This is a genomic window from Marinomonas polaris DSM 16579, from assembly GCF_900129155.1.
GTDB classification, from domain to species: Bacteria; Pseudomonadota; Gammaproteobacteria; order Pseudomonadales; family Marinomonadaceae; genus Marinomonas; species Marinomonas polaris.
Genome location: NZ_FQVF01000016.1, coordinates 1 through 57,122, shown reverse-complemented (window position 1 = coordinate 57,122; position 57,122 = coordinate 1). Strand labels below are relative to the sequence as shown.

General features: G+C 43.8%; 58 protein-coding genes (1 of these 58 running past the window's edge). 37 read left to right on the top strand and 21 right to left on the bottom strand.

The window, feature by feature from the left end; genetic code table 11:
- A protein-coding gene (mltA, locus tag BUA59_RS16520) for a murein transglycosylase A (protein WP_072840785.1) crosses the window boundary here: on the bottom strand, positions 1-583 show its start. 605 nt of this gene lie to the left of the window's left edge; only the first 583 of its 1,188 coding nucleotides appear in the window; the start codon lies at positions 581-583; the stop codon falls past the left edge of the window.
- A 146-nt stretch (positions 584-729) separates the two neighbouring features.
- On the bottom strand, positions 730-1,308 hold the full coding sequence (locus tag BUA59_RS16515) for a DNA-J related domain-containing protein (RefSeq protein ID WP_072840784.1): 579 nt from the start codon (positions 1,306-1,308) through the stop codon (positions 730-732).
- Between the two features lie 110 nt (positions 1,309-1,418).
- On the opposite strand from BUA59_RS16515, the gene BUA59_RS16510 reads away from it, so the two are divergent.
- On the top strand, positions 1,419-2,096 hold the full coding sequence (locus tag BUA59_RS16510) for a zinc metallopeptidase (RefSeq protein WP_072840783.1): 678 nt from the start codon (positions 1,419-1,421) through the stop codon (positions 2,094-2,096).
- A gap of 52 nt (positions 2,097-2,148) precedes the next feature.
- Here the strand turns inward: BUA59_RS16510 and BUA59_RS16505 are convergent, their stop codons facing one another.
- Positions 2,149-3,000, bottom strand: a complete 852-nt coding sequence (locus BUA59_RS16505; RefSeq protein ID WP_072840782.1) for an EamA family transporter — start codon at positions 2,998-3,000, stop codon at positions 2,149-2,151.
- A 138-nt stretch (positions 3,001-3,138) separates the two neighbouring features.
- Between BUA59_RS16505 and BUA59_RS16500 the strand changes: the two genes are divergently transcribed.
- Positions 3,139-3,606, top strand: a complete 468-nt coding sequence (locus BUA59_RS16500) for an Lrp/AsnC family transcriptional regulator (protein ID WP_072840781.1) — start codon at positions 3,139-3,141, stop codon at positions 3,604-3,606.
- Between the two features lie 222 nt (positions 3,607-3,828).
- On the opposite strand, the gene BUA59_RS24175 is transcribed toward BUA59_RS16500, so the two are convergent.
- Positions 3,829-3,960: a type II toxin-antitoxin system Phd/YefM family antitoxin gene (locus tag BUA59_RS24175; protein ID WP_175550791.1), complete on the bottom strand. Its 132-nt coding sequence runs from the start codon at positions 3,958-3,960 to the stop codon at positions 3,829-3,831.
- A gap of 192 nt (positions 3,961-4,152) precedes the next feature.
- On the opposite strand from BUA59_RS24175, the gene BUA59_RS16490 reads away from it, so the two are divergent.
- On the top strand, positions 4,153-6,087 hold the full coding sequence (locus tag BUA59_RS16490) for a bifunctional 2',3'-cyclic-nucleotide 2'-phosphodiesterase/3'-nucleotidase (RefSeq protein ID WP_072840780.1): 1,935 nt from the start codon (positions 4,153-4,155) through the stop codon (positions 6,085-6,087).
- A gap of 104 nt (positions 6,088-6,191) precedes the next feature.
- Here the strand turns inward: BUA59_RS16490 and betA are convergent, their stop codons facing one another.
- The 3 genes from betA to BUA59_RS16475 form a co-directional block, all read right to left on the bottom strand.
- On the bottom strand, positions 6,192-7,874 hold the full coding sequence (gene betA / locus BUA59_RS16485) for a choline dehydrogenase (protein ID WP_072840779.1): 1,683 nt from the start codon (positions 7,872-7,874) through the stop codon (positions 6,192-6,194).
- Between the two features lie 35 nt (positions 7,875-7,909).
- Positions 7,910-9,367, bottom strand: a complete 1,458-nt coding sequence (betB, locus tag BUA59_RS16480) for a betaine-aldehyde dehydrogenase (RefSeq protein ID WP_072840778.1) — start codon at positions 9,365-9,367, stop codon at positions 7,910-7,912.
- Between the two features lie 306 nt (positions 9,368-9,673).
- Positions 9,674-9,979, bottom strand: coding sequence for an isoamylase early set domain-containing protein (locus BUA59_RS16475; protein ID WP_072840777.1), 306 nt, complete (start codon positions 9,977-9,979; stop codon positions 9,674-9,676).
- 353 nt (positions 9,980-10,332) lie between these two features.
- On the opposite strand from BUA59_RS16475, the gene BUA59_RS23885 reads away from it, so the two are divergent.
- A complete protein-coding gene (locus tag BUA59_RS23885; RefSeq protein ID WP_175550790.1) occupies positions 10,333-10,509 on the top strand; it encodes a hypothetical protein in 177 nt (58 codons plus the stop codon).
- A gap of 7 nt (positions 10,510-10,516) precedes the next feature.
- Here the strand turns inward: BUA59_RS23885 and olsF are convergent, their stop codons facing one another.
- The 5 genes from olsF to BUA59_RS16450 all read right to left on the bottom strand — a co-directional run bounded on the left by olsF (position 10,517) and on the right by BUA59_RS16450 (position 14,422).
- Positions 10,517-12,247 carry a bifunctional ornithine lipid synthase OlsF gene (gene olsF, locus BUA59_RS16470; RefSeq protein WP_072840776.1) on the bottom strand — a complete coding sequence of 577 codons (1,731 nt, stop codon included), beginning with the start codon at positions 12,245-12,247 and terminating at the stop codon, positions 10,517-10,519.
- 193 nt (positions 12,248-12,440) lie between these two features.
- On the bottom strand, positions 12,441-12,650 hold the full coding sequence (locus tag BUA59_RS16465; protein WP_072840775.1) for a hypothetical protein: 210 nt from the start codon (positions 12,648-12,650) through the stop codon (positions 12,441-12,443).
- 187 nt (positions 12,651-12,837) lie between these two features.
- Positions 12,838-13,020, bottom strand: a complete 183-nt coding sequence (locus tag BUA59_RS16460) for a hypothetical protein (RefSeq protein WP_072840774.1) — start codon at positions 13,018-13,020, stop codon at positions 12,838-12,840.
- A 125-nt stretch (positions 13,021-13,145) separates the two neighbouring features.
- Positions 13,146-13,841, bottom strand: coding sequence for a ChrR family anti-sigma-E factor (locus BUA59_RS16455; protein WP_072840773.1), 696 nt, complete (start codon positions 13,839-13,841; stop codon positions 13,146-13,148).
- Between the two features lie 5 nt (positions 13,842-13,846).
- On the bottom strand, positions 13,847-14,422 hold the full coding sequence (locus tag BUA59_RS16450) for an RNA polymerase sigma factor (protein ID WP_072840772.1): 576 nt from the start codon (positions 14,420-14,422) through the stop codon (positions 13,847-13,849).
- A 268-nt stretch (positions 14,423-14,690) separates the two neighbouring features.
- Here BUA59_RS16450 and BUA59_RS16445 point away from each other — a divergent pair, with 268 nt between their 5' ends.
- From BUA59_RS16445 to BUA59_RS16400, 10 genes are all read left to right on the top strand, one after another.
- Positions 14,691-15,134 (top strand): nuclear transport factor 2 family protein, encoded by a 444-nt coding sequence (locus tag BUA59_RS16445; RefSeq protein WP_245813170.1) that lies wholly within the window; start codon positions 14,691-14,693, stop codon positions 15,132-15,134.
- 10 nt (positions 15,135-15,144) lie between these two features.
- A complete protein-coding gene (locus tag BUA59_RS16440; protein ID WP_072840771.1) occupies positions 15,145-15,903 on the top strand; it encodes an SDR family NAD(P)-dependent oxidoreductase in 759 nt (252 codons plus the stop codon).
- Between the two features lie 65 nt (positions 15,904-15,968).
- Positions 15,969-17,219 (top strand): NAD(P)/FAD-dependent oxidoreductase, encoded by a 1,251-nt coding sequence (locus tag BUA59_RS16435; RefSeq protein WP_072840770.1) that lies wholly within the window; start codon positions 15,969-15,971, stop codon positions 17,217-17,219.
- Positions 17,213-18,004, top strand: coding sequence for a DUF1365 domain-containing protein (locus BUA59_RS16430; protein WP_072840769.1), 792 nt, complete (start codon positions 17,213-17,215; stop codon positions 18,002-18,004). Before BUA59_RS16435 ends, BUA59_RS16430 begins: the two co-directional genes overlap by 7 nt.
- A 45-nt stretch (positions 18,005-18,049) precedes the next feature.
- Positions 18,050-19,318 carry an SAM-dependent methyltransferase gene (locus BUA59_RS16425; protein WP_072840768.1) on the top strand — a complete coding sequence of 423 codons (1,269 nt, stop codon included), beginning with the start codon at positions 18,050-18,052 and terminating at the stop codon, positions 19,316-19,318.
- 14 nt (positions 19,319-19,332) lie between these two features.
- Positions 19,333-19,842 (top strand): DUF2878 domain-containing protein, encoded by a 510-nt coding sequence (locus BUA59_RS16420; RefSeq protein ID WP_072840767.1) that lies wholly within the window; start codon positions 19,333-19,335, stop codon positions 19,840-19,842.
- A gap of 32 nt (positions 19,843-19,874) precedes the next feature.
- Positions 19,875-20,603 carry a hypothetical protein gene (locus tag BUA59_RS16415; protein WP_072840766.1) on the top strand — a complete coding sequence of 243 codons (729 nt, stop codon included), beginning with the start codon at positions 19,875-19,877 and terminating at the stop codon, positions 20,601-20,603.
- A gap of 32 nt (positions 20,604-20,635) precedes the next feature.
- The gene (locus BUA59_RS16410) at positions 20,636-21,187 is read left to right on the top strand and encodes a DUF3833 domain-containing protein (RefSeq protein ID WP_084122490.1); all 552 of its coding nucleotides are present in this window, start codon (positions 20,636-20,638) and stop codon (positions 21,185-21,187) included.
- A gap of 247 nt (positions 21,188-21,434) precedes the next feature.
- The gene (locus BUA59_RS16405) at positions 21,435-22,988 is read left to right on the top strand and encodes an EAL domain-containing protein (protein ID WP_072840765.1); all 1,554 of its coding nucleotides are present in this window, start codon (positions 21,435-21,437) and stop codon (positions 22,986-22,988) included.
- Positions 22,989-23,074: 86 nt separating this feature from the next.
- Complete coding sequence (locus BUA59_RS16400) at positions 23,075-23,425, top strand: DUF6164 family protein (protein ID WP_072840764.1); 351 nt, start codon at positions 23,075-23,077, stop codon at positions 23,423-23,425.
- Positions 23,426-23,449: 24 nt separating this feature from the next.
- Here BUA59_RS16400 and BUA59_RS16395 read toward each other — a convergent pair whose 3' ends face one another.
- Positions 23,450-24,415, bottom strand: coding sequence for a DMT family transporter (locus BUA59_RS16395; protein WP_072840763.1), 966 nt, complete (start codon positions 24,413-24,415; stop codon positions 23,450-23,452).
- Positions 24,416-24,527: 112 nt separating this feature from the next.
- Between BUA59_RS16395 and BUA59_RS16390 the strand changes: the two genes are divergently transcribed.
- From BUA59_RS16390 to BUA59_RS16375, 4 genes are all read left to right on the top strand, one after another.
- A complete protein-coding gene (locus BUA59_RS16390) occupies positions 24,528-25,460 on the top strand; it encodes a LysR family transcriptional regulator (RefSeq protein WP_072840762.1) in 933 nt (310 codons plus the stop codon).
- A gap of 110 nt (positions 25,461-25,570) precedes the next feature.
- Positions 25,571-26,554, top strand: coding sequence for a 23S rRNA (adenine(1618)-N(6))-methyltransferase RlmF (gene rlmF / locus BUA59_RS16385; RefSeq protein WP_072840761.1), 984 nt, complete (start codon positions 25,571-25,573; stop codon positions 26,552-26,554).
- Between the two features lie 115 nt (positions 26,555-26,669).
- Entirely contained in the window at positions 26,670-28,976 is a 2,307-nt protein-coding gene (locus tag BUA59_RS16380; protein ID WP_072840760.1) for a GGDEF domain-containing phosphodiesterase, read from the top strand.
- Positions 28,977-29,039: 63 nt separating this feature from the next.
- Positions 29,040-29,768, top strand: a complete 729-nt coding sequence (locus BUA59_RS16375) for a 1-acylglycerol-3-phosphate O-acyltransferase (RefSeq protein ID WP_072840759.1) — start codon at positions 29,040-29,042, stop codon at positions 29,766-29,768.
- On the opposite strand, the gene BUA59_RS16370 is transcribed toward BUA59_RS16375, so the two are convergent.
- Both BUA59_RS16370 and BUA59_RS16365 read right to left on the bottom strand, forming a co-directional pair.
- A complete protein-coding gene (locus tag BUA59_RS16370; RefSeq protein WP_072840758.1) occupies positions 29,765-31,129 on the bottom strand; it encodes a DUF3482 domain-containing protein in 1,365 nt (454 codons plus the stop codon). The genes BUA59_RS16375 and BUA59_RS16370 overlap by 4 nt on opposite strands.
- Positions 31,130-31,132: 3 nt before the next feature.
- The gene (locus tag BUA59_RS16365; protein WP_072840757.1) at positions 31,133-32,458 is read right to left on the bottom strand and encodes a DUF2868 domain-containing protein; all 1,326 of its coding nucleotides are present in this window, start codon (positions 32,456-32,458) and stop codon (positions 31,133-31,135) included.
- A gap of 354 nt (positions 32,459-32,812) precedes the next feature.
- Between BUA59_RS16365 and BUA59_RS16360 the strand changes: the two genes are divergently transcribed.
- The gene (locus BUA59_RS16360; RefSeq protein ID WP_072840756.1) at positions 32,813-34,426 is read left to right on the top strand and encodes a methyl-accepting chemotaxis protein; all 1,614 of its coding nucleotides are present in this window, start codon (positions 32,813-32,815) and stop codon (positions 34,424-34,426) included.
- A gap of 77 nt (positions 34,427-34,503) precedes the next feature.
- Here BUA59_RS16360 and BUA59_RS16355 read toward each other — a convergent pair whose 3' ends face one another.
- Positions 34,504-34,965 (bottom strand): Lrp/AsnC family transcriptional regulator, encoded by a 462-nt coding sequence (locus tag BUA59_RS16355; RefSeq protein ID WP_072840755.1) that lies wholly within the window; start codon positions 34,963-34,965, stop codon positions 34,504-34,506.
- Between the two features lie 136 nt (positions 34,966-35,101).
- Here BUA59_RS16355 and BUA59_RS16350 point away from each other — a divergent pair, with 136 nt between their 5' ends.
- From BUA59_RS16350 to BUA59_RS16330, 5 genes are all read left to right on the top strand, one after another.
- Positions 35,102-36,058 (top strand): DMT family transporter, encoded by a 957-nt coding sequence (locus tag BUA59_RS16350; RefSeq protein ID WP_084122488.1) that lies wholly within the window; start codon positions 35,102-35,104, stop codon positions 36,056-36,058.
- Between the two features lie 205 nt (positions 36,059-36,263).
- Positions 36,264-36,446: a type II toxin-antitoxin system HicA family toxin gene (locus BUA59_RS16345; protein ID WP_072840754.1), complete on the top strand. Its 183-nt coding sequence runs from the start codon at positions 36,264-36,266 to the stop codon at positions 36,444-36,446.
- A 31-nt stretch (positions 36,447-36,477) separates the two neighbouring features.
- Entirely contained in the window at positions 36,478-36,882 is a 405-nt protein-coding gene (locus BUA59_RS16340; protein ID WP_072840753.1) for a type II toxin-antitoxin system HicB family antitoxin, read from the top strand.
- A gap of 32 nt (positions 36,883-36,914) precedes the next feature.
- A complete protein-coding gene (locus tag BUA59_RS16335; RefSeq protein ID WP_024025639.1) occupies positions 36,915-37,217 on the top strand; it encodes a helix-turn-helix domain-containing protein in 303 nt (100 codons plus the stop codon).
- A 101-nt stretch (positions 37,218-37,318) separates the two neighbouring features.
- A complete protein-coding gene (locus BUA59_RS16330) occupies positions 37,319-38,074 on the top strand; it encodes a hypothetical protein (RefSeq protein WP_072840752.1) in 756 nt (251 codons plus the stop codon).
- Positions 38,075-38,160: 86 nt separating this feature from the next.
- On the opposite strand, the gene ettA is transcribed toward BUA59_RS16330, so the two are convergent.
- The gene (gene ettA / locus BUA59_RS16325) at positions 38,161-39,822 is read right to left on the bottom strand and encodes an energy-dependent translational throttle protein EttA (protein WP_072840751.1); all 1,662 of its coding nucleotides are present in this window, start codon (positions 39,820-39,822) and stop codon (positions 38,161-38,163) included.
- A gap of 155 nt (positions 39,823-39,977) precedes the next feature.
- Positions 39,978-40,883 (bottom strand): DMT family transporter, encoded by a 906-nt coding sequence (locus BUA59_RS16320; protein ID WP_072840750.1) that lies wholly within the window; start codon positions 40,881-40,883, stop codon positions 39,978-39,980.
- 162 nt (positions 40,884-41,045) lie between these two features.
- Between BUA59_RS16320 and nrdR the strand changes: the two genes are divergently transcribed.
- The 6 genes from nrdR (at position 41,046) to BUA59_RS16290 (ending at position 45,730) form a co-directional block, all read left to right on the top strand.
- The gene (nrdR, locus tag BUA59_RS16315; protein ID WP_072840749.1) at positions 41,046-41,558 is read left to right on the top strand and encodes a transcriptional regulator NrdR; all 513 of its coding nucleotides are present in this window, start codon (positions 41,046-41,048) and stop codon (positions 41,556-41,558) included.
- A complete protein-coding gene (ribD, locus tag BUA59_RS16310; RefSeq protein ID WP_072840748.1) occupies positions 41,555-42,709 on the top strand; it encodes a bifunctional diaminohydroxyphosphoribosylaminopyrimidine deaminase/5-amino-6-(5-phosphoribosylamino)uracil reductase RibD in 1,155 nt (384 codons plus the stop codon). The genes nrdR and ribD overlap by 4 nt, the downstream gene beginning before the upstream one ends.
- A 277-nt stretch (positions 42,710-42,986) precedes the next feature.
- Positions 42,987-43,511, top strand: a complete 525-nt coding sequence (nusB, locus tag BUA59_RS16305) for a transcription antitermination factor NusB (protein ID WP_072840747.1) — start codon at positions 42,987-42,989, stop codon at positions 43,509-43,511.
- A gap of 216 nt (positions 43,512-43,727) precedes the next feature.
- Positions 43,728-44,024: a DUF6172 family protein gene (locus BUA59_RS16300; protein WP_072840746.1), complete on the top strand. Its 297-nt coding sequence runs from the start codon at positions 43,728-43,730 to the stop codon at positions 44,022-44,024.
- Between the two features lie 216 nt (positions 44,025-44,240).
- Positions 44,241-45,191 carry a thiamine-phosphate kinase gene (gene thiL / locus BUA59_RS16295; protein ID WP_072840745.1) on the top strand — a complete coding sequence of 317 codons (951 nt, stop codon included), beginning with the start codon at positions 44,241-44,243 and terminating at the stop codon, positions 45,189-45,191.
- A 56-nt stretch (positions 45,192-45,247) separates the two neighbouring features.
- Positions 45,248-45,730, top strand: a complete 483-nt coding sequence (locus BUA59_RS16290; RefSeq protein ID WP_072840744.1) for a phosphatidylglycerophosphatase A family protein — start codon at positions 45,248-45,250, stop codon at positions 45,728-45,730.
- 115 nt (positions 45,731-45,845) lie between these two features.
- Here BUA59_RS16290 and hydA read toward each other — a convergent pair whose 3' ends face one another.
- From hydA to BUA59_RS16275, 3 genes are all read right to left on the bottom strand, one after another.
- A complete protein-coding gene (hydA, locus tag BUA59_RS16285) occupies positions 45,846-47,285 on the bottom strand; it encodes a dihydropyrimidinase (RefSeq protein WP_072840743.1) in 1,440 nt (479 codons plus the stop codon).
- A gap of 119 nt (positions 47,286-47,404) precedes the next feature.
- Entirely contained in the window at positions 47,405-48,889 is a 1,485-nt protein-coding gene (locus tag BUA59_RS16280; protein ID WP_175550789.1) for an NCS1 family nucleobase:cation symporter-1, read from the bottom strand.
- A 114-nt stretch (positions 48,890-49,003) separates the two neighbouring features.
- Positions 49,004-50,245, bottom strand: coding sequence for a Zn-dependent hydrolase (locus BUA59_RS16275; protein ID WP_072840741.1), 1,242 nt, complete (start codon positions 50,243-50,245; stop codon positions 49,004-49,006).
- 247 nt (positions 50,246-50,492) lie between these two features.
- Here BUA59_RS16275 and BUA59_RS16270 point away from each other — a divergent pair, with 247 nt between their 5' ends.
- The 7 genes from BUA59_RS16270 to npdG all read left to right on the top strand — a co-directional run bounded on the left by BUA59_RS16270 (position 50,493) and on the right by npdG (position 56,922).
- Entirely contained in the window at positions 50,493-51,140 is a 648-nt protein-coding gene (locus tag BUA59_RS16270) for a TetR/AcrR family transcriptional regulator (RefSeq protein WP_072840740.1), read from the top strand.
- A gap of 272 nt (positions 51,141-51,412) precedes the next feature.
- Positions 51,413-52,543, top strand: a complete 1,131-nt coding sequence (gene cofG, locus BUA59_RS16265; protein ID WP_072840739.1) for a 7,8-didemethyl-8-hydroxy-5-deazariboflavin synthase CofG — start codon at positions 51,413-51,415, stop codon at positions 52,541-52,543.
- A complete protein-coding gene (gene cofH / locus BUA59_RS16260; RefSeq protein ID WP_072840738.1) occupies positions 52,540-53,745 on the top strand; it encodes a 5-amino-6-(D-ribitylamino)uracil--L-tyrosine 4-hydroxyphenyl transferase CofH in 1,206 nt (401 codons plus the stop codon). Before cofG ends, cofH begins: the two co-directional genes overlap by 4 nt.
- A complete protein-coding gene (gene cofD / locus BUA59_RS16255; protein ID WP_072840737.1) occupies positions 53,745-54,704 on the top strand; it encodes a 2-phospho-L-lactate transferase in 960 nt (319 codons plus the stop codon). Before cofH ends, cofD begins: the two co-directional genes overlap by 1 nt.
- Positions 54,704-55,420, top strand: coding sequence for a 2-phospho-L-lactate guanylyltransferase (cofC, locus tag BUA59_RS16250; RefSeq protein WP_072840736.1), 717 nt, complete (start codon positions 54,704-54,706; stop codon positions 55,418-55,420). The genes cofD and cofC overlap by 1 nt, the downstream gene beginning before the upstream one ends.
- The gene (gene cofE / locus BUA59_RS16245) at positions 55,413-56,186 is read left to right on the top strand and encodes a coenzyme F420-0:L-glutamate ligase (protein ID WP_072840735.1); all 774 of its coding nucleotides are present in this window, start codon (positions 55,413-55,415) and stop codon (positions 56,184-56,186) included. Before cofC ends, cofE begins: the two co-directional genes overlap by 8 nt.
- Positions 56,187-56,229: 43 nt before the next feature.
- Positions 56,230-56,922, top strand: a complete 693-nt coding sequence (gene npdG / locus BUA59_RS16240) for an NADPH-dependent F420 reductase (protein ID WP_072840734.1) — start codon at positions 56,230-56,232, stop codon at positions 56,920-56,922.
- Positions 56,923-57,122 lie beyond the last annotated feature (200 nt).

Genomic DNA, 57,122 nt, shown 5'->3' with positions numbered 1-57,122 from the left:
GCCCTGCGAGAGCATTTTCAAAATCTATTTCTTCGCGAGAAGGGTATTTTCCTTCGGCATTTCTTTGTACCGGTTTGCGGTAAAGCGGATAGCGATACACTTCATCTGGTAAGTGTCGAACTGGTAAAACAGGCACATAATATCCCGTGATTTGCACGTTGCCTCTTTGGTCTTGTCCCGCCAATTGATGGGCTATTAGCTGCGGCTGTTGTGCTGGATTTTGCAGCCAGTTGTTGATTTCTTCCGCGACGATTTTCAAATCGGCAACGCTGGTTTGCGTATTTTCAAGGACGAAATCTTTATCGCCAATGCGGTTCAAGTACTTTAGTTGTTGCTGTAAACCACTTTCGAAACTCGCGTCAGGCATTGGTAAGCCCGGTGGCAGGCTTTCTTTTAAATATAGCGTCTCACGTTTCAGTGCTGTTATGTCTCGGCCATTGTTTTCGAAGTCATTGGAACTATCGATCTCGTTAACACTGCAGCTGCTAAGCAGGGTAAAAGAAATGAGGCAAAGTGGACGAATTAGGAAACGGTGATGTGTTTTAGGCGGTAAAAGGTGTCGTAAAAAAGAAGAAAAAATCATAAGCCCTGTTTCTATAAAAATGAATCGGTAAAATAATAAAAGGTCGAGTTTTGACCACAAATAAAGAGCGAGGTTCATCTTGAGTTTTTATAGAATCGAAAGCAACGATAGAAGAAGAGTTTTACACTTTGCCAACGCCTTAGAGATCAGAACATTAGGTATTCATAGGCTTGCCTGAGTCCAATGAACGCATCTTGATCGCCGCCTCTGTCTGGATGATGTTTTTGGGCCAGCTTGCGGTACTGTTGTTTTATCGTTGCTTTGGTTGGGTTGCTACTGTCGATTTGTAGGGTTTTAAGTGCAGAGTCTCGGTTACCAGGTAAACTAATGCCTTTGTAGAAGCTATTGAGAAGGCGAGAGACTTCATCCTCATCGGTTTTTTCGTATTCTTCCCAGTCTAGGTAGTAAGCGGCTAACTTTGCGCCTACGCTGTCGTTTAAACTGGTACTAGCAGACAATTGGATCTCTGATGCGCTAAGTAGATGGATTCGAAGTGCACTGATGTTTAACATCAGGTTTTCTTCTTGCCAAAGGCTACTTTGTAATTGATACAAAGCATTCATAATAAGAAAATGCTGGCGAAATAGCTGCAAGTTGGCATCGTCGGCAAGCTTGCTAAATTCTGGTAGCTGATCTTTTAACGCTTTTAGTATGTCAAACTCACTCATACCATTTGGGTGGTTTTTGAGGATCGCGAGAATCGGACCAACTAAAGGATTTTTCATATCTAGCTCGTATACTTTAGGTATTTATTACAGTGTATGTGATGAACCTAAAAACGGTCAAAGTTGAGCCGGATATTTTTTGTTAACTTGGATAGTAGAAAGACAACGTTATGTTATGGATTGTTGGTATTGTCATCGCTCTTTTATTATTTGTTGGACCAAGCGCGTGGGTAAAATTTACCTTAAAACGCTACGCCACGGATCGTGACGATTTAGCGGGAACGGGCGGCGAGCTAGCGACGCACTTGGTGAAACGATTTGAGCTGAATGACGTAAAAGTAGAAGCGGCACAAGAAGGCCAAGACCATTTCGATTTTGGGCAACATGCGGTTCGTCTGAGCCCAAGTGTTCTTAATGGCCGATCCTTAACCGCCGTCGCTGTTGCTGCTCACGAAGTAGGGCACGCCATCGCCCATGAGAAAAAACAAAAGATCTCCCATCTTAGCACGCGTTATTTGCCTTTAGCGCACATGGCGCGACGCATCACTGCAGGCTTATTGTTAGGCTGGCCAGCTATCACGCTGTTGCTGCACTTGCCTTACGCCGTGCCGCTTCACGCGCTGGTGGTTGGGTTATCTGGCCTGTTGGCCGTATTAGTGCAAGTCGCCATTCTGCCGGAGGAATGGGACGCCAGCTTTAACAAGGCACTACCCATATTGAGAGAAGGTAACTACATTCCACAGGAAGACCTACCCAAAGTGAAGAAAATCCTCACCGCCTGCGCCATGACCTACGTCGCTGCTGCGCTCATCAAAGTCCTCTTCGTTTGGCGCTGGTTTAAACGCTAACTCCTTGCTGTCCTCCGTCTCGTAGGTTTGATGAGGGAGGATTACCCTTCCATTAAGCTGTTTTATCGGATACATACGCTGGTAAAGTTGCTCCAATGCAAGCGATGCTGATAGCGAAAATACCAGCCCACTGTACAGTACTTAATTGCTCTCCAAGTATGAACCAACCAGCTATTGCACTAACCGCTGGGGAAGCGCTCATTAAGACGCCGAATATACTTTTAGGAAGGCTCTTTAGGGCATAAACATCAAGCAAGAATGGTATGGTACTCGATAAAATCGCGACAGTTAGTCCGAGTGCTAAAATTTCGGGCTTGAATAGATCAAGGCCAACCTGGGATATGCCAATAGGGACACCAAAAGATGCCGCTACCACCATTCCTATACAGACACCTCCTGCGCCTAAATGAGAGACTTTGCTAGCGTAACTAATATAAATCCCCCAACTAATCGCGGCCAAAACAGCATATAGAACACCAATAGCGTTTAGCGAGAAACTGGACTGTCCGTATGGTAATAGCATGACACCAAATAGAGCAAACATGATCCACACCACATCTGATTTTCGCTTTGTTGAAAGTAAAGAGACACTCAGCGGGCCAAGCACCTCTATCGATATCGCGATTCCAATGGGTATATGAAGAAAAGCTCTATAAATTAATATGTTCATGAGGCCAATCATTCCGCCGTACATAAGGAGGTTAGGCCAAGAAGAACGCTCAATCCTTAATGTCCATGGACGAGTTATCAAACAAAGAATCAATGCCGTAATCCCAATACGAAGTGCAGTCACACCTTCTGGGCCGACGAACGGGTAGATAGTTTTAGCAAATGCGGCTCCAACTTGAAGGGAAATAAGCGAAGCAAATGCCGCTGCCATGGATAGTTGGGGTATGGGTTGCATAGTACTGAGTAGTCCCTAATGAATGCGAAGTATCTAAGGCATAATTTACAGTAAGAGCATTGATTTTTTCGTTCAAAATCACTACGGTATTGTCAATATATTGGATGATTTAACTGTTTATGGTGGAAATTTTAGGTAATGAGTGCAAGAAAGCTAGATAGGATAGATAAACAGATTCTAAAGGAGCTCGTAGAGGACGGCAGAAAGTCTACCGTTGAAATTGCGGACAAAGTGGGACTTTCTTCAACTCCTTGTGGAAGACGTATTCATCAGTTAGAAAATGATGGCTTCATTACTAGGTACTCCGCAAACCTAAGTCCTAAAGCACTAGGGCTTAATATCTGTGTTCTTATTACCGTTAGGCTTAATAGACACACTCCTGACGGCCACGAGCAATTCATTCGTGAAATCGAAAACTACTCTGAAGTATCTGAGTACATTTTAGTTGCTGGAAACTATGATTATTTATTGCGGGTATGGGTAGAAGATACTGATGCCTTGACGAGTTTTGTGGCGAATGTGCTTCAAGGCATACCATCTGTATCAGAAACATCTACCATGCTGGTTTTAAAACAGAGTGGTGATCTGGTCAAGTTACCTTGGTAACTCTAAAGTGGGTAAGTCAGTATAAAGTGTTCATTGGAAATTTATGAAACGAATTGGATAAATCAGACTAATGCTGTTTTGAAAAGGTACTCTTCCCAGGCTTTCTTAGAAAACGCATATTTTATTTAATATTCTCTAACTCCTTTCTTTCACTAGCTTCAAGCTCTTCAATCGATTCTAAAAGTCTACTCTACTCGTATTTGCATTGCGGGTGAGCTTTAGTCAAGAAGCTATTTCTTGCATGGCGTTGTAATCTTCTAACGACATTATAATAGCTGGCGCGTGGTCATTACAAACCTTATCCATTATATCGGCTAAGTTTGCCTTGGCAGCTGTGAAGCTTATTGCATCCATGATGACTCCCAAATTTCCTGTACGTTTTTATATGTTTTAGCGTGTTGGCGAATAATAAGCAATTCAACAAAATCCATAAAGAAAATGTCACAAAAAAGGCATGAACTTCGCATAAAATCGTCTTACTATGAAAGCTGACTTTTTGGTTAGTATTTTTGATACGCAAGATGTTTGTATTAATGGAGTATTTTCATGACGTTTTTTGTTCCTAAGGGTGCGTCGATTTTCGCCTCTTCTTTGTTGTTTGCTGCGATGGCGCAGGCTTCCACCATTGACTTGCGGGTCATGGAAACCACGGATATCCACATGAATTTGGTGGATTACGATTACTACGGCGATAAGCAAAGTGATGCGGTGGGCTTGTCTCGTGTGGCGACTTTGATCAAAGCGGCGCGTGACGAAGTAACGAACTCTGTGTTGGTGGATAACGGTGACTTATTACAGGGTACGCCGTTGGGCGATTATGTTGCCAAAGGTCGAGTGCTGCGCTTTGGGGAGACGCATCCAGCGTTTAAGGCGATGAATTTGTTAGATTACGATGTGGGTAATATCGGTAACCACGAGTTTAACTATGGCTTAGATTTTTTAATGAAGAGTTTAAGTGGCGCTAATTTCCCTTACGTTAACTCCAACGTGTATGTGGACGATGGCGACAACGATGCGTCTAACGACCAGCCTTACTTCCAGCCTTATATCATTAAAGACAAAACCTTCGTCGATTCTGACGGTAAAAAACAAACGGTCAAAATAGGTTACATTGGTTTTGTGCCGCCACAAATTATGACGTGGGATAAGGACAATTTAACTCATAAAGTCATTGCCAAAGATATTATCGAAACGGCCAATAAATACATTCCAGAAATGAAAGCAAAAGGCGCGGATGTGATTATCGCGATTCCACACAGTGGCATGATGAATTCGCCTTATATGAAAGGCGAGGAAAACGCGTCTTATCATTTGGCGAAGGTTGATGGTATCGATGCGATTTTGTTTGGCCACTCTCATCGTATTTTCCCTGGCGATAAAGCCTTAGATGCTTTCGAAGGCGTGGATGGGGAGAAAGGCACGGTATTTGGTAAGCCTGCGACTATGCCCGGTTTTTGGGGGTCTCACCTTGGCGTAATTGATTTAAAACTTGAGCCAGCTGGCAATGGTTGGAAAGTCGCCGAGGGCAAAGCCGAAGTACGTGCTATTTCTCGCCGTGAAGGTCGAACTACGGTGGCTTTGGTAGAAGCCGATGCGAGTATTAATGACGCTGTAAAAACCGAGCATGAAGGTACTCTGGCCTATATGCGTCGTAAAGTGGGTGAATCCACAGCTGACATCAATAGCTTCTTTGCGCTCGTGCAAGATGATCCATCCATTCAGATCGTGAACAATGCGCAGATTTGGTATGTGGAAAATATCGTTCGTGGTACCTCTTATGAAGGTTTGCCGATATTGTCTGCCGCAGCACCGTTCAAGGCTGGTGGTCGCGGTGGCCCAGAGTATTACACCGATGTGCCAAAAGGTGACATTGCGCTGAAAAACGTCAGTGATTTGTACATCTATCCAAACGATTTAAAAGTCGTGAAGTTGACTGGTGCGCAAGTGGTTGAGTGGTTAGAAGCAGCGGCGGGGCAGTTTAATCAAATCGATGCGACGTCTGCTAAGCCACAAGAATTGGTGAATCAGTCTTTCCCAACTTATAACTTCGATGTGATCGACGGGATTTCTTATCGTATCGATGTGACACAACCTGCTCGTTACAATACGGATGGTGAAGTGGTGAATAAAGACGCGCACCGTATTACTAAGGCAATGTTTAATGGCGAACCATTAAGAGCGAAAGATGAGTTCTTGGTCGCAACCAATAATTATCGCGCTGGTGGCGGCGGGCATTTCCCAAATCTTAATGGCGAGACTATTGTGATCGATGCGCCAGATAAGAACCGTGATGTGGTAGCAAATTACTTATTGAGCCAAAAGACCATTAATCCTGCCGCTGACGGCAATTGGTCGTTCACCGGTTTTGGTAAAGCAAAAGTCTTATTTACAAGCTCGCCAAAAGCAAAAGAAGCCGCAGCTAAAAATATGACTTATCAGTCTTTAGATGAAAATGGTTTTGCTGTGTTTCAGATCAAATAGCTGAGTTGAAATAACGGCCATTGAAATAGCACAAAGCTTATAAACGAAAAAACACCTGCTAAATAACTTAGCAGGTGTTTTTTTATGAGTTTATTTGTCTTTCATTAACGCTGTTTGGTTTCAAACTCTGGGTGAATCCAAACGGGAGCGTCTAGGCTCGGCAAGGCTGCTTTGCCGAGAATCATGTCGGCGGCTTTTTCTGCCGCCATGATCGTTGGTGCATTCAAGTTGCCGTTGGTGATGGTCGGGAAAATAGACGAATCCACCACGCGTAGGCTTTCGATTCCGCGGACTTGGCATTGCTCGTTTAGCACGGCCATTGGGTCGTTGTCATCGCCCATCTTACAAGTACAAGATGGATGATAAGCACTTTCCACGTTCTCTTTTACCCATTGGTCGATTTCTTCATCGCTCTGGATATTTATACCCGGTTGAATTTCATCACCACGGTAATCGTCTAGCGCAGATTGTTGAAGCACTTCGCGAGTTAGGCGAATCGTGTCGCGCCAGTCTTGCTTGTCTTGTTCGGTCGAAATGTAGTTAAACAAGATGCGCGGTTTCGCCGCTGGATTAGCGGATTCGATCCACAATTTGCCACGACTTTCTGGCTTATTTGGGCCAACGTGTACTTGGAAACCATGACCTTCAACCGCTGCTTGACCATCGTAACGCATGGCTGCTGGCAAGAAGTGATATTGAATGTTTGGCCATTTAAGACCTGCACGAGAGCGAATAAAACCACAAGATTCAAAGTGGTTGGTCGCTCCTAGTCCGGTTTTAAACAACATCCAGCGCGTACCGATCAAACCTTTGCTGATCAAGCCAAGCTTACTGTTTAGCGTCACAGGTTGTTTGCAGTAGTACTGGAAGTAGACTTCTAGATGGTCTTGCAGGTTTTCACCGACACCAGGCAGTTCGTGAACCAGAGGAACGCCGGCTTTTTCCAAGACGTCTTTTGGACCGACACCAGACAGTTGCAACAACTGTGGTGAACCAACGGAACCTGCCGACAGAATCACTTCTTTACTAGCAGTGGCTTGTTGAGTTTGGCCGTTTTTACTGAACTCAATGCCAACCGCTTTTTTGCCATCGGCCTTTTCATTTTCAAAGAGGACTTTGTGGCTAAGCACGCCCGTTTTTACCGTTAGGTTAGGGCGCGCCATGGCACGACGTAAATAGGCGTTCGACGTTGAAGCGCGTACGCCATTTTTCACCGTCATGTGCATTGGACCAAAGCCTTCTTGGCGGTAGCCATTGTAGTCGTCGGTTTTGCCGTAGCCTGCTTGTTTACCCGCATCGATAAAGGCTTGGTAAAGCGGGTTGTAGGTCATGTCGTTGCCGTTGTTGGTCGACAATGGACCGTCGCCGCCACGGTATAAGTCCGCGCCGCCTTTCCATGTTTCGGCTTTTTTAAAGTAAGGCAGGCAAGTTTGGTAGTTCCAACCTTTGGCGCCGTTTTCTTCCCACTGGTCGAAATCACAAGCGTGACCACGCACATAAACCATGCCGTTAATAGACGATGAACCGCCTAATACTTTGCCGCGTGGACAATGCATTTCACGGCCATCAAGACCGGGCTCTTTGTCCGTGTGGAATTGCCACGCGTATTTTGTCGTGTTCATTGGGTAAGATAAGGCGGTCGGCATTTGGATAAAGACGCTTTTATCTGAGCCGCCCATTTCCAATAACAACACCTTGTGTTCGCCACTTTCTGTCAGCCGGTCTGCTAGCACACACCCTGCGGAGCCAGCACCGACGATAATGTAATCGTACGTTTCATTAGCCATGACTGTTCTCATCTATTAAGAGTTAAGCGCTTCGCTTAGTAAGGGCTTTGAATGTCGTTTAGATCAACAAAGACGCTCTTCGTTTGTGTGTAGTGGTACAAAGTTTCGATGCCGTTTTCACGACCAATACCAGACTCTTTGTAACCGCCCACAGGCATTTCAGCTGGAGAAGAACCCCATGCGTTGATCCAGCAAATACCGGCCTGCATTTGACCAATGACACGATGGGCACGAGCGAAGTCTTTGGTGAAGACGCCAGCGGCTAAGCCAAGCTTGGTATCGTTAGCGCGAGCAATCACTTCATCTTCGTCGGTGAAGCTAAGCACAGACATTACTGGACCGAAGATTTCATCACGTACCTGTGGCATGTCGTCGGTGCAATCAGTGAAAACAGTTGGAGCAACAAAGGCACCTTTGTCTAAGCCGTTTTCAGTAACTTGGTAACCGCCGCATAACAAGGTCGCACCAGCGTCTTTGGCCGCTTGAATGTAGCCCAAGACTTTCTGCATGTGGTCTTTGGAAATCAACGCGCCGACTTGCGTGTTCATGTCCATTGGATCGCCAATAATCATGGCTTCAGTACGTTGTTTTAATTCTTTGGTGAAAGCGTCCAACATGTCAGCGTGCACGAATACACGAGTACCGTTAGTGCAAACTTCGCCTTGCGTGTAGAAGTTGGCCAACATCGCCGCAGAGACAGCCTGATCTACTGGCATATCTGGGAAGATGATCATTGGTGATTTACCGCCAAGTTCCATGGTCACCTGCTTCAACGATTGCGCCGCCGCTGTCATAACTTTTTTGCCTGTTCCCACTTCACCAGTGAAAGAGACTTTGTCGATGTCTGGGTGATTGGTGATCATTTGGCCAGTGCGACCGTCGCCTTGAATGACGTTGAAAACACCATCAGGCAAGCCAGCTTGGGTGTAAATTTCCGCCAGTTTAAGCGCTGTAAGTGGTGTTTCTTCTGATGGTTTAAAGATCATCGCGTTACCCGCAGCCAGCGCAGGACCAGATTTCCACATAGCAATTTGAATAGGGTAGTTCCACGCGCCGATGCCAGCGCAAATACCAAGTGGCTCGCGACGAGTATAGAAGAAGTTGCCATTGCCAAGGTCTTGGTAATCGCCTTGGATTTTGTCGGTTAGGCCTGCGTAATATTCGATTACGTCAGCGCCCGTTTGAATGTCCACGCAAATGGCTTCTTGAAGTGGCTTGCCTGTGTCTAATACTTCAAGACGTGCAAGCTCTTCATTGTTTTCACGCAATAGCTCAGCGGCTTTTTTAAGGATGCGTCCGCGTTCAACAGGGCTCATTGCTGCCCACACTTTTTGACCTTGTTTTGCAGACTCAATAGCAGCATCTAGTTCAGCTTGTCCTGCGTGCTCTACTGTTGCAATCACTTCGCCTGTGGCTGGGTTGATTGTCTCAAAGTGTTCACCGCTGGTGGATGCATGGTAGCGGCCATGAATGTATTGCTGCTGATGTGCCATGATGTGCCTCTTTATGTCTGTTTCAATGCTCTGTTTAGAGTCATTGAGGTATTTGAGTTTTTATTAAACGCGCGTTTAATAAAAACAATTGTACATATTTTGACTATAAATTGCAGCTCGAATCCATGAATTAGTGGTTTTGGGGCAAAAAGATGACGTTATGATACGAGGAATGTTGCTGATTGAATGCGGGAGTGTTGAACGCAGAAGACCCCTCAAAGCAAGGTTGAGAGAGGCAAGCGTCTCGGCTTAAAACCTAAAAGCGAGACGCTATGATTGAAATGCTATAAACGTTACGAAGCGTTATTACAGGCTGATGACGCCGTTTGTGTCGTAGCTTATTGGGCTTGGAACGTAGGCGTCTGCCATGTCATCATTTAGCCATTCAGAGCCATCCAGAACATAACGAAATTGGTACGAGGTTTCGATACCCAAGTTAAGCGTCGACACAAAATCGCCAGACTTCTGTTTTTTCATTGGGTTGGCTGTGCAGTCCCAATTATTGAAGTCACCAACGACAGCGACGCTTTTTGCATCACCAATCGCTTCAGCAGGTAATGCGAATTTCACTTTGCATTCGGGTTTGGTTTTTAAATAGGTTTTTTCAATCATTTTTAGCTCCATGATCTAGCGATAGACAAATGTGTAAGGCTACGGCAAAAGCCCGAGGTTAGATGAAACGTGTTGTTTAAATTACTCTTTGAAAAAGCTCTTTAAAAAAGATTCTCTTTTAATAATAAAGCAAACCCTACGCCATATTTACTAACTGATTAATCCCAAAACAAAAAACGTTTTATTTTTAGTCTAGGCTTATCTTCTTCGATCCATTTTAGTATCTATCATGACACTAAATGCGCTATTTCAGGGCTTACCACATCTATACAAACTTAAGACGTAAATTCACATTTAAAGGTATTTTCATGTCCTATACTCAAACGACACCAACAAAAATAATGAGGTGTTTTATGGATATTCAAATGGTCGTTCTTATTGTGTTAAGCATAATGTTGGTCATTAAGATTGTTTATCTGGTTGTCTTTAAACGCCCAGAACAACAAGATGATGACCACGCCCATGGTCATCACTCACATAGTCATCATACTCACGGTCGTCACTATCGTGGACACCACCATGATTCGTGATAGCTAATTATGGTTGAGTGCCATCGTTGTGACCGCGGTAACGTTTGTTTTTCGCTTCTTTGACTGTATTTAGGTCTACTAGGACCAAACCGTCCACACAGTAGCCAAAGTCGGCATCGACACCAAAGTCTAAGAAGCGAACTCCGCCCGTGTCGCACAATTCACTGTACTGTTTGAACAGCGTTGGTACGCTGGCGCCAAAGTGGCTGAGCTGTTCCTTTAATATTCTAAAGTCTACTTCATAGTTATCACCGCTGAACATGGCTGAAATGATGTCAGAGTGTTCTGTATTGACTTGATAAGGCGTGAACGAACGCGCCAAATGTTCTTTGTCGGCATAGTAGAGCTTGTAAAAGGAGACAATAAAATCTTTCGCCACTTGTGGGTAGCTGTTGCTTAGACTCACAGGACCAAACATGTAGCGAATTTCAGGGTGTCTATCTAAATAGGCGCCAATTCCGTACCACAAATAATCTAAGCTGCGCTTGCCCCAATACTTAGGTTGGATAAAGCTACGTCCTAGTTCAATACCTTGTTCGAAATAAGGTTCCATATCGCAAGAGTATTGGAACAGTTCGGCGCTGTAGATACGATTTGGTGTGTCTGACTTCATGTAACGTGCAACTTCACCTATGCGATAAGCGCCAACGATTTCTAGCTCTTCTTCATCCCATAAGATCAAATGGCGATAGTATTGATCGAACTTGTCTAAATCAGAGCGTTCACCAGTGCCTTCACCCACTTTACGAAAGGCGATTTCGCGCAAACGCCCAATCTCTTTCATAGTCACCGACATTGGATCGTAATCAAACAGGTAAATTTGTTTGTTGTCTTTGGTGCTACCAAGGTGCTCGGCTATTTTGAGCTCTTGTTTGATCATCTGTCTATTTTGCGGATGTTCAACGGTCTTTTCAGTTTTAAGCAGCGGTTTTTTGCCTTTGGCGATGCGGTACAAATGGCGTTTCACCAGTTTATTTTTCTCTTTATCGCTTAAAGGCAGTTGTGCTACCTCTTGAATCGGAATGGCTTGGCCAACTTGCATGGGGATTTTACGATTGCGCTGGCGGAACATCTCGTTGGCGAGCTGCAAAGTTGATAGCGGACGATACAAAATAGAACTGGTATAAAATAGCATAGAATTACGGCCACCGATGTGAACCGGCAATAACGGACTGTTGGTTTTTTGTGCGAGTTTTAGATAGTTCTGATTCCAGTGCTGATCTTTTACGCCGCTTGGCGACATGCGAGACACTTCCCCAGCAGGGAAAATAATCACGGCTTCTTCATTATGCAAGCAGCTCATGATGGCTTTTAGCTGCTGGCGTCCGGTTTTTCCGCCGAGATTATCGACGGGAAGAACGAGCTGCTTTAAGCCGTCAAATCCCATTAATAAATCATTGGCGACGATTTTTACGTCTGGGCGAATTTCACCAATTAATCGGAGTAAAGCGAGGCCATCTAAGGCACCAAGAGGGTGGTTGGCGATGATCATCACACGTCCACTTGCGGGAATGTTTCGACGATCTATTTGACTCACTTGATAGCTAAAGTTGAAGTGATCCAGTATACGATCAATAAATTCGAAGCCAACACAGCCGTGGTTTTTTTCCAGGAATTGGTTTACTTCATTTTCGTGGAATAAGCGTTTTAACACGCTTAACGTTGGGCGAGTGATAAATGGGCTTTTGTCGAAAAACTTAGGAGATTTACTGGCAATCATTTGCTCGACTTGTATCACAGTGGCGCTCCGCTCTAATAAGTTTTTATATATCTTATTAGTGAGAGTAGAGCGTCAATATGACAGCGTCGTGACGTTTATGTGGCGAATATATGACTCGTTAATAAAAGTCTTTCGCGACTGTTTTGTTCGTCAATGCTTTGTTTAAAAATAGTAGAATAGGTTAAATCGACGGCGTGTTTGTGTTTATCGATTAACTGATAGGGGGGCTGTCTTCATCTGTTTCTTCTTCAAACTTATAAAAGAAGTTCCACAAACAATATAGCGTGATACCTGCTGCAACCATGGCCCAGATAGGTTCATTCGATACCCATTCAAGAATAGCCCATGCAACACAAAATAAAGTTACTACTACTCTACGCCATTTAGGACGGAAAAAAGCGCGATCAGATTCGGTAAGCATAATGTTCCTCTATCTATGAGGTTAAATTGTTATTTTAGGTTTTATGTATAAATAGGGAAATAATAGATAACTATTTGATTCGCCAACCTATTTGCGTTTAAAGGTAATTCTAAAACAGCGTCTATAGAGTTGGCGTACAAACGAAAATAACGAGGGATATTTACAATCAGTAAAGTATCCCTAAAGCTTATTGTGCTTTCGTTTTGCTATTTCCTAGGGAAATGTGACGTGATCCTGTTAGCTGAGATTGTCCACTAACTCCTGAATCGATTTTATCTATGAGTCCACCGCGAGCTAGAAACTCTTGCATTTGCTTTTCAATAGATTCCGAAGTCTCCGAAGCAGCCGGCTGTTTCTTCTTAGTTGCCATGATAAATAGTCCTTGTTTTTAGATTGAACAAGGACTATACCAGATTTTCACAAAATTTGCTTGTTATTGGCTAACGTCTGCAATCGTGTGGCTATCTTTAGCTGTGAGACCAATGTCACGTAGTTTTATCTACTTGAATGAGGATGGTATCGACGAATAATGGGGTTCAGTAGTCGCGTTAACCAGCCAGTAAATTCAATCGGTGCATCTAACACGGTTAAGCAGATACATTCCGCGTCTTTGGTGACGATTGGCTTATGTTTATGGCTGGCATCACGATTGATAAAATCTCCTTGGCGATAAACACCGCTTTCATCAGAAAAAGCACCTTCTAAAACTAAGGTGATTTCATCGCCAGTGTGAGTGTGAGTTGGCATGTGAGCGCCAGCTTTTACTCTGGTCAGAGCAATTTGTGCGCCGCCTTCTTCATTGTAAAGAGTAGCGATCTTAAACGACGGCGATAAGCGCATCCAATTTAGGTCATCGTAACTTTTCTTAATAAATTGGCGCAGGCTCTTAGGAATAGCGTAGTTATCCCAGTCAATCTCTGCTGGCTCTTCTTCTATCTTCAGGCTGTCTCTTTCTTGCTCAGCTTGTGCGTTTATCTTTTCGAAAAAGCTGTCTTTTAAATTGCTAAGCTGACGGCTGTCGGTTTTAGTTTGATCAAATAGGTGTGAACCAAGCATTTCCAACTTGCGGATTTGCTGTTGGCATTCATGACAACGCTCTAGATGTGTAGATACACATAAAGAATGCGCTAATGGTAATGAGCCGGCAGCGTAGTCGGTCAGTATTTCAATCGATGGATGGTAGTTAATCATCGATACTACCTCTTAACGTAAATAGTGAGTTTGTGCAAAGCAAGGCGAACTCGAGACTTTATCGTTCCGAGAGGAAGAGATAACTCTTCTGCCGCTTCTTTGTGGGTTTTGCCTTCTAAATAGACTTTGGCCAAAACCTGTTTTTGATCCGCTGGCAATTTATCTAAGCCTTGTTGAATCCGTTCCTGATCTCTTTTTTGTTGTGCGTCTTTAAATGGGTCAGCATTTTCGTCGACCACATTTTGCCAAAGATACTCAGGATCAATATCTGATTGATGGCGACTATTCTTACGCAAATAATCAATACGTGCGTTTCTTGCTAGAGTAAAAACCCAAGTGTTGAGAGACGCGGATTCAGGCTTGTAAGTATGTGCCTTATTCCAGATGCGAATCATAACTTCTTGAGCAATGTCATCGGCCATTAAATTGGCGCCAGGTTGTGCCGCCAGACAGAAAGCTCTTAATTTCGGAACATAGTGATCAAACAGGCGAACGAGCGCCGCTTGATCTCTGTGCTCAGCAATAGCAAGCATATCTGCTACGCGTTGTTCATCTGGTTCTATTTGTATTGCGCGTTCCATTTATTGCTCCAAAAGGAAGGCTGACATGTCGTTTATCAAATATACGTGCTAATTAGAAGGATGGATCACATTCGTCTTTTTTAATAGTAAAAACATTTGTACTTTTAAATAGGTAAAAAAAGAGGGTGTGAAAAATCTTACTTTTCAGACCATCTATTTTAAAAAGAGTGATCCATAATTTGCTTAAACACGTTTAATGGAAATAAATGAAAAGAATAGATTTACCGATCAATTCTTCCTATCAAGACAGCTAAGGTTAGTGATGAGCATGGCGGACTCTAATATGGATCCCAATTCTTTGTTAATAGAGCGTTTTAAGGCTTTTTATCTTGATGTAAAGCATCCAAAGCTCGACAAAATAGATGATGTATATACAGAAGATGTATTGTTTAAAGATCCTGTCCATGAATTACGTGGTGCAGAAAACTTACATGCTTATTTGTCTGAGATGTGTGTCAACGTTCACAGTGGCCGTTTTGAATACTTGGATCAAATTGTGTCCGAGAATACAGCGTACATAAAATGGAATATGCATTTTAAACATCCAAAACTAGGCAATAAAACCATTACGGTACGTGGCATTAGTCAGGTGCAATTTAACGAGCGCATCTATTTCCATGAAGATGTTTATGACCTTGGCCAGTTGATTTATGAGCACGTGCCTTTGTTGGGGGCTGTGGTGAAAGGTTTAAAAAAGCGCCTAGCGAACTAAGGAGAGTCTCATGAGTCAGGCAATGGATAGAAAAGTCGTTTGGATAACCGGAGCGAGTTCTGGTATTGGCCTTGCGTTGACCAAGTGTTATTTGGACGATGGTTGGAAAGTATTAGCCAGTGCGCGCAAGCAAGGCGAGCTAGAACCTCTACTAGACAATCACCAGCATTTAACCTTTATTCCTTTTGATATAACGGATGACAGTCAAATGGATTCCGTCCGAGACACGCTGAGTTCATATTCTGCTCATTTAGACTGTGCGGTATTAAACGCAGGTACCTGCGAGTATTTGGATATGACGGACACTGATCCAGATTGGAAAATGATGGATCGTATTATGTCGGTTAACTTTATTGGCTTGGTGAATAGTGTCGAAGTGTGTTTGCCATTGCTCAAGAAATCCTCACGTCCGCATTTGGTTGGTGTGAGTTCACAAGCCGTACAGGCTGCTTTTCCACAAGCTGAAGCCTATGGTGCAAGTAAAGCCGCTATTCGATATTTCTTATCTTCTTTGCGAATGGATCTGAAGCAATTCAATGTCGATGTCACCTGTTTATTGCCAGGTTTTGTTGATACGCCTTTGACGCAGAAAAACACTTTTTCTATGCCGTTTCTAATGTCACCGGATGATGCTGCAAAACGCATGTTCAGTGCACTAGAGTCTCGTCCATTTGAGTACGCCTTTCCAAAACGGCTAACGGCCATGTTGTGGGCAGGAAGACATTTCCCGAAATTATGGTTGTCGATGTTGGCGCCAAAAAACAAGTAACGATTTCAAATTAAAAAACACCAGTTCGGCTGGTAATAACAAAATATGTTTTAAGGGGACAATGAGTGAAAATTGCCATTATTGGATCAGGGATTTCCGGTCTAACCAGCGCTTATCTTTTACAGCAGCAACATGATGTGACGGTGTTTGAATCCGCAGAGCGGATCGGCGGCCATACTGCGACCGTGCAAGTTGAAGAAGCCGGAAGTACTCGGGCAATTGATACTGGCTTCATTGTCTTTAATGACTGGACGTATCCGAATTTTATTCGCTTGATGGATGAGTTAGGTGTGAGATCTAAAGCGACAGAAATGAGTTTTAGTGTGAGCTGTCAGCGTAGCGGATTAGAGTATGGCGGAAACAATTTAAACACCTTGTTTGCTCAGCGTCGAAACCTATTGAACTTCTCTTTTATTGGCATGTTAAAAGACATCTTACGTTTTAATAAAGAAGCCATCCTGGACCTAGAAAGCGGCCTGTTAAAAGAAGGCGTGACGCTTGGTGAATATCTAAAAGAAAAGGGCTACGGTAGCCGCTTTGCGAGCCATTATTTGATTCCTATGGGAAGCGCTATTTGGTCATCGACACTGGATGAAATGATGGAGTTTCCTTTGGTATTCTTCGTTCGCTTCTTTAAAAATCATGGTTTATTGAGCGTTAATGATCGCCCGCAATGGCGAGTAATCGAAGGAGGTTCTTCGGCGTATTTACAGCCTTTGGTAGAAAAGTTCAAAGACAGAATCCAGCTTGGGGCAGATATTACTCAAGTTCATCGCTCTGAAGATAAAGTCATCATTCACTTTGGTGATGGCTCAGCACAGATTTTTGATCAAGTGGTGTTCGCTTGTCACAGTGACGAAGCCTTGGCTTTGTTGGCAGACCCTTCCCCAGACGAGCAAGCAGTTTTGGGTGCGATTCCTTATCGAAATAACGATGTGGTACTTCATACTGACACACGACTTTTACCGAAGAAAAAATTGGCCTGGTCGAGCTGGAATTATCATTTAGGTGACGATCGAACCAAGCCTGCAACGCTTAGCTATAACATGAATATTCTGCAGCATTTTTCCAGTGACACGACTTATGTGGTGACTTTGAACCAGACCGACATGATCGCAGAAGACAAAATAGTTGGGCGTTTTCAGTATTCTCATCCTACCTTTACCTTAGAAGGCATCAAGGCTCAGGATCGTTGGTCAGATATTAATGGTGTAAACAAAACATGGTTCTGTGGTGCCTATTGGCGCAACGGTTTCCACGAAGATGGTTGTTGGAGCGGTGTTCGTGTCGCTAATGGACTTGGTATTTCATGGTAGATTTTGTTCCTAAGCACAGCACTATTTATCATGGCATGGTGCGTCATCGTCGTTTTACGCCGCGTTCCCATACCTTTCGTTATCGCGTCTTTATGATGTATTTCGATTTAGATGAATTGGATGATGTACTGGCGATGAGCCCTTGGTGGTCGATGAAGTCTTGGTCTCTCGCTCGATTTTATCGAAAGGATTACTTCGGGGATGACTCGCTGTCTATCAAACAGGCTGTATTGTCTGAAGTGAATGAGCGTTTGGGGCTGAATTTATCAGGTTCTGTGCGCATGCTTACCAATTGTCGCTACTTCGGCTTCATCATTAATCCCATTACCATTTATTACTGCTTTGATGAAAATGAGCAGCTTCAGGCTATGTTGCTTGAAGTGACGAATACGCCTTGGCGCGAGAAAATTCCTTACGTTTTAAAATGTGATCCAAGCGATCAAATGCAGCGTATTCAATTTAATAAGGCAATGCATGTGTCGCCTTTCCATCCGATGGAACATTTTTATGATTGGCGCAGCAATGTTCCGAATAAGAAGCTAGCGGTACACATGCAGAACAAAGAGTTAGAGGGCAAGCAATGTGTGTTTGACGCCACATTATCGCTGACTCAAATGACACTGACGTCAAGCTCCATGGCTAGGGTACTGTTTAGTTATCCTGTCATGACGATGCAAGTGGCATTCGGTATTTATTGGCAAGCACTTAAGCTTTGGATGAAGAAAGTACCTTTTTATTCACATCCGAATTTATCGTCTACCACTACTAAAAAAAGTAATAAGTAGTCAGTAGTAAATTAAGTAGCAAAACGCATTAGGAGACTAAAAAGTATGAACTCCGTCAGTATGGATAATCAAAAAGTGAGAAAAAATCGCACAACAACATGGTTTGATAATTTAGCCCGCAAAATGGTCTTTACTATGCTGGGTAAATTGGAAGTGGGTCATCTTACGTTGGAAGAGAGTGGTGAAACCTATTCTTTTGGTGAGGCGAAAGATAATACTCAATACATTGCTCATATTCATGTTCACGATATTCATGCTTACCGCGATGTGTTTTTAAACAGCAGTATCGGTGCTGGCGAAGCTTATATGAAAGGCTGGTGGTCGTCTTCAGATGTAGTTGGTGTTATTCGCCTGATGGTAGCTAACTTAAACCTGATTAATAAAATGGATGCTAAGCGCCCAATTTGGAGCCGTATTGGTGCCAAGATTGTTCACAAGCTAAACGCCAACACCAAGAAAGGCTCGAAAGATAATATTTCTGCTCATTATGATTTGGGTAACGATTTTTTCTCTTTGTTTTTAGATCCTACCATGATGTATTCCTCGGCGGTTTATCCTCAGATCAACTCTTCTTTAGAAGAAGCATCGGTGAATAAACTGGATCGTATTTGCCAAAAACTACAGCTTAGCGAAGATGATCATCTGTTAGAAATTGGAACGGGTTGGGGCGGCATGGCGATTCATGCAGCTAAGCATTATGGTTGCCAAGTAACCACGACGACTATTTCCAAAGAACAATACGAATTTGCCAAAACGCGGGTGGAAGCCGAAGGCTTGCAAGACAAAATCACTTTGTTACTTGAAGACTATCGAGATCTTCAAGGTCAATACGACAAACTCGTATCTATTGAAATGATCGAAGCGGTCGGCCACGAATACTACGACAGCTATTTTTCTAAGTGCAGTGCGCTCTTGAAACCACACGGTGTTATGGTGATTCAAGCCATTACCATCGCCGATCAGCGTTACGACTACGCACGCAGCTCTGTCGACTTTATTCAGCGTTACATCTTCCCTGGTGGTTGTTTGCCATCTAACCAAGTTATTGCACATAAAATTGCATCGAAAACCGATATGCAGATCGTCGGATTAGAAGATATTACTGAGCATTACGCGAAAACCCTTGCCGATTGGCGTACACGTTTTCATGCGGCACGTCGTGAAGTCACAGAGATGGGATTCGATGATGTGTTCTGCCGTATGTGGGATTTTTATCTAGCTTATTGTGAAGGAGGCTTTAAAGAACGTGCCATTAGTACTGGGCAGTTTGTTTTTGCTAAACCGGATCATCGTTTGTCGATTGGCACTAAGTAAATGGAGTAAATGGCATGAAACCTTTGATTAATGCCATTTTGTTTCAAATCGTTTGGTTTGTCTGCTTGCTTGCTGGCAACGCTTGGGCATTGGTCGCAACTCTGGTTTATCTTTTTTTGCATGATCGCTATTTTATGCAGACTCGTAGAGAATGGCGTTTGCTGTTTACCTTCCTAGCACTAGGTGTCGTCATTGATGGTACTTTATTTCATATCGAGGTGTTTTCATCGAACGTGACCTTATTCGGACAAACAAAATTGCCGCCGATTTGGCTGCTTTGTCTTTGGGTTTGTGTCGGCACCTTATTTGCTCATAGTTTGGCTTTTTTGCGCTCCCGTTATGTTTTGAGTGCTTTAATGGGTGTAGTTGGGCCAACGATGAGTTATTTTGCTGGTGCTAATTTAGCCGGTATCAGCTTGTCAGAACCAGTGTTCCTGACTCTTTTTATAGTAGCGATTATTTGGTCTTTGGTGTTACCGTTGGGTGTATGGCTTTGTGAAAAGTGGGCATTATTTCAAAAATGAGCATTGGTTAAATAGTGAGGATAGATAAGAAAATGAAGCGTTCTTTCGAGTTTTTACCGCAGCAGCGGTTTTTTATTGCTGCCTTTTGTGCCTTCTTATTTAGCTCTGTATGTTTGGCTGATACGTCTTTTTCTAAAATAGTAGGCAGTGCCTACAGTGTCGAAACGGGTGCTTTGTTATATAGAGAAACTCACGAAAAACTCGCTGATGGTACTTACAGTGTCGAATACTCAGAGCCAGATGGCCGTGTTTTTGGGCATAAAACGCTAAATTTTTCTCAGTCGATGATAACTCCAAGTTTTTCGCAGTTAAATGAGCGTAACGGTGAAAAGATTGAAGTTACCCAATCTGGCGGAAAGTTAGATGTTGTTTATCAAGAAAATAGTGCTGGCAAAGAAGAAAAGGCATCAGTGAAATTAGCGGCTGGCATGGTTGTTGATGCTGGTTTTGATGCTTTTATTAAACAATACTGGGACGCCTTAGAGGCAGGTAAAAATATGGATATTGAGTATCTAGTACCCAGTAAACAAACGACCTTCACATTTCGTTTTAGTAAAGTGACATGTGTGGAGGGGACTCAGGATGGCGCTCAGTGTTTCGCTCTTTCCCCAGTTTCTTGGTTGGTAAAACTGGCGGTCGATCCTATTGTGGTTGCTTATGATCCAGCAGATAAAAGTTTACTGCGCTTTACTGGTCGGGCAAATATCTGTGACGCACAAGGCAAGTATCAAGCAGTCGATATCCAATATCATTATATGTAGTCGATTTTCAACATTAGTTTAGAGGAAGCAATATGAAGCATTTGTGCCGATCTGTTATGGGCAAATTTACTGTTTTACTGTGTTTGTTATTGCTTACGGCATGTTCTACGTCAGACGTGTCTTTGTATGCTAAAAATGAGCCCAAGTTTGACTTACAACACTTCTTTTCCGGGTCTTTAACTGCGCACGGCATTTTGAAAAATCGCAGTGGCGAAGTGACTCGTTATTTCAATGCCACGTTAGAAGGACGCTGGAAAGCTGGTGTTGGCATATTGGTTGAAAAATTTGTATTTGATGATGGTGAAATCCAGCATAGAACCTGGATTATGACGCCTAACGATCAGGGTGAATATTCCGCAACAGCGAACGATGTTGTTGGCTCTGGTGAGATTAAAATGTCTGGCAATGCCTTATTTATGAATTATGTTTTACAAGTCCCCTATGATGGCGATGTAATCGAAGTGAATGTTGATGATCGTATGTATATGGTAAAAGATGGTGTAGTTATTAACGAATCGATAATGAAAAAATTTGGCGTTGAAGTTGGTTACTTGTCTATCGTTATTGAAAAGGTGCCTCAGTAGTACAGATGCGTTTAATTACATTTGATCGTTCGTACAAAAATGCATAATACTATAGATGCTTTATTACCTCGTTGGATAGAGATAGTGAGCACAAGGTTTATTTTCTGTGTTATATAAAAAAGACTGCTTTAGGCAGTCTTTTTTATTGGCGCTTTTAAATATCTATGTAATGATCTGAATGTCTTTTAATAGACCTAAAAATAGTATGATTTATTTCTTTTAGACTAAGTAACAGGGAGGGCGCTTTATGTTTAAAAACATCACTGCACTAGTGCCTTCAAAGAAAAAAGTAGTCTTCCTCTATGCTTTCCTTTCCTTTTTTATTATTTTCACGGTTTTTACTCTAGGGCTTTATTTATCTTTATTGAATGATTTAGATAATCGTACAAATGTCGCCAAAAATGCTTTATCGGATCGAATGAATGCTATTTTTACTGAATTAAAACAGGTTGTTAACGATAGCAGTTTGTCTTGTGAAAAAGCTGATATTACGCGTTTAAGACGCGCCACATTTTATTCCCCTATCTTTAAAGAATTTGGCTTGTTCAATTCAGAGTTTATAGTGTATTGCTCAAATCTAGGAACTACAAATATTAAAATATATGACTCAATTGCGTCACGAATTACGCAGAGTATGGGGCGAAAAACAGTCTCTTTAGTGAATTCTAATACGTTGGGAGAATCTACATTTTTTGCTTTTTATCAGAGGGATGATGGTCTTGGTGTAAATGGATTAGCGCCGCCAGATAAGATAGCCGCCAGTGTCGATCAAATCCTTTTACCAGATTATTTTTATGAACTGACTCTCGGTAAGCAGATACTCTTTTCAAATAGCAATGACATAGATTCCAGAGTATTGGGTAATACAGAAGTATCCTTAGCTGATTGGTCGATGACATTAGCTGTGTTTTTTCCCTCAAGTTTATACTGGCGTCATTTATGGTCGCTTTTGCCATTTATTATAGTGTGCTGGGTGTTGTTGTCTTTCGTGTTCTATGTCGGGCATTTAGTGCTTGTTTATTATCGACGCTCTTTACGTCATTGCATCAAACGAGCAATTAAAAACAATACGATGGAAGTGCATTTTCAGCCGATTGTTTCACTAACAGAGGGTGGGTTTCATGAAATGGAGGCTCTTATTCGATGGAATTCATTTCGTTATGGTCAGGTCTCGCCATTAGTGATTGTAGATATGGCGGATCGGTTGGGCTTGATCGATCATCTTACTTGGATGGTGATTCGCAAAGTTGGGGACTTTTATAGAGAATATCCTGAGCAACTAAGGCACATTAAAATATCAGTGAACGTTGATAGGCATAGCCTTCTTAAAGAAGGCTTCGCGTCAGATTTGGCCGAAATCCTTGAAGAGTATCCTGAATTGAAAGGTCGGCTTGGCCTTGAAGTAACAGAAACCAGTGTATTAGACGCTGCAGAGTTGCCTTTGATGGTGAGTCGTTTTGAACATATTAAAGCACTAGGCGTTAGTTTGTCTGTAGATGATTTTGGCACTGGCTATGCAGGATTAGATTTTCTTCGCCGTTTCCCATATGACACATTGAAACTGGATCAAATTTTTATCGCTAGCTTGAAGGATGATCAGTTCACCCGTCAGATACTAACTTCAGTCACGAAACTGGCAAAAGAACTCAATATGGAGTTGATCGCCGAAGGCGTTGAACATGAAGATCAGCTTAATGCGGTTCGAGAGCTTGGTGTTGACAGGGTACAAGGTTATTACTTTTGTCGACCTCTACCAAAAGAACAAGTTATTGCTTGGTTTGAAGAAAACGCCTCTCCTTAAAAAGTCATTCACAATACAAGATTGTATTATTGTCTGGCTTCTCTTACTCTCTACCGCTTAATTTCTATGCTCAAGGTTTTTACGATATGGCAACTCTGGTTTTTCGGCTTAAATATGTTCCTGATGAGGAAGCGGACGATATTCGTCAACTATTAACCGACCATGACATTGCCTTCTACGAAACCACTGCTGGACGTTGGCAAATTTCCATGGCCGGACTGTGGGTAAAAGATAAAGAGCAAGCCATAAAAGCGAGAGAGTTAATTCTAGAAGATCAAATCGCTCGAGCTAAAACCATGCGTCCCATCACTTTTGGGCAATGGATATTGGGTTATTTACAACACACTCGTCAAAATCCTGCGGAAGCTATTTTTACTCTAATCGCTGTATTGCTTATTTTAGGTATTTCAATCATTCCATTTACGCTATGGCTATAACCGCCTAAAGCTCTGCAGATCAAACTAAGCTGCTTCACTTAGTGGTTTTGTCAGTAACGCGGCTTTACGCTGTACTCTTGCGCTTATCAGTTGCACGTTAATCGCGCTGATGACAACTATCAACATGCCAAACAAACTGAGCAAGTCTGCATGAGATGAGCTTATGCTGCCTGACCACCAACCAAAAGCCACACAGAATTCTGTCAATATGAATGCCATCACAGGCGTTAACGCGATCGAAGCGCTGACTTGAACTGTTTGCCAATAACGCATTGCTTGTGCGAAAGCACCATACGCAATGAGTGTATTAAGGCAGCAAAATGCGGCAATCCAAGCATCATCAGAAGACATTTTTAGCAGTTCGTTTGGTGATGAAAACGGCAGCATAACGACTAAAGCATAAATATAAATCGCTAGTAATATATTGGACGGTGCTAGATGTTTGAACAAAGACTTTTGCAGCAACGCATACATAGACCATGCCGCGGCAGACATCTGAACAATAGCGAAACCAACCCAGATTGAGCCTTGACTACCTTGCCCAAAAATAGGGTGGAAAAAAACCAACATCCCTAAGCCTATTCCTACAAAACATAACCATTGTTGCCAGTTAATGCTTTCTTTTAGAAAAAACAAACCGCCTAAGGCAAGAAACAGCGGTGCGATTTGGAAGCTCAATTGTGCTGAACCAGGGAGTAAAAAATTCAAGCTCCAAGCAAAGCTCGTGTAGTTAACAATCAAAAACGTTCCTGCAGCAAAAAGACGCAGCCAGTCATTTTTAGACAGGGATTTGAACTCGCCTAATTTGCCGCGTTGCCATTGCCATAAGCCCAAAATGATACCAGCCACTGAAAAGCGCAACCAAGTTAGAGTAATAGGATCGGAAAACCCTCCAGAAAGTTTGAGAGCAATGGGCAACATTCCCCAAAACAGCACAGTGACGGAGCTAAAAAAGAGGCCGTACAAAAAAGTCTGTTTTGAAGTTAGCATGGCTTTAGCCTTATTAAAGAGAAGAGAGTTAGAAATTTCATAATGGCTTTCCCCCCTTATTAAATCCAATGCATAATAGTTCTAATCATTATGCATAAATCGAGATTTGGTCATGATTCCTAGCTCGCTACAACATTTGGATCTTAAATCCCTGACTGGGCTCTTATACTTATTGGAAGAACGTAACGTTGGGCGGGCGGCCGATCGCCTCTACTTAAGTCAATCTGCAATGAGTCGATTGCTTAATCGATTACGTGACGCCTTTGATGATCCTTTGTTTATTCGTACCTCAAAAGGCATGGTACCAACGTCAAAAGCATTAGCATTAGAAGCGCCATTAAAGCTCATGTTGGAACAATTGGCAGGGTTGTGGACAGAATCTGAATTTCAGCCGCAAAGCAGTTATCGTACTTTTCGTATGCAAACCACCCATTATCAGGCTCAAGCTTATATGCCTGCGATTGCGGAGCAATTTTATCGAGAAGCACCTTTTGCCTCATTGGAAACCAGTACGCTTACTGAAACCAGTTTACTAAACCAAGCGGAGCATTCTTTAGATCTTGCCTTGTGTAGTGATTACATTCAACTTCCTAATAGCTTTGAGAAACATCTACTGGGGCGTGAAAAATTTCGCTGTGTCATGTCTGCGAATCATGCATTAGCCATGAAAGATAACATTACCTTAGATGACTATTTGGCTTACTCTCATGTATTAGTGAATTTGGGCGGTTCTAATCCTGTGATTAGTGATGCCTTACTTGGTGAGCGTGCACGTGAGCGGCATTTTGCCTTTCGTACGCCTTACATGTTGGCTGCTTTGGAAACGGTAGGCAGAACGTCACTTTTAATGAGTAACAGTGGTTTGTTGCCAGAACGGTTTCAACAGCAATTTGGTTTGGTGATCAAAGATCTACCGATGGATTTTCCTTTTATTCACTATTATTCAAGTTGGCCAAAATCGGTAGAAAATGATCCCGGTGTGATCTGGTTTAGAGACATTTGTGAGCGAGTAGTAAAAGGCTTAATTCCTTATCCAGAACCATGATATTCATGCTCTGTGAGATTTCATAGCCGTGACCTTCCAATCCAGCACATTTAGTCCAAGCTGAGGAATTCGGTTATACTCGCGTTTTGGTTTAAAACAATGGCATCACAGTGGTCCTAAAAAGCAAGAATACGAAAAGTAAACGCACCAATAAATTAGAGCTTCATCCTCGTAACCCGCATCGTGCGCGTTACGATTTTGCGCTATTAGCGGATTCTTGCCCTGAACTTTCTGGTTTTATTCAACTGAATCAATACGGTAATGAGTCAGTGGACTTTGCCAATCCCAATGCAGTGAAAACCTTAAATCGTGCCTTGCTCAATCATTTCTATGGCGTTGCCTTTTGGGATATTCCACCTGGTTACCTTTGCCCGCCTATTCCTGGTCGAGCGGATTACATTCATTATTTAGCAGATTTACTCGCCGCTAGTAATCAGGGCGTGATTCCTCGCGGAAAAGGTATAAAAGTCTTGGATGTGGGGGTTGGGGCGAACTGTGTTTATCCGATTATTGGTCATCAAGAATATGGCTGGCAGTTTATCGGTTCCGATGTGAATCCAGTTGCCGTAGCGACTTGCGACACCATTGTTAAATCTAATCCGTGCTTGAAGGGCGCAATTAATGCGCGTTTGCAAACTCAACCTGCTAAGCTTTTTGATGGTGTGTGGAAAGAAAAAGACCGCTTTGATTTGACCTTATGTAATCCGCCGTTTCATACCAGCGAATCGGCGATGATTGACGAATCTCAACGTAAATGGCGTGGGGTAAAGGGTAAAGCTGATAAAACTGAAAAGCCAGTGTTGAACTTTGGCGGCACGGCTGCAGAATTATGGTGTGATGGCGGTGAAGCGGGTTTTGTTTCGCGTATGGTAAAAGAAAGCGTGCGGTACGCTGACCGTTGCTTTTGGTTTACGTCTTTGGTGGCGCGTCAGGGGAATTTAGATGCGATTTATCGGACATTAAAAGATGTTGGTGCTCGCCAAGTGAAAACGATTGAAATGGCGCAAGGCCAGAAAATTAGTCGATTTGTTGCTTGGAGTTTCCTTGCTGACGATCAAATAGATTATTGGAAAGATAATTATTGGCAAAATTAGGGTTATTGGGAAATATGGCATAAAAACAAGATAAGCCCTATTATTCTTGATCATTGTTGTGTTTTTTGGTTTTCAGTTAAGCAGCCTAGGTCATTAGCATTAAAGAGGTTTTAAGGTGTTAAAAAGCTTTCAAGCACGACTCATTATGTTTGTCTTGGTGTTGCTTGCTCTGGTTCAGTTAGGAACTGCATTGGCGGTATTGTCGTCTTTAAAAGAAGATAATTACAAACAAGGCGTTCATTCCATCGACGTATCACGCAATGTCTTTGATTTGTTTCTCGAAGCACGCGCCGAGCAGTTAACTAAAGGGGTTGAGATCTTAACCTCTGATTTTGGTTTTAAACAGGCCGTAGCGACTCGAGAAACTGGCACGATTCGCTCTGTTTTACAAAACCATGGCGCACGTATTAATGCGGACATTTCTGTTCTCGTTTCTCCTCAAGGTGAGTTAATTACCGCTACTCAAGAGCTGAATATTAGCAATACGGTTGCAGAGCTAGTCTTTGCTGCTCGCCGTTCAGGTGGTTCATCTATTAGTACTATGATTGCGTTTGATGGTCGCGCTTATCAGTTGGTTTTAGTACCTATTAAAGCGCCTAATGTGGTGGCATGGGTGGGCATGGCTTTTCTGCTCGATCAAGCTTTGGCAGAACAAATTAAAAATGTCACAGGGTTAGACGTCAGTTTTGTTTATGAAGTTGATGATGCACATACTCTTTCCGGTGGATCGACCTTGCCACTAGAAGAAAAAGAAACGCTATTTAAGGAAATTGGCAGCATTAAAAGTATTCTCAAATCCCCAGTTTTTTCTAATGATGAAAAGTATCTATCGCTTGGTGTTGATCTTGGAGTATCAAATCAATGGGGGATTATTCATTTGCCTTATGGTCCTTGGTTGCAGAGTTACAATAACACCCGTAATCAGTTGGTATTGATTTTTACTGGGGCGCTGGCACTGGCGTTGTTATTTGGTGTTGCCCTGGCTCGTAATATGACTCAGCCAATTAGCCGCTTGGTGGATTATGCAAAGCAAATTGGCCAAGGTGGCAATAAAGAAAAAATTAGTGCGCCGGATATGGTGGGCGAATTTGGCGTTCTATCCCATACCATGAAAACAATGCAAGATTCTATTATCAACAGGGAAGACGAAATGACATATCGTGCTTCTCATGATCAGCTTACAGGCTTATTTAATCAGAGCGCGGTAGAGCAGTACTTAAGTGATGAGTTGCCAAAAGAACAAGGTGGTTTGGTACTTGTGAATATTCGTCACTTTAAAGACATCAACAATATGTTGGGATTTGATGTAGGGAGTTCACTACTTTCGAAAGTAGCTGAACGGCTTCAAAAGTGGGGACATGATGCCAATATGTTGGCTCGATTAAGCGGCGATAAATTTTTGCTGATTTTTGGCCGACCAATCACTCAGCAGGACTGTAGCAATTTAAAATGTCTGTTCAGTGAAGAGTTTGAAGTAGAAGCTGGTTCTGGTATTCGCTTGGATATTAGTATCGCAGTGCTCCCATTTGAACATGCCACCAACAGTGTAAATAGCGCCATGCGCCGTTTGGATATTGTTGCCGATGAAGCGCGTGAATCAAGCGAGTTATGCGTTTTTTATGAAGTAGGTCAGGATGAAAACCACCGTCGTCAGCTGACGATTATTCGAGACTTACCAGCTGCACTAGAAGGCGGTCAGTTATTTGTTGTTTATCAGCCTAAGATTGGTTTAGCTGGCGACGATTGCCATGAAGCAGAAGCACTAATTCGTTGGATTCACCCTGAGCTTGGTTTCCTTCCACCAGATGAGTTTATTTCTTTATTAGAACATGCTGGTAGCATTCAACAATTAACGAAATGGGTATTGAATACTGTCTTGTCTCAACTGAGCAAGTGGTGGGTTCAGGGTCATGAAGTACGTGTCGCGGTGAATTTATCGGCGCATGATCTGTTAGATGAACAGCTGCCATTTATTGTCTCTGAGGCATTGCAAGCGAATCGTTTACCGACTCGTGCGCTTGCATTAGAAGTAACAGAAAGTGCGGTAATGAAAGACCGAGTGAAAGTTATTAATGTATTGAAAGCATTACAAGAGATGGGTATTCACCTTGCCATTGATGACTTTGGCACAGGGCAATCTTCTTTGGCGTATTTGCGCGAGTTACCAGTCAATGAAGTGAAAATTGACCGAGCCTTTATTCAGTTTATTGATACCAATAAAGGCGATGAGTTTATTACTAAGGCTACCATTGAACTGTCTCATAGTTTGGGCTTTCAGGTAACAGCTGAAGGCGCAGAGAATGCTGAGGGAACGGCACTTTTAAGACAATATCATTGTGATAAAATACAGGGCTACTTTTTCTCTAAGCCGTTGGTTGCAGAAGAATTCTTCAAATGGCGTGAAGCTTTTCATAGGCGATAAGCCATAAATTATAATAAGAGACTAATTAATTTTAAACGCTATTAACGTTAGGTTTAATCCAATATGTTGCTTTTGATACGGATGACATTGCTATTCTTGTTGATTGTAGGCGTGACACTGCTGGGCATTGTGTTTTGTCTGCTGACTTTATGGTCAAAAAACCGTGTGTATTATTTAGGTCGTGTATTTGCTCAAGTTGGTCCTCTGTTTGGTTTATCGGTCGAAGGTAGAGTCGCTGAATCCTCAAAAAATATTCCTCAAGCCGTTTACGTGGCGAATCATCAAAATAATTTCGACTTGTTTACCTTAGCCGTGGTTGTTCCCAAAGGCGTGGTGACGGTTGGTAAAACTAGCTTACGTTGGATTCCTTTCTTTGGCGCTTTGTATTGGGCCAGTGGTAATTTCTTGATTAACCGAGAAAATCGTAAAAAAGCGATTGCCACCATTGATCAGATCGCCGCTAGCATGAAAAAAACTGGTTTATCTATATGGATGTTTCCTGAAGGTACACGCAGTCGCGGACGTGGCTGGTTACCCTTTAAACGAGGCGCTTTTCATGCAGCTGTTCAAGCCGGTGTTCCCGTTGTGCCCGTTGTTTGCAGTAGCACTCATGAACAAATTGATTTGAATCGTTGGAATAATGGTAAAGTGATCGTTGAGATGCTGCCACCAATAGATACAACAGGGTTACATGAAACTGATGTCATTACCCTGTTAGAATCTTGTGAGAAGCAGATGCGTGAGACACAACTGCGTTTAGATCAGGAACTTCTTAATAATCAACAAAGCTAGTCTGATCTCTTATCCGAGTTAAGTGCTTTTTCTAGTACTTTTTGTAAGCCTAATTTACTTGAATGGGAATCTTGCAAGGTTTGAGTTTCCCATTCAGGGTGTTGCTGAGCGTGTTTCCAATAAGGTTTTATCTGCTCAATTAGTTCATCGTCTTGGGCTTGATTAGCTAGCTCGTAAGCTTGTTGAGAAGCATGTCCACGTTGATGTAAATGGTGAATAGCCGTTAAACCTCGAAGACACAGCAGTGTCAGCGTGGCTTTATCAAGGCATAGATAATAGCGTTTGGTAAATTTGCTTTTTAAGGTGTCTTTGTAATGTTGGCCAGTTTTCCAAGTAGCACCTAAAATAGCGCCAATTGTCGTAGCTGTGCCCAATGTTAACCCTGCCGACATGACATCAATTCCTGCTCCAATCGCTGCACCAGTGAGTGCGCTAGTACTGGTTTCTATTCCCCATTCTTTTAACGTATCGGTATCGAATATATCTTGCTGCCAGCGGTCATTTTTAATCGCCAGTGGCGTGGCTTTTAAGTCTTCTTCTTGGAACTCATAAAGACGCAGTAATCCTGCGATATATCGACTTTCCAGTGCGCGTATCTTATCTTCGAAAGCGGAGGATTCGCTGGGCTTTGGTGGATAGCTTGAGCATTCAATGCGAGTACTGGCAGCTTTTAGTATCAACTCGGCTAATTGATTCGTAGCCATTGTACGGCGTAATTGAGCGGCTTCTTCTCGGGATGCAATAAGATGCTTGATAGCGTCGTAGTCTTCCGGCATCAGGCTCTGAATACTTTGATATAAACGTTTTTCGTCTTCAAAATAAAACGCCACCGTGTCGTATTTTATTACGGCGTGCAAATGACGTTCGGCCAAGACTTTACGCCAAGCTTCTAAGTGAGCGCTGGGGGACGCACTGAAATTCAAAATAGGAATAATCGGTTTATTGGCACTAGCCAATAACGCCAGTTCATCTAGATATTTGCCTAGTGGTGCTTGGCGAATATCTATCACGTATAAAATGATATCGGCCTTGGTTAATTGCTTAAGAATCTTCGCTTCTTGCTCAAACTCATCTTGTGCAAAGTGACTTTCACAAAATGGCTGTAGCCAGTCTGCACCTTGGTAGGAACGGAATGAATCCGAATGGCGAATCTGCCAAAGGCCAATTGAATCTTCAAACCCTGGTGTATCAGTTAAGGTGATTGCTGATTGTTGGCCGATTTTGATCTTCACACTTTTCACGTGACGAGTGGTTCCAGCTCTGTCACTCACTTCACCAAAATCATGCCTGCGCAACAAGGTACGGATCAGTGAGGTTTTACCTGTGTTCGCGTGGCCAACGACCAAAAGGGAAATCGACACGGTTTAGTCCTTTTGTTTGAGTTGTGTAAAGTGAAGGCGTGTTTCTCTGGCAAGTCGCTGCCAATCCTCAACGAATCTAGCGTTATCATCACTTGATATCACCATAAATAACGAAGGATAAGCCATGCTTACTCGGGAGAAAAAACGTCTTGTGCCACGATCTGGGCTTTGTTCGGCATTGACCAAAATATAAATAGGCTCATTACTGGAGGAGGCTAAAAAGCTATCTTGTTCTTCTCGACTGTTTAATAGGGATACTGAACGAGCGGAGCTTAAATAATCTGGTTTAGCATGACTCCATTCAAATAAAGCCCAATGTTGGGAAAGTGCGCTGTCGGCAAGAGGCTCATTATTCGTTCCGTTTGTATTCATCGCAGAAGCAGAATTTTTGTGATGATCCGCATCTAGGATATTTCGACTCTGGCTTTCCTGTTGGCGATAACGATTTTGAATGATTTTTTCTTGCGTGCTGAGTGGTTGTGTTGCTCGCTTAAAGTGATACATAGCCAAACAAATAAAAGTAAAAATCAGCCTTGGTAACACGCCGTAAATGAAAATACTCGCGAGTAGAAAATTCGCCCAATGTTGTCTTGTCGCCGCAGTTTGTGACATTAGGTCGACGCGGCTGGCGAGAATATCCAATTGATTAGGTAGAGAAATACCAAACCACTGAGGAATAATGCTTAAGGTTTGCGTCAGTTGAATAAAAGCATCGTCGCTTAATAGCGTGGTTTCCCAGACAAAGTTGACCTGATTGGTCAGTAGCAAAAGCAGAGTCATTACCCACCCCGCCAGCAAATAGCAGCCCCACGCGCCGTGGGAAATACTGCTGATTAACCATTTATTAGAATGAGCAGGGCATTGCCAATGTATGTAAGCAGAGCTCACATCTGTGTTTATATGTGAGTGCTTACTTATTTTTCGGTTAAGGAAAATCAGCAGGCTTAACAATATACCTTTGCTTTCTGTGTGTTGCTTCATAGTGGCCGTCATGGTGACGAACCAAACAACAAAATTTAGCGCATGAAATCCCAGCAATATAATGAACAACCAGAAAATATTCACTTGATTGGATTGGCCAGTTGCAAAAGCTGGTGGCACTGCCATAAAACCCAAGAACAAAGATACGAGCAGCAAACCTAAAATCGCACGATTAAAGTAGCGCTTTAGCATCGTAAACTGAGCTAAGTAGCTAATGGATTTAGGTGAGGTATCTAGTTCTTTTAAAGCACTAGGCAAATCGTTTGCGTGAGCAGACAATCGAAAATTGGTATGCGTTTCTAGCCAAGCTGCGAGGGCAAGTTTGGCACTGGGTGTTGGGAAAGTCATGTTATCGCGTTGCTCTTTTCATTTATTACTCTTTTATTCGTTGTAATGCCGAATGTTTGGAATGACATCATTATCCTCTTATTCACTTTGTTTTACTTGATGTTGTCGACAAAGGCAAAAGCCACGAGATGTTTCTTGAATATTTTTATACTTGTATTTGAAAATAGAGTCTCATCAATCAGTTAGAGATCATGTTTTGTTTTATTGCGCTAGATCAAGAGGACCGTGTTTATAAGTTATTAAGTGCAGTATAAATGTAGGTAATTGTTAATGCAGATTGATTCAGCCTGCTAAGCCACTCTACTATCACCTCATGTGCCGTAGACACGGTAATTTTTGTTAGGAGACAAAATTATGCGTTTTAATTCCATCAGGGTGAAAAGCTCTTTACCCGTTCTTGTGATGAGTATTACCTTTATTGTGGCCTTAGCTTCAATGGTGTATATCGTGAATCAGCTAAGCGGTGCTCTTAATGCACAGGCAGATTCTTATGGAAAGGCTTCAGCAGTTATTCTGAATGCGGACCGAGATCTTTATCAAGCTAAGCTTGCTGAGCAGCGTATTGTGGTTGGTGTGGGCAAGCTTGATGACGAAGAAAAGGATCGTGTTGAAAATGCTCAACAAGTAAAAGATCGTTTTAATTTATTCCGTCAGTACTTGTCTGCAGAACCTCAGATTTATAAGTCACTTGGTGACTTTGATAAAGCCTTTACTACTTGGTTAAACTCTTCCAACGCCTTTGTTGCATTAGATAAAAATGCTCCCACTTTTACAGCTGCTGAGCAAAAAGCTAATGCAGACTTTAGTGCTCTTAGAGGCATCCTCGATAAAGCGGGCGAAGCGGTAAATAACCATGCAGAAATGTCTAAAAAAACCATAATAGAAGAAGAAAAAGCGTTTGAAAAAGTTGCCATTGTTATTGTTGTTGTAGGTTTGCTTATTGCCGCTTGGTTCAGTTATAAAACACCTAAAACCTTGGCTCACCAAGTGCGTTATTTAGGACAGCGTATTCGTGAAATTTCTGAAGGCGACGGCGATTTAACTCAACGTATCGAATTTTCTACTAAAGATGAATTGGGGGATCTTGCTAATGAATTTAACGGTTTTGTCGATCGTCTCAGAGGTATTATTGGTAGTATTCATAAACAATCCGATGCGCTAGGTGAAATGACTGGTCAGCTTAATAATGTTGCAAAACAGACGTCTGGAATTACGACCGCACTAGCGAATGCTTCGGCTTCCATAGTTAGTGCAGGCCATCAAATGGATATGTCCAATCAACAAATGGCGACGGTAGCTCGTGATACCGCAGACGAAGCGAAGAATTCTAATAGTTTGACGCAAAATGGAATGGCTGCAGTAAATAAATCCCAACATGCTATTACGACGCTAGTGGCTGATATAGAAGTTGCCCTTGGCCGTTCTGGTGAGCTACAAAAGAGTTCAGAAAGTATCGCTTCTGTTTTGGAAGTGATTCGCAATATTGCAGAACAAACCAACTTGCTAGCATTGAACGCAGCGATAGAAGCAGCCCGTGCTGGCGAGCAAGGTCGTGGTTTCGCAGTGGTCGCCGATGAGGTTCGTACCTTAGCAACGCGAACTCAAGACAGTACCAATGAAATTGAAGGCATGATTGAACAGTTAAAAATTAATGTAACGGAATCCTCTAAAGCGATTCAAAACAGTCGTGACAATGCGGAGTCTACGGTTACTAACTTTGGTGAAGTAACTAAAATATTTAATGGTATACAGGCATCATTTGCAAAAGTTCAAGACATGGCTGCCCAGACAGCGCAGGCGACTCAAGAGCAATCTATTGTTTCCAATGACATCAACCGCAATATGGTGTCTTTGAAAGACCAAACGGACTCTGTTCAGTCGGTATCGGACCTTATTCAACAGCAGTCCAAAGACATTACTAAGTTGTATAAAACACTGGATCAGCAAGTCGGTAGCTTTAAAGTTTAGCTCTACCGTGTATCGTAAATCTAAACCGTTTATCGAAAGATAAGCGGTTTTTTTCGTTTAGAGTTTGAGATAAGAGCTTACGACATTCTTTTTAACGGCAATGGCGCAGCAGTTTTTACTGATCGAATAGCAAAATGGCTTTGAATGTCTTTTACATGAGGCAAAGACTGAAGGGCTTTTAGGATTCGCTCGTAATCTTGTAGATCCACCGCGACTACTTCTAAACGATAATCTGCAATGCCGGAGACAAGATGTGCGCTGATGATGTCTTCCATCTCTAAAATCGCATTCTCAAACACGATATGTTTGTCGCCAGCATGGCTCTTTAAACGGACTTCCACAAACACTGTCATGGAAAATCCTGCCTTTTGACGATCAATGCGAGCGTGATAACCCTCGATCACACCAGAGTCTTCCAATTGCTTAACGCGGCGTAAACAAGGCGAGGGCGATAAGTGGATTTCCTCCGCCAATGCCACGTTAGTAAGACGTCCATCGGATTGCAAATGGGAGAGAATATCTAGGTCTGTTTTATTCATATTGGCACACTTAGTAATTTTTAGGATTGAATTGGGTGTTATATGCTAAAAAGTAGCCTTTCTTGAGGGTAAATAGCAAGGACATGCTCGCGGATGAGAGCAGATAATAGGGCCATCGATTTCCCGCGAGGTGGTTATGCCCCAAACAGTGACACAACACACATCATCAATATCCGCTCAAGAACCACCAAAATACAAACAATACGCCACAGGTTGGGGCTTTCGCCTTGGTTTATTAGCAGCGTTCGTGAGTATCTTGATTTGGGCATCTTGGTTGGTCAGTATGCGCGCCGGTATGACTAATACTTTGACTGCTTTCGATTTGGGTATCCTGCGATTTTCTCCGCCAGCATTATTACTGTTTCCTTTCTTATGGCGCGCTAGAGCACAAGTGAAAGCCGTTTCCCCGATACTTTTGTTAGGTATTGTCTGTGGTGCAGGCTTACCTTTTTTCTACCTAAGCGCCACAGGTTTGAAATACGCTCCGGCGTCTCACGCAGGTTTATTGATTCTTGGAGCCTTTCCTTTTTTTGTGACCTTGTTGGCGGTACTTTTCTATCAAGAAAAAGTCAGCCGTGAACGCAAGATTGGCTTGAGCTTAGTCAGTATTGGCGTGCTTGTTTTACTCAGCTTGTCACTACTCACAGCGCCAGAAAATACATGGAAAGGCGATTTATTACTGCTTGCCGCTAGCTTCTTTTGGGCTGTATATACCGTGAGTTTAAGAATCGCTGGCTTACCGCCTTTGGTATCAACGGCGTTGATGGGCTTGGTGTCCTTGATTGCTCTGGCTTTATTATGGGCAACGGGACTGACCTCCAGCGGTTTAGCCGACGCCTCTTGGGATATGTTGGCAGGGCAAATTCTCGTGCAAAGCCTACTCGTCGGCCTGATGACTGGATTCTCCTACGGCTACGCTATCCAAAAACTCGGCGCAGAAAACATGGCCGCCATCGGCGCCTTCACCCCAGTACTCGCCGCGCTCATCGCCATCCCGGTACTTGGCGAACACTTAGAAGGTTACTCCATCGCCGGACTCATCTTCGTCAGCGTTGGTGTTGTCATCGCGAGTGGGATCTTTAAAAAGCGGTAGTTTGTTTTATCACCTCAGAACTGATAACCCCGCTTGCCCATGGTAAGAGGGGTTTTGTTTTTTTTATTGCGGCCTTTACATGTTCACAAAGTAATAGCTATTTATCTATAGAGTTATTGGAGTTATAAAGAAAAGCAATTGGTTTTCAGGAGTTGTCAGGGTTATTGTTATTAATCCTAAGGAAAGGAACAGCGAAAGGATTTATATGAAAAGCCGAGAGGTAATCCAAATGCTAGTCGAAGATGGATGGTACGAAGTTAGAGTAAAGGGCAGTCATGTGCAGTTTAAGCATCCTAATAAAAAAGGCACAGTGACGGTTCCTCATCCGAAGAAAGACTTACCGATTGGCACTTTTAATAGCATAAAGAAACAAGCTCAGCTCAACTAGTTCATTAGTGGCTTTAGCAGAGGTACGAATAATGAAATATCCAATTGTATTACATACCGATAACGGCGTTAGTTATGGCGTGACTGTGCCAGATGTGCCCGGCTGTTTTTCTGCTGGCGATACATTTGATGAAGCACTAGAAATGGCCGAAGAAGCGATCTTTTCTCACCTTGAACTCTTATTAGAAGACGGTGAAGACATTCCAACCGCCAGCCCAATCTCAGTCCATAAAGATAATCCAGACTACGATGGTGGCGTGTGGGCTGTGGTGAATATAGATATCACTCCACTGCTTGGTAAAAGCGAAAAAATTAACGTGACCTTACCGCATTTGCTGATTACCAAAATCGACAAAATGGTGGCCGCGAATCCAAAATACAAATCACGTTCAGGATTTTTGGCTGAAGCATCTAAGAAAGTGCTACAGTTAACCTAATCTTTTTTTGGCAAAACGAAGGATATGTAGTCATGAGTGATATTTTAAAGTCTGTTCATAAGACAGCCAAAGGTCTTAAAAAAGCGGGTGCGATTGATAAAACCACCATGCGTCAGTTTGATACCTTATGCTTAACCTCCATTCATGACTTCACACCTGAGCAAGTCAAAAAACTAAGACTTGCCAACAACCTCTCACAACCTGTTTTTGCTCAATACCTTAACGTCAGCGACAAGCTGGTTAAAAAATGGGAACAGGGTGAAAGCAAACCTAGAGGCGCTGCGCTGAAAATGCTTTCTCTTGTGGAGCGTAAGGGTATAGAAGTGATTGCTTAGTTGGCTAGCTACTTGCCCTTTTTTTTCTAAAGTTAAAGAGCAAAGAGAAGATAGGATGGGGTTGGATGCTTTTAGGTTTATATACGAAGCAAGGATATTGAATGTCACATAGGAAAACGCTGACTCAGCTCGGCTGGTTTAAAGTAGCATTTTTTGCGCCACTTGCTGTTGGCGCTATAGTCGCTGGGCTTATTGTGTTGCATGACTTCTTTTCTGTTGAGTCTATGAAAGCGTGTTGGACATCTGATTGTATTAACGATGCTATTAGTCGTTTGAAGTTACCCATTGCCATCATGGCTCTTACTTTTCCAGCCGTCGCCCTTGTTGCTTCACATCATCGGTCAGCCCAAACTGCAGCTCAAATAGAGAGAACTGATAAGCAGATAGCAGCTACAGAGTCAAAAAATGCTTTTGAAAACTGTATAAAGCATAGGGAGCTCTTTTTAAAAATGTTAAGTGAGCTGGAGCGGAAACTTGATATAAGCTGTCATCGGCAGACTCAGCTCTATAATTTGATTTTTATAAATAATAATTATGTAGAATTCTCTGCATATGCTGATCTTGATAATTTTAGAGAAAATTTTTTAGATTTTGATCAGCTTTTGTCATATAGCGATCAAATTCGAAACACTATCTGCTATATGAGAGAGGTTCTTTATAGCTCTATTTTTGTTGATATTAACCAGACAAGAAATGGGCAGCGTAATTGTGATAGTGATGAAACTATTATTAAGGTATATGAAAGGTTAATCGATGGCCTTGCAGATTTTTGTCTATCTCCTAAGGATAGGCTTGAGATTTTTGATAACGATATAATTGTAATTAAAGATGCTCGTATGTCTCTTGATATTGTCTAAAGCGTTTATATACTTAAAATCAAAAAAACCGCTTCCATTCCTGAAAGCGGCTTTCCATTCAAACCAACCATTCCTATTAAATAGAATTAAGCATCAATACGTTTGTATTTGATACGCGTTGGTGTGGCTTCGTTGCCGGTACGTTGTTTGTAGTCGGCTTCGTATTCTGCGTAGTTACCTTCGAAGAAGACAGCTTTAGAATCGCCTTCGTACGCTAGGATGTGTGTCGCGATACGGTCTAGGAACCAACGGTCATGGGAAATAACAATCGCGGCGCCTGGGAAGGCAAGTAGCGCGTCTTCCAGTGCACGTAAAGTTTCTACGTCAAGGTCGTTTGTCGGCTCATCCAGTAGCAATACGTTGCCGCCTTCTTTAAGCAATTTCGCAAGGTGTAAACGGTTACGCTCACCACCAGACAAGTGCTTAACCAATTTTTGTTGATCAGACCCTTTGAAGTTAAAGCGGCCGATGTAAGCACGAGACACAACTTTGTAATTGTTTACCGTGATCATGTCTTGGCCATCAGCGATTTCTTCGAAAACGGTTTTGTCGCCGTCGAGTTCACGCATCTGATCGACGTAAGCAAGCTGCACGGTTTCACCCAAAGTCACTGTACCTGTATCCGGTTTTTCCGTGCCAGCGATCATTTTGAACAGGGTAGATTTACCTGCACCGTTACCACCAACCACACCGACGATAGCGCCTTGCGGTACCACCATGTTGAAGTCTTCTAGTAGCACCTTGTGCTCGAAGCTTTTGCTAACGCCTTCGATTTCGATGACTTTAGAACCAAGACGAGGTCCTGGTGGAATGTACAATTCGTTGGTTTCGTTACGATCTTGGAACTCTTGTGAGTTCATCTCTTCGAATCGAGCCAAACGCGCCTTGGATTTAGACTGACGACCTTTGGCGTTTTGGCGAACCCACTCAAGCTCCGATTTAATGGCTTTTTGATGCGAGGCTTGTTGTTTTGCTTCGCCAGCAAGTCGAGCGTCTTTTTGCTCTAACCAAGAAGAGTAGTTACCTTCGTATGGAATACCGTGACCACGGTCAAGCTCTAGAATCCAGCCAGCTGCGTTATCTAGGAAGTAACGGTCGTGGGTAATCGCCACAACAGTGCCTGGGTAATCTTTCAAGAAGCGTTCTAACCAAGCAACGGATTCAGCGTCCAAATGGTTTGTTGGCTCGTCTAGAAGGATCATGTCTGGTTTGTTAAGCAATAGACGACATAGCGCAACACGGCGACGTTCACCACCAGAAAGATGTTCTACTTTCGCATCCCAGTGAGGAAGACGAAGAGCATCGGCTGCTACTTCAAGGGCGCGCTCTAGGTTGTGGCCTTCTTTGGCTTCGATCAAGGCTTCAAGTTGACCTTGTTCTTTTGCTAGCGCATCAAAGTCAGCATCAGGTTCAGCGTATTCAGCGTAAACCGCATCCAAACGCGCCATCGCTTCAATAACGTCAGTGAAGGCTTCTTCCACAATACCACGTACGTTTTTTTCTGGATCAAGATGCGGTTCTTGTTCCAAGTAGCCGATTTTGAGGCCCGGCATTGGACGTGCTTCACCATTATGCTCGGTATCAACACCCGCCATGATGCGTAGAAGAGTCGATTTACCAGAACCGTTAAGACCCAATACACCGATCTTAGCGCCAGGGAAAAATGAAAGAGAAATGTCTTTTAGAATCTCGCGTTTAGGAGGAACAACTTTCCCAACGCGGTTCATGCTGTATACAAACTGAGCCATAAATAGTCAACTTATCCTATGATTAAAGCCCCGTGCAAGACTGCCATCGTGCAAGGGTTTCGTTAAAACGCTCCATGGTTCGCCAAATACAAAGTAGGCAAATCGATGGAGAGCCGATTGAAAAATGAGTGTATTAAAGGATAGCACAGCCAAGGCTATTTCAGAATAATCAAAGCTGCGCCAGCCACAACGAAAATGGCACCAATCCACGCACCAAATGCAGGGCGTTGGCCTGTGGTAATCCACAAACCTGGTAAAATTAGCACTGGAACAACGGCTGACAAAGTGGTGACGATACCGACGTTAGCATTGCCGACCCCCCAGACTAATACGCTCATGCCGATAACCATGCCAATGGTGGCGAGGGTAGCGATGCCCATGAAATCAGCACGAGTAAGTTGACCAAATGGAATCGCGTCAGCAGGTTGTTTGTGTCGATAAAATAAGCCATAAGCCAGAACGAGAGCTAAAGCGCCAGTACCAACGCGTAATGCAGACACGGCAATCGGATCGGCACCATCAATTAAAGCTGGCTTGCTAAGCAAAGCACCACTGGCCTGACCAAGCGCTGCGCCAAGAGCAAGCAAAATCCCGATACTCAATTTGCCTTTAGTTTGTTCCCAAGCATGAAGACTGTTTTTGCGACCAAACAGAATGGCAATCACCACGCCAATTAATACCAGACCGCAGGCAAAAAGTTGATTGAAGGACAGGTTTTCACCTAAAAACAACCAACCCAATAGAATCGACATGGGCGCGTTGGTAGCAAAAAGCACCCCTGTGCGTCGAGGGCCAAGGCGATGGACTGCGGTAAACAGCATAGTGTCGCCAATGAAAATTCCTAGCAAACCAGACAGCATGACTATCTCGGCATGTTGCCACAAAGTTGCATTGAATCGCTGGGTGATTAAGCAAATCGCTAACAGAATGGAACTAGCGATAACAATACGAAAGGTATTAAAACGCATGGTGCCAAAACGTTGAATTAAGTTTGGCGCCATTAGGCTTGAAATGGTCCAACATAAGGCAGCGACCAAGCCCGATAACTCTGCGAACGGCATATAAATCCTTATAAACTCATCCATTCCCTGATGTAGAAGAATGGTAAAAGCGCACACAGTAGCTTGGTAGCTATATTATGGCGGGGTTGGTATGATTTCACCCATCAAACGATGGCCTAATCTCAGGCATTCTTACACCAAATTAGCGATATTGGAAGCACCATGCGATGCCCTTTTTGTGGAACTCAAGATACTAAAGTAGTGGATTCTCGACTGGTTTCTGAAGGCGCACAAGTTCGCCGTCGTCGTACCTGTATTCATTGTCAAGAGCGCTTCACCACCTTTGAAGTGGCTGAATTACAAATGCCTAAGCTGATCAAAAGTGATGGTAGCCGAGAAGCATTCGATGAGGACAAATTGCGCAATGGCATTATTAAAGCCATTGAGAAGCGTCCGGTCAGCATTGAAGCGGTAGAAACCGCAATCACTCGAATTAAAGAAAAAATGCAAGCCACTGGCGAGCGTGAATTGCCTTCTCGTTGGACTGGCGAAGCTGTGATGGAGGAACTGCAACGCCTTGATCAAGTGGCCTATGTTCGCTTTGCTTCCGTTTATCGAAGCTTTAAAGACATCAGTGAATTCCGCGAGGCGATAGACCGCCTAGAAAGCCACAGCGTCACCATCCCAGAATCGAAAAAAACCGCCCCAGAATCGAAGAAAGAAGACCAAGTATGACAGTTTATAACCACGAATACTGGATGGCGAAAGCCATTCAACTAGCGAAAAAAGGCCGCTATACCACTCATCCGAACCCACGTGTTGGTTGCGTATTGGTTAAGGATCAGCAAATCATCGGCCAAGGCTTTCATGTAAAAGCCGGAGAAGGTCACGCAGAAGTCAATGCATTGGCGGATGCAAAACAAGATGCGGTTGGCGCAACTGCTTACGTCACCTTGGAACCTTGCAGCCATCAAGGCAAAACTCCGCCTTGTGCAGATGCCTTGATTAAAGCGGGCGTTGCGCGCGTTGTTTACGGTATGCAAGATCCAAATCCTGAAGTGTCAGGTAATGGTTTGGTGAAAATCAAAAAAGCCGGCATTGAAATCATCGGTCCTGTGTTGGAATCTGATTGCGAAGCGCTCAACCCTGGTTTTATCAAACGCATGCGTGAAGGTCTTCCTTATGTGCGAGTGAAACTTGCCATGAGCATGGATGGCCGCACGGCAATGGAGTCTGGCGAAAGCCAATGGATTACTGATTCTGCGGCGCGTCTTGATGTGCAACGTTTACGTGCGCAAAGCGACGCCATTGTCACAGGTATTGGCTCGGTGTTGGCAGACAACCCAAGCATGACAGTTCGTATAGATAACAATGACCAAGAAGCCGATCCGAAAAGTGTGCGTCAGCCGATTCGAGTGGTAATGGACACAGCTTTGTCAATTCTTCCAGAAGCAAAAATTCTTTATCCAGCAAATCAAGCTTGGGTATTTTCAGTAGAAGAAGAGGTCGAAGCAGAACATTTAGAAGTGCTAACTAAAAAAGGCGTAACTGTACGTTTTGCACCACGTGGCGAAGATGGTCGACTCGACTTGCTGGATGCGATGGAACAACTTGCTGATGCAGGCATTAACGAAATTTTATTAGAAGCTGGCGCAGAATTGGCTGGTGGTTTTTTAGAAGCGGGTCTGATCGACGAAATAGTGGTTTACATGGCACCGAAACTATTGGGTTCCAGCGCACGTCCGTTATTTAAATTGCCTTTAGAGGCGATGGACGAAGCAGTAGAGCTGACGCTTAAATCGGTACGCCAAGTTGGGCAAGATGTGCGCTTGGTCTATATACCAAAATACCTTGATGAAGATTTTGAAGGTGATTTTGACGAATAGCCAAAAGCTGAGTCATTGCTTTCTCAGGCTTTTTTTTGAAAATCCCTGGAAATTGTTTTTTCTTGCTGATATTTCGCCAACTTTGCCGAGAAACCTAGAATAAATGTTGCTATAATCGCCGCCCAAGACAACCCGTATATTCGTACCTTTGGTCGATATGACTCAGATACTGTCCAAATGCAGTATCTAATATAGCTCTTTAACAACCAAGGGTACTTTAAAACAGACAAAAGCGTCAGCCCATAAGGCAGCGTAGTCTGGACAATTGAGGCAAAAAATGAGCGAAGTGGAAACAACAAACGACCAAACTCCAGCACCAAAACGTAAGGATAAGAAGCCTTCACGTTCGCAATTGCGCAGTGCTTCACGTCGTTTGGCATTACAAGCGGTCTATCAGTGGCAGATGAACAAAACTGCCGTTAGCGAGATAGAAACCCAATTCGTGATGGACCAAGACCGAGACATGGATTCTTGCGATAAAGTCTACTTCCGCGAATTGCTACAAGGCGTTACGGCAAGTGCTAAAAAACTGGATGCTTTGTTTGAAGAACTACTAGATCGTCCATTAAGCGAACTAGACCCAATCGAATTGGCCGTTATGCGTATTGGGGCATTTGAGTTGTCTCAACGTTTAGATGTGCCATACCGCGTTGCGATCAACGAAAGCGTAGAGCTAGCAAAAGGCTTTGGCGCGACGGAAAGCCACAAATATGTTAACGGCATTCTAGACAAACTAGCACAGCGCGTGCGCCGCGAAGAAATCGCCGCTCGCCGAGAAGCGAATAAAGTGTCGAACAAGTAATAGAACCTATTACTAATAGATACCTAAGAGCCCCGTTATTACTTGCTAATAACGGGGCTTTTTTATGTCTTCATATTCAGCCTTGGCTAAAGCCAACAAATAACGATTTGTTTCGAAACATTTCTCTTATTGATGGCTGGTTTATTCTTAACCCGCTATCATAGACGGTATCAAGGTGGTTGTTACGCTGCCTTACCCAACATTTTTAGGATCATAATGAAAAAGAACTTTGTTTTATCTCACCCAAAAAAACCATACCAACGTCTCATTGAAGAAGCGAAAAACGAAGTTAAGCAATACATCAAAGCAGAGCGTAATAAGGCATTGCCAGAAGGCGCGGACTTTTGGGGATTTAACTGTAAGTTTGGTCAAGTCGCGGACAAGGCACGAGCGATTCACGAAGGTGATATCAATGCCAATATTAGTTCTGCACAAAGCCAGCACTGGAAGTCTTTTTACCTAGAAGTAATTCCAACGCCTAAACAGCGTGCTAAGCGTTCAGAAGACGAGTAATACTGCGAGCGTTTAACTGACGATTTACGATAAACAAGGCAGATCTGCGTCAAGCGGTCTGCCTTGTTTTGTTTCTGGCTCTAGTGATTTCTTCCTGCTTTGTTTCTGACATCCCGCTGACAATACGGTATCCTCTTTGTCATTAAATTGGCTTGCCTTGATAGATAGGCGAATGCCTTTGGTTGACCTTTAATCGAGATAAGCAAGGATCTTCTGTTGAGAGAATTCGAATTGATACAAAACATCTTTCAAGCGTCTGTGATGGCAAGTACACAGGGGCGCGGGGATCTTTTGTTGGGTATTGGTGATGATTGTGCTCAGGTGCAAGTGCCGCCAGGTCAGAGTCTGGTGTTTTCAATGGATACCTTGGTCGAAGGGCGACACTTTCCGTTCGATGCAGATCCTGTGGATATTGGTTATCGTGCAGTAGCAAGCTGCGTCAGTGACTTAGCCGCGATGGGCGCGAAACCGGCGTTTTTTACCTTGGGGCTGACGATTCCTGAATCTGATCCGCAATGGTTAGCGGGTTTGGCGCAAGGTATGGCGGAACTGGCCGAGCCAATTGGTTTGGCTTTGGTTGGCGGCGATACTACTAAAGGTCCATTAACTATTACTCTGCAAGTGCATGGTTATGTGGAAGCAGACATGGCGGTAAAGCGCAATGGGGCAAAGGTTGGTGATGATATTTATGTCACAGGTTTGCTAGGCGATGCCGCTGCCGCTGTGCCGATTGTCACGGGTGAGTTACAAGTATCGAGTGAGCGCTTTGATTATTTTTATGATCGTTACTGGCGACCGCAGCCAAGGCTGATTGTCGGCATGGCGCTGAAGCGTGTAGTTCATGCCATGATGGATATTTCCGATGGCCTTGCTCAAGATATCCAGCATATACTTAAAGCGTCTGGCGTCGGGGCAAATATCGACGCGAGTCGTGTGCCGATTTCCGCTGAGTTAAGTCGCTGGCAGCCTGAATCTGCTGTGACATTGGCATTAACCGGTGGCGATGATTACGAGCTATGTTTTACCGCGCCGAAAGATCAAGCAGAAGAGATTGCCTTGATCACGCAAACGCTAAGCTTACCTTGTACCAAGGTAGGTGAGATTGTCACGGAAGGCTTTGTTATTCAGGGCTATGATGGTGAGATATCAGGCTGGCAACATTTTTAGGGGCGATGACGACGCTCACAAAGCATTTTTAACTTTTAATTTTAGGTGATGGTTTAATGGTGAATTCTGCCCCAGCGTCGGTATGGCGTAATCCGATACATTTTTTGGCGTTTGGCCTTGGTTCTGGCGCGGCACCAAAAGCGCCGGGAACCTTTGGAACATTGGCTGCGGTGCCTTTGTTTATTTGGTTTCTACAAGATTTAAGCGCGATGGCGTATCTTGCTGTGCTGGTGGTGACGTCATTGGTCGGAATTTATCTTTGTGGTAAAACCTCGAAAGACATGGGCGTGCACGATCATGCTGGTATCGTCTGGGACGAATTTGTTGGTTTCTGGATCACCATGTGGCTAGCGCCTGCGGGTTGGTTTTATATCGTGCTGGGCTTTGTGTTATTTCGCCTATTCGACATCTTGAAACCTTGGCCAATTTCTTGGGTTGATAAAAACGTCCATGGCGGCTTCGGCATCATGCTGGATGACATTTTGGCCGGCATTATGTCGTTTGTCGTCCTACAAGCTTTGGTTGAGTTTGTCTTGTAACGAATAAGTTTAGATCCCATCGATCGAATAACATTTCTTTTCGAAACTATCCCTCCCTCGTAGAAATGTTATTCGCTCAATTAGTTAAGGGCTGCGGCCCTTTTAAATGATTGTCTTAACGCGCAACCGCTTTGGGTTGATTCAACTCTTTACGTTTTCTGAGTGCTTCGTAGAAAGGTGCATAAGCTGGACGATCTATGTATTTACCATTGCCAGATTCCGCGATTAGCACATTGTCATGCCAAGCGATTTTGCCATTACAGATAGTGGTTTCTGGCACACCGTGGATTTCCATGCCTTCAAAAATGCTGTGTTCGATTTTCGAGTGATGCGTTTTCGCGGAAATCGTTTTAGTCGCGGCAGGATTCCAAATCACTAAGTCGGCGTCAGCGCCGACGCGAATACAGCCTTTGTTTGGATACATATTGAAGATTTTGGCTGTGTTGGTCGACGTTAGGGCGACAAATTCATTCATGGTGATTTTGCCTTCGTTTACGCCTTTTTCCCATAGCACCATCATGCGTTCTTCCACGCCCGCTGTACCGTTAGGAATTTGCGTGAAGTTGTCTTTGCCCATGGCTTTTTGTTCGGCACAAAAGGCGCAATGATCGGTGGCGGTGGTTTGTAATGTGCCGCCTTGAACGCCTTTCCAAAGTGCATCTTGGTGATGTTTGGGTCTAAACGGAGGGCTCATAACATGAGCCGCAGCCGTGGCCCAATCTGGATTTTGATAAACGCTTTCGTCTACGGTGAGATGACCTGCTAACACCTCGCCAAAAACAGTTTGGCCGTGGTCTTTGGCGTAGCGAATGGCATCGACGGCTTCTTCTGTGGAGACATGGACAAGATAGATTGGTGCGCCAAGCGTGTTGGCAATACTAATTGCACGGTTTGCGGCTTCGCCTTCTACAGAAGAAGGACGAGATAGCGGATGGGCTTCTGGTCCAGTCATGCCTTCAGCCATGAGTTTGTTTTGCAGGTGATAAACTAATTCACCATTTTCCGCATGAACCGTTGGGATTGCACCGAGTTCTAAGCATTTTGTGAAACTCGCAACCAGAATGTCATCGGTGGCCATGATGGCATTTTTGTAGGCCATAAAGTGTTTGAAGCTATTCACGCCATGGTCTTTTACCAATATTTTCATTTCTTCCGCGACTGTGTCATCCCACCAAGTAATCGCCACATGGAAACTGTAATTTGAATGGGCCTTTTTCGCCCAGCCGCGCCATTGATGATAAGCATCTAATAAAGACTGCTGAGGATTGGGAATCACAAAATCAATAATAGTCGTTGTGCCACCGGCGAGAGCTGCGACGGTACCGGAAGCAAAGTCATCTTTTGCTACGGTTCCCATGAAAGGCAACTGCATGTGAGTATGTGGATCTATACCGCCAGGCATGATGAGTTTGCCTGTAGCGTCAATGGTTTCAACGTTTTTTGGTAGCACGCTGATGGCACCGATTTCGACGATTTTGTTGTCCTTGCAAAGAATGTCTGCTTTGAAGGTTTCTTCGTGGGTGACTATGGTTCCACCTTTTATTAGTAGGGTCATATAGCATCCTTCTTTAAGAGAGCGCTTTGCACATCTTCAGGTGATTGAAGATGTGCAAAGGTCGACGAATTAAAAATATCGACGATGCCCGAAAGCACTGCCGACAAAACCAAATAGAATTAAGATTGCAACGCGTCAGTTTGAGTTGCAGAAGCGGTTTGCATGTTGGCAAGTACGAAGTACACGATGGCGCCGGTGAATGCACCAGTGAACCAACCGTAGTTATAGAACCAACCAAGAGCCGGCATATTGAGCGCAATTAAGGTGATAGCAACTGGTACTGCAAAGGCGATTAGTCCCGCATTGTTAAACGCTGGATAAAGGCTGTTTGGCGTATAAAGTGCGACCAAATCTAAATGCTGACGTTTGATTAAGAAGTAATCGACAATCATGATGCCAGCAATCGGGCCAAGTAGACTTGAATAACCCAGTAGCCAGTTTGAGTACATGCCTTCTACGCTGACATCCGATTCCAACAAACCTAATTTTTTGAGTAGTTCCCAACCCATTAGCAGAATGCCAATGAAGCCAGTTAGCAAAGCGCCACGAGTATGATTAATCAGTTTTGGTGCGATGTTTTGGAAATCGTTGGTTGGAGAAACCACGTTGGCTGCAGTATTCGTTGAAAGCGTGGCAATGACGATCAAGATCATTGCAACAGCAACCCAGAATGGGCTGTCGATTTTACCAATCAAAGAAATCGGATCAGAAATTGTTTCACCAACCAGCGTTGTAGATGCAGCCGTTAGCACCACACCTAATGCCGCGAAGAAAAACATGGTGATAGGTAAACCAACGATTTGACCAATAACCTGATCTTTCTGCGATTTTGCATAGCGGCTAAAATCGGGAATGTTCAATGACAAGGTTGCCCAGAAGCCCACCATAGCAGTCAGACCACCAAGAAAGTAACCCATAAAGCCAGCGTCGGCAGGGCGGCTCGCTGGTGTTGCAAGCAGCTCAGTAAAAGATACCTTGTCGCTCGCCCAAAACATCAGACCAATGGCTACGATTAATAACAATGGTGCGGATAAGGTTTCCATCCACTTGATAGATTCTGCGCCGCGGATCACCACGTACATGTTCAGAGCCCAGAAAATGAAGAAGCCAATCACTTCGCCAACGCCACCTAAACTTGCCCAACCATCGGATACGGCAGATAAGAACAAATGAATTGCCAGGCCACCAAACATGGTTTGAATACCAAACCAGCCACAGGCCACCAGAGCACGAATCAAGCAAGGGATGTTTGATCCAATCATGCCGAATGATGAACGTAATAACACAGGGAAAGGAATACCGAACTTAGTGCCGGGGTAGGCGTTTAGAGTCAGTGGAACCAGCAAAATAATGTTAGCAACGAGAATGGTAAATAGCGCTTCCATTACCGATAGCCCGAAGTAGGCGGTTAGAACACCACCCAAAGTATAAGTCGGCACACAAATAGACATACCCACCCATAACGCGGCGATATTCCATTTGCTCCAAGTGCGATCCTTAACTTTGGTTGGCGCTAAATCGTCGTTATACGCTGGACTTTGTTGGAGATCGCGATCGACCTCCAACTCATAAAACTCACCTTGTTTAACAGACTTGCTGGTCATTTTTGCCACCTCTTCTATTTGTTAATGTATTTATAGGTCTTCATTCAAGTTGAGCTGCTTTATGACTCTCAGCCCGCGTTTTTTCTTCTCTTGTATTCTTCTAATGTTCGAATTTTATTGATGCTCTTTAGCAATGCGTTCGCTGGCTTCGAGCATTGCATGTAGCAGTACATTGGCTCCGGCAGCACATTCTTCTGGTGAGCTGTATTCCGCTTCGTTGTGACTGATACCGTTCAAACAAGGCGTAAAAATCATTCCAGTTGGTACTAAATCCGCCATGTAACAGGCGTCGTGACCAGCACCAGCATAGATGTCCATGTGGCTATAACCGAGTTTTTCAGTGGCGGCTTTTACGTCGTCGGAAGCATTAAATTCCACCGGAGCGAAATACCAAAAAGGATCGACGTTGACGTCTACACCATGGTCGAGAGCGATCTCTTTGCAAAACGCCAATAGCTCTTCGTGCATGGTAAGTAATACATCAGGTTTAGGATTACGAAGATCGGCGCTGAATTTCACATTGCCAGGAATCGTGTTACGAGAGTTTGGCCAGACTTGCATAAAACCCACCGTGCCCAAGCCATTTTCATGGCGAAGTGCGATGGCATTCATTTCGGTAACAATGGCAGCAGCCGTTAACATCGCATCTTTGCGAAGGTGCATTGGCGTGGTGCCAGAATGAGAAGGGCGACCCACTACCTCAATGTTGTACCAGCGAATACCTTGGCCTAGTCGGACGATGCCGATGGCTTTTTCTTCGTCTTCAAGAATCGGCCCTTGTTCGATGTGCGCTTCGAAAAATGCGCCCATGTGTCGGCTGCCCAATTCCATCTCGCCCAAGTAACCAATACGTTCAAGTTCGTCGCCGAGACGAATACCATTGACGTCGGTTTTGTTTAATTCGGTTTCCAGATCGAAGCGGCCAACATAGGTTCCTGAGCCCTGCATCGCAGGTTGGAATCGTGATCCTTCTTCGTTGGTCCAAACGGAGAACTCCATTGCCGTGGGCGTTTCAATGTTGTTTTCATGAAGCGTACGTAATACTTCAACACCAGAAAGAACGCCAAAGACACCATCGAACTTGCCGCCAGTAGGTTGAGTATCAAGGTGGCTACCTGTTCCAACGGCGGGTAAATCATTGTTTGTGCCTGAGCGACGGGCAAAGATATTGCCGATTTTATCGACTTCAACAGTACAGCCGCAGGCTTCACACCAAGAAACAAAAAGGTCGCGGGCTTGTTTGTCTAAGTCTGTTCCTGCAAGACGGTTACAACCGCCTTTTTCAGTGCCGCCAATGTCGCCCATTTCCATTAAGGTGTCCCAAAGGCGCTGCTCGTTGATACGAAGGTCTTGCATGGCTTGCTCCTAATCCTACTTTTAATACCTTTACCAAAAGGTAAAAAATATTAATAAAAAAACATCAAAAACTTGTCTTTCAGGTCAGCAATAAGCAGGCCAAGTTTTAATCAAGTTTGCAGAGAAAGACTCGTTAGAGTCATCTGACTGTGCTATTTTAAAAGCTGTGAAAAAGATAATGTTTAATAAAAACAGCGTCTTATGAGATTGAAAAAGAATACATTTTTTATTTAAGGCAGATTGGATTTTGGTTGAGAAGAAAGCGAAACGCACAAAACAATCAATTAATAGAGAAGAATTAGAGTCACGTATATTGCGTTCTGCTGAAGTGGTATTTGCAGAAAAAGGCTACAGTGGTTCGTCGATGGAAGCGATTGCGGTAACCGCAACTATTTCCAAGCAAAATCTTATTTATTACTTTCCAAACAAAGAGTTACTCTACAAACGAGTGTTAAAAGAGATGCTCGATATATGGATAGAGAAGCTGTCTTTCCTAGAAACTCAGGGCGACACACCCGAAGCGATTATTCGTCGTTATGTGCATGAAAAAATGCAGCTTTCACGACTGTATCCGAATGGTTCTAAGGTTTTTGCTCATGAGATTATCAGCGGTGCGCCAGTCTTAAAAGAGTACCTAATTAGTCATTTAAAACCTCAATTTGATCGTGATGTTATATTAGTTAAGTCATGGATAAATAAAGGATTAGTTGACGATATAGACCCAGAGCATTTGTTCTTTACTATTTGGGCAGCGACACAAACCTACGCAGATTTTTCGGTACAAATGGAAGTGCTATTAGGCAAGCATCGTCTGGATGAAGAGGATTTTGAACGAGCGGAATTAGCAGTGACAGATTTCGTTGTGCGCGCTCTTGGTGCCAAAAAAAATAATTAAAAATAATTTCATAGATTTTTTCTTCGATCATTTCAATAAATGGTGTTTTTTATGATCAATTGAATTGTGTAAAAAAACGCCACTTTTCATCATCTTAACCTTTTGGTTAACTTATTACTTAACTAAACTTTAGGCCGCTAGCCCTTTATTAGTGCGTGTTTTGCACTAATAAAAACAATTTACTCTACGCAAAATGATTGCTATTAATTTTTATACCAAATGGTAAAAAAAGTTAATTCAACCTCATTTAATCACTAAAGCGTGGAGTGAATATGATCTCTGATTCTGAAGCCATATCTTATGAGTTTGCTACTGGGCCAGACTTGTACGCACTCTGCCAAGAAGCCGCTAAAGCGCGTGACAACGCTTGGGGCAAACAGCTTACTTATTCAAAAAAAGTCTTTATACCTTTGACTAATATGTGTCGTGATACCTGCGGTTATTGCACTTTTGTGCAATCGCCAGATTCGCCTCACGCTAACTATATGACGCCGGAGCAAGTGTTAAAAACTGCACGAGAAGGCGCGGCATTAGATTGCAAAGAAGCCCTGTTCAGTTTGGGTGAGCGTCCAGAAGAGCGTCATCAGAAAGCTCGCGATATGTTGGCCCATTTAGGTTACGACAGCACCTTAGATTATCTGCATGACCAATGCGAAAGCGTGTTAACTCGGACCAGCTTATTACCTCACGTGAATGCGGGTGCCTTGTCGTACGACGAACTGAAACGCCTAAAGCCCGTCGCCGCCAGCATGGGGATGATGCTTGAAAACGTGTCCAACGATTTACTCAAGAAAGGCCATGCACATCATGCTTGCCCAGATAAAACCCCAAAACGTCGACTCGACACCATAGAGCAAGCTGGTCGCCTTGATATCGCCTTCACCACGGGCATTCTGATTGGCATTGGTGAAAGCTGGACAGACCGAGTAAACAGCCTCATCGCCATTCGTGATCGCCATCTGGCCTATGGGCATATTCAAGAAGTCATCATTCAGAACTTTCGCGCCAAAGCAGGCACTGCGATGGCCGAATACCAAGAACCCAATTTAGACGACATGAAGCGCACCATCGCCGTTGCCCGTTTGATCTTGCCTGATGACATCAGCATACAAGCGCCACCAAATTTGGAAGTCGAATATGGCAGTTACATCAATGCGGGCATCAACGATTGGGGCGGTATTTCACCTTTGACCAAAGACTTCATTAACCCAGAACGAGCGTGGCCGCAGATCAGTAGCGTGGCACAAGCTTGTGAAGGATTGGGTTATTCGCTGGCAGAACGTCTGACCATTTATGACCGCTTTCAGCATCAGGACAATAAATATCTAACACCTAATTTAACGCAACGAGTCGCGTCGCTGGTTAGCCGTGCTGCTCAAGTGAGTGGAGGAGTTATCGCATGAATCTATTTCCTTTAACGTCAAACAATGCCCAAGTAAGTGAATCCGTTCGAACAATTTTGGATAAGTCTTTATTGGGCGAAGAGCTGAATGTCGAAGATGCCTGTGTGCTATTTGCTACACAGGGTGCAGAAGCTCAAGCCGTGTTAGACACCGCTGACAAAGTGCGTGAAAAGCGAGTTGGTAATGTCGGCACCTTTGTTATTACGCGCAATATCAATTTCACCAATGTGTGTTACATGGGCTGTCGATTTTGCAATTTCGCCAAAGAGAAAGGCGATAAAGAAGCGGAGTTTTTAACTGTTGAACAAGTCGCAGATCGAGCCGAAGAAGCTTGGAATCGCGGTGCGACAGAAGTCTGTATTCAAGGTGGATTGCATCCAGACATAGGCGCAGATTATTACCGAAACCTCATTATCGCCGTGAAAAAGCGTGTACCAGAAATTCATATTCACGCCTTTTCTCCATTTGAAATTTGGTATGGCTGCAAAAAAGGTCGCCTTGAGCCAGAAGCCTTTTTGACCGAGTTAAAAAATCTTGGTTTGGGGTCTATGCCGGGCACAGCGGCAGAGATTTTAGACACCGAAGTACGTAAACAACTGACCAAAAATAAACTCACCACAGAAGAATGGGTGCGAATTATTAAAGCTGCTCACTCTGTTGGTGTGCCGACGACTTCTACCATCATGTACGGTCATGTTGATCAGCCAATTCATTGGGCAAATCACCTCAAATTATTGCGCGATATTCAAAAAGAAACCGGCGGATTCACCGAGTTCGTTCCGCTGGGTTTTATCCATTACGAAACCCGTTTATACAACGACAACCCAGATAAGGTTCGCCCTGGCCCAACGCAAGACGAGCATTTTAAAATGCACGCCATTGCTCGCCTGATGCTGCAAGGTCATATCGATAATATTCAAGCGTCATGGGTAAAAATGGGCCCCGATGTAGCCGCTAGGATGCTGCGTTCAGGAGCCAATGATTTGGGCGGCACCTTGATGAATGAAAGTATTTCCCGCGCAGCAGGAGCCACTCATGGGCAAGAAGTGTTTCCAGAAGACATGGTCGCCAATATCCAAGCGGCGGGTTTGCATGCGGTACAGCGCAGTACCAAATATGAAGTGGTAAAGGACTATTTAGTTGAAGGAAATGGCGCCAGCTCAGCATTAACGAACCGCATTGCGATTCAAGGAGTGGCGTAATGACAGGTTTAAATATCACATTGCTAGCGGGTGGTGTTGGTGGTGCCAAAGCCGCAGAAGGCTTGGCAAAAAGCCAATACGCCAGCTCGACCAAGATCATTGGAAACATTGCTGACGATGATGAATTTCACGGTCTTTGGGTCTCGCCAGATATCGATACGCTGATTTATTCCTTAGGCGATCAAATTGACCGTCAGCAAGGTTGGGGACGCAAGAACGAAACTCATCAAGTACTGAATGAGCTGAAAGCCTTAGGGCAAGACACTTGGATGACCTTGGGCGATTTGGACTTAGCCACGCATATTTATCGAACGAATTTAAAACACCAAGGCGTCAGCGCCAGTGAGATTACCGAACGCTTGGCGAAACGTCACGGCGTCAGCGTGCCTATTTTGTTGCCGACCAACGATGTAGTGCAAACCCGAGTGAAGACGCCACAAGGTTGGTTGTCTTTCCAAGAATTCTTTGTGCGCGAGCATTGTCAGTCCGACGTGCTGGATATCGAGTATCAAGGTATCGCAAACGCCAAGCCGACTCATGAAGCCTTGGACCAGATTGCTAACAGTGACTTAATTATCATCGCGCCGAGCAATCCGATTGTTAGCATTGGCGCGATTCTCGCTGTGCCGGAAATTCAGCAAGCAGTGGAAAAAAGCGGCGCCTATGTCATTGCTGTTTCACCTTTAATTGGCGGAAAAACGGTAAAAGGCCCTGCGGATAAAATGCTCGAAAGTGCAGGGAAAAGCATCGATTCAAAAGGCATCTATGACTGTTATCGATCATTTTTGCACGGCATGGTAATTGACGATGTAGATCAGCAAGACGCCGCATGGTTGCAAGCGCAAGGTCTGGATGTACTGGTAACGCCAACTCTAATGAAAACACCTGAGGAGAAAACGGCGTTACTCACGCAAGTGGTCGAGTTCGCCATGTCTTATAAAAAGCAGAGGGCGGCCTAATGACACATCATTCTGCAACGTATTCTCCAAGCATTTATCACTTAATCGATAAGCTTTGCGTAGTGATTCCGATGAAATCGCCCAAGCGTTCCAAACAAAGATTGGTTGGCAGTTTGTCAGATGCGGCCCGTGAAAGTTTGTCCCTGACATTGTTTGAAAACACCTTGGCGTTTTTTCAGCGACATTTCCCCATGTTAGACGTGCTGGTGGTGAGTGAATCTCTTGAAGTACTTTCCCTTGCTCAATCTTATGAAGCTAACACCTTGTTTGACGATGGGGAAAAGGGTTTAAACGGCGCGTTGGATTTTGCCTGCGATTGGGTAAAAAAGTCCGGCTACGACAGCCAACTTATTGTTCCTAGTGACATTGCGGTTTTGGACCCTAAAGAAATCACTACGCTGATGACAGCGATTCATAACGCGCAAGTGGTGATTGCCGTTGCCAAAGACGGCGGCACCAATGCGCTATTAACATCGCCTCCGGATGCGATTCATTTTGAATATGGTTGTGATTCGGCGTCTGCCCATAAAACCAACGCTGCGAATAATCGACTGGTTTGTCGCAGTTTGCATCTTGCCAATCTCGCGTTGGATATCGATCAGAGTGAAGACCTTAAAGTCGCTGTGATTCGTCAACCTGAACGCTTCAAAGCATGGCGCGACAGTGTGTCGCCATTCATAAAAAAATCGCTCATTAAGGAGCGCCACTATGCCTGATTCTATGAGTATGTTCCGCTTGATGGGCTTGCCGGATTTTCAGGCGGGTGATGATTTAGCGCAAAAAATTATTGATACCTTAACTACGCAAAATCAAACCTTGGTAGCTGGCGACATCTTGGTCATTGCTCACAAAGTGGTATCAAAAAGCGAGGGTGCTTGTGCGTATTTGGAAGACATTACGCCCAGTGAAGAAGCCATCGAGTTGGCGAAAACCGTTAATAAAGACCCGCGTAAAGTCGAAGTTATTCTTTCGCAATCGACGCGCATTGTTCGAGCGATGAAACGACCTGATCAAGAAGAAGGCGTGCTGATCGCAGAACATAAAAATGGCTACATCTGCGCCAATGCGGCGGTGGATGAATCCAATGCTGACCATCCCGGTCAACTGATTTTACTCCCCGAGGACCCAGATAAAAGTGCGCGATTACTGTGCCACAAATTAGAAGCCCATTTTGGCTGTGATTTGGGCGTGGTGATCAGCGATACCTTTGGTCGACCTTGGCGATTGGGGCAAACCAACGTGGCGATTGGCTTGGCGAATGTGCCGGGCGTAATGCACATGTTGGGTGAGCTGGATGCCTTTGGACGACCTTTGAGTGTGACTGCGCCAGCCTTTGCGGATGAACTGGCAGCAGCATCTGGGTTACTGATGGAAAAAAGCGCCAAGTCGCCAGTGATTGTTTTTCGTGGCCTATCTTGGCCAAAAACAGACAGCTCAAGTCGAGATCTTATTCGAGCCCACAATGAGGATCTCTTTAGATGAAAAATCCGATGACAGAATCAATGAAAAAAATGGTGAATAAACTATGAATGACTCTACAAATAAAGTCGCCATTATTGGCGGAACAGGCCCTCAGGGCAAAGGACTTGCGCTGCGTTTGGCGCTGGCTGGCGTCAGCGTGGTACTGGGTTCTCGTGATCCTGCCAAGGCAGAAGAAACCGCTAAGGCATTGGTGACCTTGTTAGCTGAAAAAGACTGTCAGGCAGATATTACTGGTTTGTCGATGGAAGACGCGACCAAAGCTGCAGAGGATCTGGTGATTTTATCGGTTCCCTATAGTGGTCACGATGCCACCTTGACCGCATTAGCACCATTACTGGTAGGTAAAACTCTGGTCGACATCGTTGTGCCACTGGCTCCGGGTAACCCAAAGGCCGTGGTGATGCCAGCAGCTGGCTCGGTGACAGAATCGGCTCAGTTGTTATTGGGCGACGAAATCCCTGTTATTGGTGCCTTACATAATGTGTCGGCGGTGACTTTGAATGACTTATCTCGTGCTATTAACTGCGACATCTTGGTGTGCGGCAATGACCTTGAGGCTAAAAAACGCGTTATGGCGTTAATCGAAAAAATGGGTACCAAAGCTTATAACGCGGGCTTGGCAGAAAGCGCCCGTTGCGTTGAAGCGCTAACACCGATTCTGATTCGTTTGAATATTTCGAAAGAGGTGCCGTTTTCTCATGCGGGAGTTCGTATCTGCCCACCAGATGGACACTAGTTTAAGGCTACTGCGCTCAGCACATCGTAGAGAGTGCTCTAAAGCGCTTACCAATACTTTGTTAAACACAGTTTCAAATTTTTAAAAATATTAAAAGCATAATCACAAGAGGAACACATTATGGAATTTGGCATTACGTTTAAAGGCTTCGTTAGCCCAGATCGCGCGCGAAATCTTGTTCGTCAGGCGGAAGCGGCGGG

What these genes read in the sequence shown, in the direction of transcription:
- BUA59_RS16515 (WP_072840784.1), bottom strand. Translation starts at nt 1,308, where the DNA reads ATGAAAAATCCTTTAGTTGGTCCGATTCTCGCGATCCTCAAAAACCAC.
- BUA59_RS16510 (WP_072840783.1), top strand. Translation starts at nt 1,419, where the DNA reads ATGTTATGGATTGTTGGTATTGTCATCGCTCTTTTATTATTTGTTGGA.
- BUA59_RS16505 (WP_072840782.1), bottom strand. Translation starts at nt 3,000, where the DNA reads ATGCAACCCATACCCCAACTATCCATGGCAGCGGCATTTGCTTCGCTT.
- BUA59_RS16500 (WP_072840781.1), top strand. Translation starts at nt 3,139, where the DNA reads ATGAGTGCAAGAAAGCTAGATAGGATAGATAAACAGATTCTAAAGGAG.
- BUA59_RS24175 (WP_175550791.1), bottom strand. Translation starts at nt 3,960, where the DNA reads ATGGATGCAATAAGCTTCACAGCTGCCAAGGCAAACTTAGCCGATATA.
- BUA59_RS16490 (WP_072840780.1), top strand. Translation starts at nt 4,153, where the DNA reads ATGACGTTTTTTGTTCCTAAGGGTGCGTCGATTTTCGCCTCTTCTTTG.
- betA (WP_072840779.1), bottom strand. Translation starts at nt 7,874, where the DNA reads ATGGCTAATGAAACGTACGATTACATTATCGTCGGTGCTGGCTCCGCA.
- betB (WP_072840778.1), bottom strand. Translation starts at nt 9,367, where the DNA reads ATGGCACATCAGCAGCAATACATTCATGGCCGCTACCATGCATCCACC.
- BUA59_RS16475 (WP_072840777.1), bottom strand. Translation starts at nt 9,979, where the DNA reads ATGATTGAAAAAACCTATTTAAAAACCAAACCCGAATGCAAAGTGAAA.
- BUA59_RS23885 (WP_175550790.1), top strand. Translation starts at nt 10,333, where the DNA reads ATGGATATTCAAATGGTCGTTCTTATTGTGTTAAGCATAATGTTGGTC.
- BUA59_RS16465 (WP_072840775.1), bottom strand. Translation starts at nt 12,650, where the DNA reads ATGCTTACCGAATCTGATCGCGCTTTTTTCCGTCCTAAATGGCGTAGA.
- BUA59_RS16460 (WP_072840774.1), bottom strand. Translation starts at nt 13,020, where the DNA reads ATGGCAACTAAGAAGAAACAGCCGGCTGCTTCGGAGACTTCGGAATCT.
- BUA59_RS16455 (WP_072840773.1), bottom strand. Translation starts at nt 13,841, where the DNA reads ATGATTAACTACCATCCATCGATTGAAATACTGACCGACTACGCTGCC.
- BUA59_RS16450 (WP_072840772.1), bottom strand. Translation starts at nt 14,422, where the DNA reads ATGGAACGCGCAATACAAATAGAACCAGATGAACAACGCGTAGCAGAT.
- BUA59_RS16445 (WP_245813170.1), top strand. Translation starts at nt 14,691, where the DNA reads ATGGCGGACTCTAATATGGATCCCAATTCTTTGTTAATAGAGCGTTTT.
- BUA59_RS16440 (WP_072840771.1), top strand. Translation starts at nt 15,145, where the DNA reads ATGAGTCAGGCAATGGATAGAAAAGTCGTTTGGATAACCGGAGCGAGT.
- BUA59_RS16430 (WP_072840769.1), top strand. Translation starts at nt 17,213, where the DNA reads ATGGTAGATTTTGTTCCTAAGCACAGCACTATTTATCATGGCATGGTG.
- BUA59_RS16425 (WP_072840768.1), top strand. Translation starts at nt 18,050, where the DNA reads ATGAACTCCGTCAGTATGGATAATCAAAAAGTGAGAAAAAATCGCACA.
- BUA59_RS16420 (WP_072840767.1), top strand. Translation starts at nt 19,333, where the DNA reads ATGAAACCTTTGATTAATGCCATTTTGTTTCAAATCGTTTGGTTTGTC.
- BUA59_RS16415 (WP_072840766.1), top strand. Translation starts at nt 19,875, where the DNA reads ATGAAGCGTTCTTTCGAGTTTTTACCGCAGCAGCGGTTTTTTATTGCT.
- BUA59_RS16410 (WP_084122490.1), top strand. Translation starts at nt 20,636, where the DNA reads ATGAAGCATTTGTGCCGATCTGTTATGGGCAAATTTACTGTTTTACTG.
- BUA59_RS16405 (WP_072840765.1), top strand. Translation starts at nt 21,435, where the DNA reads ATGTTTAAAAACATCACTGCACTAGTGCCTTCAAAGAAAAAAGTAGTC.
- BUA59_RS16400 (WP_072840764.1), top strand. Translation starts at nt 23,075, where the DNA reads ATGGCAACTCTGGTTTTTCGGCTTAAATATGTTCCTGATGAGGAAGCG.
- BUA59_RS16395 (WP_072840763.1), bottom strand. Translation starts at nt 24,415, where the DNA reads ATGCTAACTTCAAAACAGACTTTTTTGTACGGCCTCTTTTTTAGCTCC.
- BUA59_RS16390 (WP_072840762.1), top strand. Translation starts at nt 24,528, where the DNA reads ATGATTCCTAGCTCGCTACAACATTTGGATCTTAAATCCCTGACTGGG.
- BUA59_RS16375 (WP_072840759.1), top strand. Translation starts at nt 29,040, where the DNA reads ATGTTGCTTTTGATACGGATGACATTGCTATTCTTGTTGATTGTAGGC.
- BUA59_RS16365 (WP_072840757.1), bottom strand. Translation starts at nt 32,458, where the DNA reads ATGACTTTCCCAACACCCAGTGCCAAACTTGCCCTCGCAGCTTGGCTA.
- BUA59_RS16360 (WP_072840756.1), top strand. Translation starts at nt 32,813, where the DNA reads ATGCGTTTTAATTCCATCAGGGTGAAAAGCTCTTTACCCGTTCTTGTG.
- BUA59_RS16355 (WP_072840755.1), bottom strand. Translation starts at nt 34,965, where the DNA reads ATGAATAAAACAGACCTAGATATTCTCTCCCATTTGCAATCCGATGGA.
- BUA59_RS16350 (WP_084122488.1), top strand. Translation starts at nt 35,102, where the DNA reads ATGCCCCAAACAGTGACACAACACACATCATCAATATCCGCTCAAGAA.
- BUA59_RS16345 (WP_072840754.1), top strand. Translation starts at nt 36,264, where the DNA reads ATGAAAAGCCGAGAGGTAATCCAAATGCTAGTCGAAGATGGATGGTAC.
- BUA59_RS16340 (WP_072840753.1), top strand. Translation starts at nt 36,478, where the DNA reads ATGAAATATCCAATTGTATTACATACCGATAACGGCGTTAGTTATGGC.
- BUA59_RS16335 (WP_024025639.1), top strand. Translation starts at nt 36,915, where the DNA reads ATGAGTGATATTTTAAAGTCTGTTCATAAGACAGCCAAAGGTCTTAAA.
- BUA59_RS16330 (WP_072840752.1), top strand. Translation starts at nt 37,319, where the DNA reads ATGTCACATAGGAAAACGCTGACTCAGCTCGGCTGGTTTAAAGTAGCA.
- ettA (WP_072840751.1), bottom strand. Translation starts at nt 39,822, where the DNA reads ATGGCTCAGTTTGTATACAGCATGAACCGCGTTGGGAAAGTTGTTCCT.
- BUA59_RS16320 (WP_072840750.1), bottom strand. Translation starts at nt 40,883, where the DNA reads ATGCCGTTCGCAGAGTTATCGGGCTTGGTCGCTGCCTTATGTTGGACC.
- nrdR (WP_072840749.1), top strand. Translation starts at nt 41,046, where the DNA reads ATGCGATGCCCTTTTTGTGGAACTCAAGATACTAAAGTAGTGGATTCT.
- ribD (WP_072840748.1), top strand. Translation starts at nt 41,555, where the DNA reads ATGACAGTTTATAACCACGAATACTGGATGGCGAAAGCCATTCAACTA.
- nusB (WP_072840747.1), top strand. Translation starts at nt 42,987, where the DNA reads ATGAGCGAAGTGGAAACAACAAACGACCAAACTCCAGCACCAAAACGT.
- BUA59_RS16300 (WP_072840746.1), top strand. Translation starts at nt 43,728, where the DNA reads ATGAAAAAGAACTTTGTTTTATCTCACCCAAAAAAACCATACCAACGT.
- BUA59_RS16290 (WP_072840744.1), top strand. Translation starts at nt 45,248, where the DNA reads ATGGTGAATTCTGCCCCAGCGTCGGTATGGCGTAATCCGATACATTTT.
- hydA (WP_072840743.1), bottom strand. Translation starts at nt 47,285, where the DNA reads ATGACCCTACTAATAAAAGGTGGAACCATAGTCACCCACGAAGAAACC.
- BUA59_RS16280 (WP_175550789.1), bottom strand. Translation starts at nt 48,889, where the DNA reads ATGACCAGCAAGTCTGTTAAACAAGGTGAGTTTTATGAGTTGGAGGTC.
- BUA59_RS16275 (WP_072840741.1), bottom strand. Translation starts at nt 50,245, where the DNA reads ATGCAAGACCTTCGTATCAACGAGCAGCGCCTTTGGGACACCTTAATG.
- cofG (WP_072840739.1), top strand. Translation starts at nt 51,413, where the DNA reads ATGATCTCTGATTCTGAAGCCATATCTTATGAGTTTGCTACTGGGCCA.
- cofH (WP_072840738.1), top strand. Translation starts at nt 52,540, where the DNA reads ATGAATCTATTTCCTTTAACGTCAAACAATGCCCAAGTAAGTGAATCC.
- cofD (WP_072840737.1), top strand. Translation starts at nt 53,745, where the DNA reads ATGACAGGTTTAAATATCACATTGCTAGCGGGTGGTGTTGGTGGTGCC.
- cofC (WP_072840736.1), top strand. Translation starts at nt 54,704, where the DNA reads ATGACACATCATTCTGCAACGTATTCTCCAAGCATTTATCACTTAATC.
- cofE (WP_072840735.1), top strand. Translation starts at nt 55,413, where the DNA reads ATGCCTGATTCTATGAGTATGTTCCGCTTGATGGGCTTGCCGGATTTT.
- npdG (WP_072840734.1), top strand. Translation starts at nt 56,230, where the DNA reads ATGAATGACTCTACAAATAAAGTCGCCATTATTGGCGGAACAGGCCCT.